44 protein-coding genes (1 of these 44 running past the window's edge) are annotated in these 57671 nt (G+C 58.3%); 22 read left to right on the top strand and 22 right to left on the bottom strand.

The window, feature by feature from the left end; all coding sequences use genetic code 11:
• On the bottom strand, window positions 1-554 hold the 5' portion of the coding sequence (locus ACR0C9_RS12835) for a polysaccharide deacetylase family protein (protein ID WP_480781170.1). Its footprint begins 364 nt before the window's first position; only the first 554 of its 918 coding nucleotides appear in the window; it begins with the start codon at window positions 552-554; its stop codon lies off the left edge, out of view.
• A gap of 248 nt (window positions 555-802) precedes the next feature.
• On the opposite strand from ACR0C9_RS12835, the gene ACR0C9_RS12830 reads away from it, so the two are divergent.
• Window positions 803-2257, top strand: coding sequence for an FAD-dependent oxidoreductase (locus ACR0C9_RS12830; protein ID WP_480626726.1), 1455 nt, complete (start codon window positions 803-805; stop codon window positions 2255-2257).
• 99 nt (window positions 2258-2356) lie between these two features.
• Here ACR0C9_RS12830 and ACR0C9_RS12825 read toward each other — a convergent pair whose 3' ends face one another.
• A complete protein-coding gene (locus ACR0C9_RS12825) occupies window positions 2357-4411 on the bottom strand; it encodes a dockerin type I domain-containing protein (RefSeq protein ID WP_480781169.1) in 2055 nt (684 codons plus the stop codon).
• 219 nt (window positions 4412-4630) lie between these two features.
• Between ACR0C9_RS12825 and ACR0C9_RS12820 the strand changes: the two genes are divergently transcribed.
• From ACR0C9_RS12820 to ACR0C9_RS12800, 5 genes are all read left to right on the top strand, one after another.
• Entirely contained in the window at window positions 4631-8461 is a 3831-nt protein-coding gene (locus ACR0C9_RS12820; protein ID WP_480781168.1) for a beta strand repeat-containing protein, read from the top strand.
• 64 nt (window positions 8462-8525) lie between these two features.
• Entirely contained in the window at window positions 8526-9356 is an 831-nt protein-coding gene (locus ACR0C9_RS12815) for a SapC family protein (RefSeq protein WP_480781167.1), read from the top strand.
• Complete coding sequence (locus ACR0C9_RS12810; RefSeq protein WP_480781166.1) at window positions 9349-10683, top strand: TolC family protein; 1335 nt, start codon at window positions 9349-9351, stop codon at window positions 10681-10683. Before ACR0C9_RS12815 ends, ACR0C9_RS12810 begins: the two co-directional genes overlap by 8 nt.
• Complete coding sequence (locus ACR0C9_RS12805; RefSeq protein WP_480781165.1) at window positions 10680-12830, top strand: type I secretion system permease/ATPase; 2151 nt, start codon at window positions 10680-10682, stop codon at window positions 12828-12830. The genes ACR0C9_RS12810 and ACR0C9_RS12805 overlap by 4 nt, the downstream gene beginning before the upstream one ends.
• Window positions 12814-14124, top strand: a complete 1311-nt coding sequence (locus tag ACR0C9_RS12800; protein ID WP_170453740.1) for an HlyD family type I secretion periplasmic adaptor subunit — start codon at window positions 12814-12816, stop codon at window positions 14122-14124. Before ACR0C9_RS12805 ends, ACR0C9_RS12800 begins: the two co-directional genes overlap by 17 nt.
• Window positions 14125-14182: 58 nt before the next feature.
• On the opposite strand, the gene ACR0C9_RS12795 is transcribed toward ACR0C9_RS12800, so the two are convergent.
• The 8 genes from ACR0C9_RS12795 to ACR0C9_RS12760 form a co-directional block, all read right to left on the bottom strand.
• Window positions 14183-14884, bottom strand: a complete 702-nt coding sequence (locus tag ACR0C9_RS12795) for a response regulator transcription factor (protein WP_170453739.1) — start codon at window positions 14882-14884, stop codon at window positions 14183-14185.
• Window positions 14884-16779, bottom strand: a complete 1896-nt coding sequence (locus ACR0C9_RS12790) for a PAS-domain containing protein (RefSeq protein ID WP_170453738.1) — start codon at window positions 16777-16779, stop codon at window positions 14884-14886. The genes ACR0C9_RS12795 and ACR0C9_RS12790 overlap by 1 nt, the downstream gene beginning before the upstream one ends.
• 61 nt (window positions 16780-16840) lie before the next feature.
• A complete protein-coding gene (locus ACR0C9_RS12785; protein WP_170622124.1) occupies window positions 16841-18457 on the bottom strand; it encodes a bifunctional aspartate transaminase/aspartate 4-decarboxylase in 1617 nt (538 codons plus the stop codon).
• Between the two features lie 18 nt (window positions 18458-18475).
• On the bottom strand, window positions 18476-20161 hold the full coding sequence (gene aspT, locus ACR0C9_RS12780; protein ID WP_170453736.1) for an aspartate-alanine antiporter: 1686 nt from the start codon (window positions 20159-20161) through the stop codon (window positions 18476-18478).
• Between the two features lie 192 nt (window positions 20162-20353).
• The gene (locus ACR0C9_RS12775; protein ID WP_480781164.1) at window positions 20354-21886 is read right to left on the bottom strand and encodes a sulfatase-like hydrolase/transferase; all 1533 of its coding nucleotides are present in this window, start codon (window positions 21884-21886) and stop codon (window positions 20354-20356) included.
• Between the two features lie 72 nt (window positions 21887-21958).
• Window positions 21959-23794, bottom strand: a complete 1836-nt coding sequence (locus tag ACR0C9_RS12770) for a carbamoyltransferase family protein (RefSeq protein WP_480781163.1) — start codon at window positions 23792-23794, stop codon at window positions 21959-21961.
• A 4-nt stretch (window positions 23795-23798) separates the two neighbouring features.
• Window positions 23799-23948 carry a DUF5989 family protein gene (locus ACR0C9_RS12765; RefSeq protein ID WP_170453733.1) on the bottom strand — a complete coding sequence of 50 codons (150 nt, stop codon included), beginning with the start codon at window positions 23946-23948 and terminating at the stop codon, window positions 23799-23801.
• Window positions 23949-23965: 17 nt separating this feature from the next.
• A complete protein-coding gene (locus ACR0C9_RS12760) occupies window positions 23966-24370 on the bottom strand; it encodes an SxtJ family membrane protein (RefSeq protein WP_170453732.1) in 405 nt (134 codons plus the stop codon).
• A 207-nt stretch (window positions 24371-24577) separates the two neighbouring features.
• Here ACR0C9_RS12760 and ACR0C9_RS12755 point away from each other — a divergent pair, with 207 nt between their 5' ends.
• From ACR0C9_RS12755 to ACR0C9_RS12740, 4 genes are read left to right on the top strand one after another with little or no spacing between them, the layout of a single operon-like run.
• Window positions 24578-25702 carry an ABC transporter permease gene (locus ACR0C9_RS12755; protein ID WP_480584543.1) on the top strand — a complete coding sequence of 375 codons (1125 nt, stop codon included), beginning with the start codon at window positions 24578-24580 and terminating at the stop codon, window positions 25700-25702.
• 1 nt (window position 25703) lies between these two features.
• On the top strand, window positions 25704-26519 hold the full coding sequence (locus ACR0C9_RS12750) for an ABC transporter ATP-binding protein (RefSeq protein WP_170453730.1): 816 nt from the start codon (window positions 25704-25706) through the stop codon (window positions 26517-26519).
• A 5-nt stretch (window positions 26520-26524) separates the two neighbouring features.
• Window positions 26525-27841, top strand: a complete 1317-nt coding sequence (locus tag ACR0C9_RS12745; RefSeq protein WP_480781162.1) for an MlaD family protein — start codon at window positions 26525-26527, stop codon at window positions 27839-27841.
• A gap of 23 nt (window positions 27842-27864) precedes the next feature.
• Entirely contained in the window at window positions 27865-28494 is a 630-nt protein-coding gene (locus ACR0C9_RS12740; RefSeq protein ID WP_480781161.1) for an ABC-type transport auxiliary lipoprotein family protein, read from the top strand.
• A 5-nt stretch (window positions 28495-28499) separates the two neighbouring features.
• Here the strand turns inward: ACR0C9_RS12740 and ACR0C9_RS12735 are convergent, their stop codons facing one another.
• On the bottom strand, window positions 28500-30080 hold the full coding sequence (locus tag ACR0C9_RS12735) for an FMN-binding glutamate synthase family protein (protein ID WP_480781160.1): 1581 nt from the start codon (window positions 30078-30080) through the stop codon (window positions 28500-28502).
• 220 nt (window positions 30081-30300) lie between these two features.
• Between ACR0C9_RS12735 and ACR0C9_RS12730 the strand changes: the two genes are divergently transcribed.
• Window positions 30301-30714 (top strand): fluoride efflux transporter FluC, encoded by a 414-nt coding sequence (locus tag ACR0C9_RS12730; protein ID WP_480781159.1) that lies wholly within the window; start codon window positions 30301-30303, stop codon window positions 30712-30714.
• Window positions 30711-31073: a FluC/FEX family fluoride channel gene (locus tag ACR0C9_RS12725; RefSeq protein ID WP_170622116.1), complete on the top strand. Its 363-nt coding sequence runs from the start codon at window positions 30711-30713 to the stop codon at window positions 31071-31073. The genes ACR0C9_RS12730 and ACR0C9_RS12725 overlap by 4 nt, the downstream gene beginning before the upstream one ends.
• Here the strand turns inward: ACR0C9_RS12725 and ACR0C9_RS12720 are convergent.
• The 6 genes from ACR0C9_RS12720 to ACR0C9_RS12695 are packed head-to-tail and all read right to left on the bottom strand — an operon-like array spanning window position 31070 to window position 37575.
• Window positions 31070-32593, bottom strand: coding sequence for a DHA2 family efflux MFS transporter permease subunit (locus ACR0C9_RS12720; RefSeq protein ID WP_480781158.1), 1524 nt, complete (start codon window positions 32591-32593; stop codon window positions 31070-31072). The genes ACR0C9_RS12725 and ACR0C9_RS12720 overlap by 4 nt on opposite strands.
• Window positions 32590-33567, bottom strand: a complete 978-nt coding sequence (locus ACR0C9_RS12715; RefSeq protein WP_170522980.1) for an HlyD family secretion protein — start codon at window positions 33565-33567, stop codon at window positions 32590-32592. Before ACR0C9_RS12715 ends, ACR0C9_RS12720 begins: the two co-directional genes overlap by 4 nt.
• A gap of 13 nt (window positions 33568-33580) precedes the next feature.
• On the bottom strand, window positions 33581-33907 hold the full coding sequence (locus ACR0C9_RS12710) for a cytochrome o ubiquinol oxidase subunit IV (RefSeq protein WP_480584532.1): 327 nt from the start codon (window positions 33905-33907) through the stop codon (window positions 33581-33583).
• Window positions 33900-34532, bottom strand: a complete 633-nt coding sequence (locus ACR0C9_RS12705) for a cytochrome c oxidase subunit 3 (protein ID WP_170453723.1) — start codon at window positions 34530-34532, stop codon at window positions 33900-33902. The genes ACR0C9_RS12710 and ACR0C9_RS12705 overlap by 8 nt, the downstream gene beginning before the upstream one ends.
• Window positions 34529-36616 (bottom strand): cbb3-type cytochrome c oxidase subunit I, encoded by a 2088-nt coding sequence (locus ACR0C9_RS12700; protein ID WP_480781157.1) that lies wholly within the window; start codon window positions 36614-36616, stop codon window positions 34529-34531. The genes ACR0C9_RS12705 and ACR0C9_RS12700 overlap by 4 nt, the downstream gene beginning before the upstream one ends.
• On the bottom strand, window positions 36613-37575 hold the full coding sequence (locus ACR0C9_RS12695; RefSeq protein ID WP_480781156.1) for a cytochrome ubiquinol oxidase subunit II: 963 nt from the start codon (window positions 37573-37575) through the stop codon (window positions 36613-36615). The genes ACR0C9_RS12700 and ACR0C9_RS12695 overlap by 4 nt, the downstream gene beginning before the upstream one ends.
• Window positions 37576-37767: 192 nt before the next feature.
• On the opposite strand from ACR0C9_RS12695, the gene ACR0C9_RS12690 reads away from it, so the two are divergent.
• The 5 genes from ACR0C9_RS12690 (at window position 37768) to ACR0C9_RS12670 (ending at window position 44435) form a co-directional block, all read left to right on the top strand.
• Window positions 37768-38997, top strand: a complete 1230-nt coding sequence (locus tag ACR0C9_RS12690; protein WP_480781155.1) for a lytic murein transglycosylase — start codon at window positions 37768-37770, stop codon at window positions 38995-38997.
• Window positions 38998-39208: 211 nt separating this feature from the next.
• Window positions 39209-40102 carry a UTP--glucose-1-phosphate uridylyltransferase GalU gene (gene galU, locus ACR0C9_RS12685; protein WP_170453719.1) on the top strand — a complete coding sequence of 298 codons (894 nt, stop codon included), beginning with the start codon at window positions 39209-39211 and terminating at the stop codon, window positions 40100-40102.
• A gap of 72 nt (window positions 40103-40174) precedes the next feature.
• Window positions 40175-41611, top strand: coding sequence for a mannose-1-phosphate guanylyltransferase/mannose-6-phosphate isomerase (locus ACR0C9_RS12680; RefSeq protein WP_480781154.1), 1437 nt, complete (start codon window positions 40175-40177; stop codon window positions 41609-41611).
• A gap of 221 nt (window positions 41612-41832) precedes the next feature.
• Window positions 41833-42903 (top strand): DUF2793 domain-containing protein, encoded by a 1071-nt coding sequence (locus ACR0C9_RS12675; RefSeq protein WP_480781153.1) that lies wholly within the window; start codon window positions 41833-41835, stop codon window positions 42901-42903.
• 227 nt (window positions 42904-43130) lie between these two features.
• Window positions 43131-44435, top strand: coding sequence for a UDP-glucose dehydrogenase family protein (locus ACR0C9_RS12670; RefSeq protein WP_480781152.1), 1305 nt, complete (start codon window positions 43131-43133; stop codon window positions 44433-44435).
• A gap of 19 nt (window positions 44436-44454) precedes the next feature.
• Here ACR0C9_RS12670 and ACR0C9_RS12665 read toward each other — a convergent pair whose 3' ends face one another.
• The gene (locus tag ACR0C9_RS12665; RefSeq protein WP_480781151.1) at window positions 44455-45318 is read right to left on the bottom strand and encodes a phytanoyl-CoA dioxygenase family protein; all 864 of its coding nucleotides are present in this window, start codon (window positions 45316-45318) and stop codon (window positions 44455-44457) included.
• Between the two features lie 108 nt (window positions 45319-45426).
• Between ACR0C9_RS12665 and ACR0C9_RS12660 the strand changes: the two genes are divergently transcribed.
• The gene (locus ACR0C9_RS12660; protein WP_480781150.1) at window positions 45427-46317 is read left to right on the top strand and encodes a LysR family transcriptional regulator; all 891 of its coding nucleotides are present in this window, start codon (window positions 45427-45429) and stop codon (window positions 46315-46317) included.
• On the opposite strand, the gene ACR0C9_RS12655 is transcribed toward ACR0C9_RS12660, so the two are convergent.
• From ACR0C9_RS12655 to ACR0C9_RS12645, 3 genes are all read right to left on the bottom strand, one after another.
• A complete protein-coding gene (locus ACR0C9_RS12655) occupies window positions 46290-47369 on the bottom strand; it encodes a helix-turn-helix domain-containing protein (RefSeq protein ID WP_480781149.1) in 1080 nt (359 codons plus the stop codon). The genes ACR0C9_RS12660 and ACR0C9_RS12655 overlap by 28 nt on opposite strands.
• A 145-nt stretch (window positions 47370-47514) precedes the next feature.
• Window positions 47515-48252: an anti-sigma factor gene (locus ACR0C9_RS12650; protein WP_480781148.1), complete on the bottom strand. Its 738-nt coding sequence runs from the start codon at window positions 48250-48252 to the stop codon at window positions 47515-47517.
• Entirely contained in the window at window positions 48249-48785 is a 537-nt protein-coding gene (locus ACR0C9_RS12645; protein ID WP_170453711.1) for an RNA polymerase sigma factor, read from the bottom strand. Before ACR0C9_RS12645 ends, ACR0C9_RS12650 begins: the two co-directional genes overlap by 4 nt.
• Before the next feature lie 84 nt (window positions 48786-48869).
• Between ACR0C9_RS12645 and ACR0C9_RS12640 the strand changes: the two genes are divergently transcribed.
• From ACR0C9_RS12640 to ACR0C9_RS12625, 4 genes are all read left to right on the top strand, one after another.
• The gene (locus ACR0C9_RS12640) at window positions 48870-49814 is read left to right on the top strand and encodes a c-type cytochrome (protein WP_480781147.1); all 945 of its coding nucleotides are present in this window, start codon (window positions 48870-48872) and stop codon (window positions 49812-49814) included.
• 523 nt (window positions 49815-50337) lie between these two features.
• A complete protein-coding gene (locus ACR0C9_RS12635) occupies window positions 50338-52227 on the top strand; it encodes a glycosyltransferase (protein ID WP_480626748.1) in 1890 nt (629 codons plus the stop codon).
• A gap of 13 nt (window positions 52228-52240) precedes the next feature.
• Window positions 52241-56050 (top strand): capsular polysaccharide export protein, LipB/KpsS family, encoded by a 3810-nt coding sequence (locus ACR0C9_RS12630; RefSeq protein WP_480781146.1) that lies wholly within the window; start codon window positions 52241-52243, stop codon window positions 56048-56050.
• On the top strand, window positions 56050-57132 hold the full coding sequence (locus ACR0C9_RS12625; protein ID WP_170622101.1) for a capsular polysaccharide export protein, LipB/KpsS family: 1083 nt from the start codon (window positions 56050-56052) through the stop codon (window positions 57130-57132). The genes ACR0C9_RS12630 and ACR0C9_RS12625 overlap by 1 nt, the downstream gene beginning before the upstream one ends.
• Window positions 57133-57279: 147 nt before the next feature.
• Here ACR0C9_RS12625 and ACR0C9_RS12620 read toward each other — a convergent pair.
• Window positions 57280-57671 (bottom strand): hypothetical protein (locus ACR0C9_RS12620; RefSeq protein ID WP_480781145.1); only part of this gene is annotated, 392 nt, incomplete at its 5' end.

Genomic DNA, 57671 nt, shown 5'->3' with positions numbered 1-57671 from the left:
GATGCGCGGCGCATCAAACCTTCGTCGCGTCGCGCGCTTGGTGTATCAAAGCCAAACGGGCCCGGACCGCGAAACACATCGATGCCTCGGTCACGACAGACGTCCAGCGCCTTGTCACAAACCTGGTTTCTGGGAAACACGATGCTTCTTGGGCGGCTCTGCACCCGGGCCGAGGCTGCAATCGACGCATCTAGATCGGCCTTGAACGCAGCCTGATCCAGCGGCTCTTCCAGACAGAAGTAATGCGAAAATGTGTGCGTGCCAATTTCCTGACCCGGGCAACCAACGACCTGCCGGACCAGCGACAGGCCAAAATGATAGGGGTCCTTTTTTTCGTTTTCGCCCAGCTGTTCGAGAAAGGAATATGTTGTGTTTCTCTTGTCGCGAAATTTCGGCTTGCGCTCGGGCAGGGCGGCCAAAAGCTCATCCCGGTCGTCAAAAAACAGGAACCCGACGGTTGCCCAGGTGGCCTTGATCCCGACGCTGGAAAACAAGTCCAACAGTTGCGGGACAACGTTTCGAACGCCAAGGACGTTGGCGCCGTAGCTTTCCACTGTTTGCGAAGGATAGACGCCCCACATCAACTCAAAGTCGAGTGAAAGAACAAAACCCCCGTTGGATTGTGACCCCGATAACACCAGCTTTTTACCCGTTTAACTTTTACTAAAATACAAAATCGTTCTGATAACCGTCGGTTGTTAGACGCGACACAAGAACGCCTAACACGATTAATTGCTAACACGGCCCGGAAAAACTTGCTATACATTCCGAAAATGAATTTTAACCATTGCAATAGTTAAGAATGTCCAATTCACACAGCGACAGCACAAACATCCCCGATACGATTATCATTGGCGCGGGCCCGTCGGGCCTGAGCGCGGCGTTGGAACTTCAGGCAGCCGGGCAATCATCGATCATTCTCGAACAAGGCACCGAGGTTGGCGGCCTGATGCGGTCCCCGCGCTGGGGGGACTTCATTCTCGATTTGGGGCGCAAAGAGCTATACGCCCGCTTTCCCGAGATTGATGATCTTTGGAGCCAAATGCTTGGCGATGACTACAGGGATTACCCCCACCGCGTTGGCAGCCTGTACCAGGGCAGGATCGTTGAGATGTCTGGCGGGTATCGGGGCGCAACGCGCGGCATGCCTGTAACATGGCTGGCAACGGGCGGGGCTGCGATGCTGAAGGGTTGGATCAAGGGAATGGTCAAACAACCCGAGACATATCAGGACTTTTGGTATTCCCGCGTTGGCAGCAAATTCGCAAAATTGCTGGCCCAAGGGTATTGGGAAAAGTTCCGCGGTGCCCGATGGGCTGACATGCCGCCACCCGAGGCGGATCCGACCGGGAACGGCACCAAATCCGGGCGTTTGGCCTCTGTCAAACAGGCTTTTACGATGGCGCGACGTGGGGGCGTTTCAAAACAGCTTGCCTGGCGACACCCGTATTTCGGCACTGGTCAACTTTTTGAAAAGCTTGCAGCCACCTATGACGACAAAGGCGGCCAGATACAGTTCGGAGCCACGGTCACCGATCTGAAACCGATCAATGGCGAGCAGGTGCTTGTCCGTTGGATCCAAGATGAGGTCGAGCACGAAGCGACCGTTCGCAACGTTGTGTCCAGCATGACGATCGAAAACCTGTGGGGCATGCTGAAAAAGCATGCCGACAGTGACGTCCAGACCCCACAGCCCAAGCCCGAGGCGGATCGGTCAGTGCTACTGGTCTACCTGTTCCTGAAGGCACCTCACAGTTTTCCGCACGCGTGGCTCGAAGTGAACGATCCCAATCTGGATTGCGGGCGCATAACCAATTTTGGGGCCTTTGGTGGCGGGATGGTTCCCGAAGGGCAGGGCGTTTACTGCGTTGAGTATTTCTGTGCCGCGAACGCGCCCATCCTGCAGCTCAGCGAGGAAGATCAGGTCAAAAAAGCGATCTCGGAACTCGAAGGCGCAGGCCTTGTGAAATCCAGCGACATGCTGGGCTCAAAAGTGATTCATTTCCCGCGTACCAATGCGGCTGCCAGTTGGCGTGAACAACAGACGAACTACCGAACCGCCGTGTTTCAGGAAGTTAAGAAGTTTTCTTCAATCTACCATGTGAACCGTCCCGGAGCCGATTGGGCCAGCCTGACCGGCATACAAGCCGCCCGCGCGATTTCCTCGCAAGATCGCAACGGCTTTGATCTGATCGCCGACCCAACCATTCGGCAAAAGGACAACATACCGACCGAGGCCACATCTTCGCGTGTTTAGGGTGTTCTGGCTGCAATCTGTCTGAATTTGTTGCAGCAACGGCTTTGTTTTTGCCAGATCCAAGCAAACAAAATTAACATAATCATAGTTATAAGTCTTTCAGGCCACCTCAAGATTACCCAACAGAATTGACGTCATGTCCGCCTCGATCACCCCATCAATGGCGACCACATCCACACCTGTTTCATAGTCGACATTGGACGCGGTAATGCCGGAAAGATCCGCGTCGGCATCCAGGAAAACCCATTTCGCGTCATGTGCTGACGGTTGCCCAACAGCCACTTGCAGAATCGCCAGCGCATCCAGCGCGTTGATCGTACCGTCCTGTGTAATATCAGCAGCGATCAGGTTTTCCGGCGCGGCGGGCCCGAATGTCGGTTCAAGCCCGACCGCAATCCGCAACACCTGAAGCGCGTCCAGCGCTGTGATTTCGGCGCTGGCGGTCGAATACCCTTTGGTGATGTCCAACTCGCCAGCGTAGGTCCCTGCTGGCAGGCCCAAGTCGAACCTGCCATCCTCATCCGCTGTGGTGCTGATTGTGCTGTTGCCGTCGGGTGTGAATTGCAGTTCGGCATCTCCAAGCCCCGGATTGGGCCCCTCGGAATCAATCGAAACGCTGCCCTGAATACCGTCGGAACTCGGCGGATCGGTCACTCCAAAATCGCTGAAATCGACGGGGATGTGGTCCGGCCCGCCAAAACCAGCACCAAAGATTTCATTGCTTGTCAAAGGACCGCCCGACGCTGATGTGAGTTGCACAACCTCGTCGCGATAGGTGATCTCGGCCCCGTCAGCGGTTGAGGTGACGGTCAGCTGCGCGGGGGATCGCAGCAACAGATAATCAAACAGGTCCAACCGATCCACACCCGCCTGAAAGTCGGTGATCGTTGTCGGGCCGCTGCCCGATTGCATGACAAAGATGTCGGCCCCTGCCCCGCCGGTCATGGTGGTCGCCCCTGCCCCGGCGATCAGAATGTCATCACCCGCGCCGCCCGACAGGGTCGTGTTCAGTACGCCACCGCTCAGCATATCATCCAGCGCAGTGCCGGTTACGGTACCAAAACCTTCGCTCACCACACCCAGATCATCGACGGACACCGTAAAAAGGTTCACGCCCGCGTCGATCTGGCTGGTGACAAGAATCTGTAACTCATCCCCAACATGCGCAACGCTCAGGCTTTCGACGTTCTGCAACCCGCTGTCCAGAGTGTCGGCGAAACTGTCCAGATGCACCAATTGCCCGTTCGGCGTCATGGTGAACAATGTGATGCCGTCATCACCGCCGCCAGCAACCACAAACACCCGCCCGTCCACCTCGATCACCGACAGATCCTGTACCGAGGCGAACCGGGTATCCAGCGAATCCAGCACATGGTCGGTCGGGATCAGACTGCCATCGCTGTGCAGCTTCATGACGCTTAGTGAGTTGCTGCCCGACCCGGCAACAATCACCCAGGATTCGCCGAACGCTTCGATAACCTCGACCGCCGTTGGCGTCGCGATGCCCAACGTTGCCGTGGCCGCGCTGTTGTCGACCGCGCTCAGCGTTCCGGTCCCTACGACCGTGTATGTTGTGATGCTGTTGCTGGCGGCGTCGGTAGCGATCACGATCTGCTCTGCCCCAACCTGAATCGCCTGCATCGAATCGGCAGACCCCGTGATGAGACCGGCAAGGCTCAGCGTGCCGTCGCCATTGATGACATAGGTCCCGATCTGGCCGGTATCCTCATGCGCCATCGCCAAAAAGTCGGTCGCGCCGACGGATAATTGCACCAAAGCGGACAGATCCCCTCCGCCGCTCAGGGTTCCCGTTTCCTGCAGATCACCGATGGTGCCATCCGGGTTCAGATCATAACCCACAAGCCCCGTGGCGGTATCGATGTCCAGCGCCAATTGGTCGGTTCCTGCCAAGGAAACAGGCGTTCCCGAGCGTCCCACCTGAAACGTGATTGTGCCGCTGTAATACTCGGTGTCGACCAGCTGAGGGATGGACCCATCCACAAGGCGCCAGACCGCGATCCCCCCTGCCGGGCCCGTCACGGTGTAGAGATACGTGTCCCCGTTAAACGTTTTTAAAGCCGTATCGCCGATACCTGAATCGAGCGCCGTGCTCCCCGTTGCGACCAAAGTTTCGAATTGCAGCATCATTGCCATCACCCCACCGCCACCCCTGGCGTTGCGAACAGGATCAACTGATGCCCGGACCGAAACCAAAGCAGGAATGTGGTGAAAACGAGGAGTTCGGCTTCAGTTTAGTTCAATTTTTTCGGGTTCGATCGCCGCAGAAACCAAAGGGAAAGACAGATGAGCAAAAGCCTAAACGGGGCGCACTGTCCCCCTTCCGAAATCGCGGAAAACACATGTGAGGGTAAGATGACCAAAGCACCTGAGTCCCAATCTCATCCGGGCGCAGATCGCAAACAGCACATTCGTCAGTGGATCGACGGCAAGATGAAACGCTGGGCCGGGCGCGGTCTGGCGGGCGGTCTGGGTTCCACGCTGATGGCGCTGCCCGCCCTGTCTCAGGCCACGATTGAAGAGCTGTACGCCTTTCAGTTTGCCGAAACCATCCCCGGTGTTCAGTCGGCCAAGCTGTTGAAAAACGGCGATGTCCTGCTGAAAATGGCGGATGGCCGCAGCCTGATTGTTGCGGCTGAAAACGTTCAGATTCTGGACAGCGGCGCCATCATGATTGCCGAGGCAACGGTTGCCGAAATCGCTCAGTTCAGCATTGCCGAGGCTGGCGGTGCTGCCGCAGGCGGCATCAGTGGCGCAGGGGCGGCCTTGGGTGGTCTTGGCCTTGCCGGAGCCGCCGCAGCAGCGGGCGGCGGAGGCGGCGGCGGTGGCGACGACACCGAACCTGCGCCAACCGCCCCAACTCCTGCGCCGCCGCCTGCACCCAGCTACCCAAGTCTGAATCTTGCCGATTTGCAGGGTACGGCGCTCAATAGCGCCAGCACCGAAGTCACCGCGCCCGATGGGACCAGCACGGTCGAGGTGACAATCGGATCACTGGTGACAACAGCGACACCCAACGCCGATGGCAGTTGGAGCATTTCCCTGACCCCATCTGAGGTCAGCGGCCTGCCGCAGGGGGTCTCAGAGATCACAATCCGCAACCTGGATGGCACGGGTGAGGAATTGTCGACTGAGACCGTTACATTCGACATCGATACCGTGCCGCCCACCGTGTCGGTGGCCGGCTTCTCGGACGGCGCTGTCCTGAACAGCGCCGAGCAGGCAACGGATTTGACCATCACTGGTACAACCGATGCAGAAAACGGACAAACCGTCACGGTTTCCCTGAATGGGCAAACCTACACCGGCACGGTCTCTGGCGGCACGTGGAGCGTCACAGTTCCTGCGGTGGACCTCGCGTCGCTTCCAGATGGCGCGACGATTTCGGTAACAGCAGATGTATCGGATCAGGCCGGAAACCCCGCGCCCCAGGCCAGCAGCAGCTTTGATACTGATTTCAGCGCGCCAACTTTGACGCTGGATCCGGTCGCCGGGGGATCGATTGATCTGGTCGACACAACTGGTGATCTAACCCTGACGGGCGCCACCACAACCGAAGATGGCCAGACCGTTACCGTCACGCTGGACGGACAGACCTACACCGGCACAGCGACCGGCGGCAACTGGAGCGTGACGGTCCCTAACGCTGACCTGTCCAGCCTGACCACAGGCGTTCCCGCCGACATCAGCGTGACGGTTGACGATACAGCGGGCAACCCTTCTGTCCCCGTCACGGTCTCGGTACCGGTCGATCTGACAGGTCCATCAATCAATATCTCACCTCTTGCCGTCGGGTCCGTTCTGAACGCAGTTGAGGTCGGGTCGGATCTGACTATTTCCGGCACAACCGGGAATGTCGGCGACGGTCAGACGGTTACGGTCACATTGGACGGGCAAACCTATACCGGCACAGTCTCTGGCGACACCTGGAGCGTCACTGTCCCAACCGCAGATTTGACCGCACTGGCGGACGGGGGCGACTTCACGATCACGGCTGATGTTTCGGACGCAGACGGACTGGCCGCCCCGCAAGCGGATGTAAACCTGTCGAAGGATGTCACCGCGCCGACGCTGAGCATCGACAATTTCTCGGACGGGGCAGTCATGAGCGCTGCGGAACAAGCCACAGACCTGACCATCTTAGGGTCCACATCGGCTGAGGATGGGCAAGTCGTTTCGGTCACTCTGAACGATGTGACATATACCGGAACCGCCTCTGGCGGAGGGTGGAGCGTCACAGTTCCCGCAGCCGATCTGGCAATCCTGTCGGACGCTGCGACAATTTCCGTCATAGCTGACGTGTCCGATGTTGCGGGCAATCCGGCGGTTCAGGCCAGCAGCAGTTTCGACACGGATTTTACTGCGCCCACGATTGCGATATCCACCCTCTCTGACGGGGCCGTTATGAACGCCTCCGAACAGGGAACCGATCTGAGCGTATCGGGAACATCCGACGCACCTAGTGGAACTGTCATAACCGTAGAGATCGCCCGCCCCGACGGCACCGTGGACATAAGCGGCACCGCAACCGTGTCCGGGGGGAGCTGGACCTTCACTGCCCCTGCCTCCGATCTGAGTGGGCTGCAAGACGCTGTGACCTATGACGTCACTGCGTCGGTCGAGGACGCGGCTGGAAACGGCAACCAAGCAACCACAACCTTTGCCACCGATTTCTCGGCACCGTCCATCACGATGGATGCCCTGCCGGTTGGCGCAACGCTGGACGTGATCGAGCGCGACAGTGACCTAACCATCTCGGGCACCACAACGGCTGAGAACGGCCAGACCGTTTCGGTCACGCTGGGCGCCGAGACATACACTGCAACCGTGACCGGGGGCACCTGGACCACAACCGTCCCGGCCTCGGACCTGGCAGCCCTGTCGGATGCGGGGACTTTCCCAATTGCGGCAACGGTGTCGGACGATGCCGGGAATGCCTCAGCCCCGGCCACAACCTCCATCACCACGGATTTCCGACCGCTTTTGAACCTGAATTCACTTGGCACCAACGGCTCTATTTCGCTGGCCGACGCGCAAACATCCGGCCTTGTTGTCAGCGGCACGTCTGTTGGGCTTAGCGCGGGTCAATCGGTAGACGTCTTGCTCGGAAGCAGCTCTGTCGGAACGGCAACAGTCGCTGCCGACGGGACCTGGTCTCTGACGGTTCCGGCCGCTGAGTTTTCGGGCACCGAGGCCGGTGATGACCTGAGTTTCACCGCTCAGGCAACAGTCTCCGGCGGGCCTGATCCTGTGCCGGCAACCGGCGAGACAACGGCGCATGTTCCCGCGGCGTATGTCATCTCGGAAATCGGGCAGTCCGGAACAGTAGTGACCTTTGCGATTTACGCCGACAGTGATCGCGATATCTCAAGTGGTCTGGCGATGACTGCGGATCTTGAGTTTGACTCGTCCGTTGTCACATACGACACCGGATCGGATTCCGATAATGGTGAGTTCGATCTGTTCCTGGCCAGCCCGGGAACCGGCGACGTCATTCGATTTGGCGGTGCGGCAACCACGTTCACGGACCTGTCGCAACCGCTGGTCACCTTCACGATGACGGTGCAAGACCCGACCCAACCCATTGAACTGACGATCACCACCCCGGATGGAGGGCCGACGTTTTTTCAACTGGGAACAGACGGCGCTGATACCCTGACCGCCGCAGGCATCGACACAATCGTGCGCGGTGGCGACGGCGATGACATGATCGACCTCAGCGATGCGGGTCGCGATGTCGTCGTGTTCGAGGCTGATCCGGCAGAAAATGGCGTTGATACGATCACCGGGTTCTCGCTTGGCTCAGAGGCCGATGTCTCGGACGCTTTGATGTTCAATGGTCTGGATGTGCTGACGTTGCGCGGCAACGGCACAAATTTCGAAACCCTTGCGACAGGCGATGCTTTGGGCGCGGATACCGGGTTTGTCGGCCTGACAACAGTTCTGACAGATCTCACTGCTGGGTCCATCGAAGCCGCAGTCGAAAGCTTTTCGGGCGCGCTGGCGGGGGATGAGCTTTATGTGCTGGCAACCGACGGCACCGACAGCGCCTTGGTCAAAGTGGACTATTCGGCACCGGATACAGCCTCGGTCGAAACTGTTGCGATCTTTGACGGGCTGGACGATCTGAGCGGGCTGACTGCTGACAACATCCTGCACACAGACCCCACAGGGGCGACCGCATAGGTCGTCCTCGCGAGGCACAAATCTCGGCAAAAGGCTGGAAACCAAACAGAACGAGAGGGCAGTTATGGTGCAGAACGGCTTAACTCCGGTCACGCGTCTCAACCACGGGCATCGGTATTGGCGGCGATTCACATCCTTTGAATTTGCCCGGCATCTTCCTGAATGCCCGGTGGTTGAGCCGGAAATCCTTCAGGCCGCGGCCGCTTTTCCAATCGCGTTTCGCGTCGTCTCGGGTGAAGTCGAAGCCGTTGCCTTGCTGTCTGTGCACGCCAAGGGGTCAACGCCATTTGTGTCGGACGAAGGAACCTGGTTGGCGCAATATTTGCCGTCAGCACTCCGCTGCCCGCCGTTTCAAGTAGAACTGACAAACGCGCAGTCCGAACCCCAACCGGCGGGTTGGCTGATGGTCGATGAAACCCTTGGGCTTGTCACTGACGACCCGCGCGAAGAATGTTTTTTTGACGCGGACGGCAAGCTGACACCCGAGTTGGCAAAGGTGCAGCGTTTTCTTTGCCAACGCGCCGCCGCTAAGCAGAACACACTGACTTTGTGCCGGGTCATTCAGGGTATGAATCTGCTTAGCCCCCTGGATCAGCTTACCAGTGTCGAATGCCCGGATGGTTTGCTGGGCGTCAGCTTGCGGGCCGTGCACTCTCTGCCCCAAAGCCACAAATCGCTTCTGACCAATAGTGGTGCCTTGCGGCTGATCCATGCTCATCAGGTGTCGCTGTCTCACGTCGCCTGGCTGACGCAAGCGCAGCGTCAGATGGTAGATCGCGCGAGTGGGCGCGCCTCATCCGAGATATCCGGATTTTTGGACGCTGTTGTCGGTGCGCAAGCCAAAGAACACGCTTTTGGCCTTAATCAACCGGAAGGTGTCCAAGCACATGTTTAAATTTATTGTTCAAATCGCTGGCTGCATTCTCATCGCGCTCCAAATGTCCGGCTGCACGCAGCCCCCCGATTTGTCGGACGTTGAACTTTCGTTCTCCGGGGGCACCGCTGGTGCCGGGGCAACCAAACCCTCTGCCCCGCTGACGCAAAGCGCCTTCGGCCAAAGGATTCGAAACGCCGTCGAAACAAGCCCGACGCTGGCGCAAAGCGAAACACGGATGGAAGTTGCAGCCGCCAATCAGGATGCGGCAAGGGGGGCGTTTCTGCCTCAGGTTTCATTGGGTGTGAACGCGCGGTCCGAGCGGATCGACTCGGACATTGCGGATGTGTCGCCTTATCTGCGCGTATCGCAACTGGTATATGACGGTGGCGCAGCAAGGGGTGATCTGACCGCCGCCAAGGCTCGGGTTTACGAAAGCCATGGCGATCAGTTGCAGACGGCGGCAGCCACCGCGCTTGCCGCCATCGAAGCCTATGTGGTGGTGCTGGACCGGCGCGAAATTCGCGACGTCAATTCGCAGAATGTCACCGCGCACGAAGATCTTGTTCGCCAGATTTCTGAACGCGCGGCCAGTGGTGCCGGGTCTAACGCGGATGTGTTGACGGCCCGTTCGCGCATGGCAGATGCCCGCACCCGCCTTGCCGATGCGATCGCCCAAGTTGACCGGGCCGAGGCCCGGTTCCGCGAGGTGTTTGGAACCCCGGCCGGGCCGTTGCCGCAGCCCATTCGGGCACCTGATCTGAACCGGACCGATGCGCAGATCGTGATGAACAGCCCGCAGGTCCGCCGGGCAGACGCAAGCCTGTTGGCTGCCAAGGCGGAATGGACCGCCGCGCAGGCGCGTCGGCAGCCTGACATTCGGGTCGCGGCATTTGCCAATCAGGACACGGATCGCGACGCAAATTTCGGTGTGGATCTGTCCTTCAACTATGAACTCGACAGCACCGGCCAAAGGCGCGCCGCCATCACAGCCGCACAAGCTCGGGTCAAAGACGCAGAATTCGCGCGCGAAGCGCTGATCCGGGAAATCACGCGCGAGCTCGGGTTCATCCGCTCGGACCAGAAAGCAGGGGCCGAACGATTGCGCGCGGCCAGAATCGCGGTCGAGGCAAATGCCGAAAGCGTTCAGGCGGCAAGGGCGCAATTCACTATAGGCCGTCGCAGCCTGATTGAAATTCTGGATGCGCAAAGGGATTACGTGAACGCTCAGGAACGTCTGATCCTGGCTGAACAAAGCTTTTTCCTGACCAACTATGCCGCGCTTGGCCTGACAGGCGACATACTCGACCTGCTGGGGCTGTCCTTCAACACTTGGGGCACACCATGATGGGTCAAAGCGACATGCCATCGACCCAAGAGCAGGTTTCGGCAATTGAAGCTTGCATGCTGAACATCGCCGAAACGTTAGAGCGGCCCATCACTCTGGCCGCACTTCATTCGGCGCAATCCGGACAGAATGGCGATTTGAGCGTGCGAGACATTCTCAGCGTTGCCCAACGGGCCGGGCTGCAAGCGGGATACGGTGCCCAAAACCTCAAAGTCTTTGACGACACCCTTGTCCCCGCTATGCTGTTACTGGATGGGGGCAAGGCCGTCACCTACCACGGACGCGCGCCCGGTGGGGCCTTGCTTATCTTCGATCCCGAAATCGGTACAGGCCTGTGCGAAGTGGCCGAACAGGCTCTTGCAAAAGCCTATACCGGATACGCGATCCTGTTCCGGCGCGATCACAAGGCGGAGTTGAGCACAAACACCCCCGGCCGTGCCGGCCACTGGTTCTGGTCCGCTCTGGCGGCCAACCGGTGGTCTTATATTCAGGTCGCCCTTGCCGCAGCGCTGGCCAATCTGCTGGGCCTTTCGACTTCTATTTTTATCATGGTGGTCTATGACCGCGTTCTTCCCAACGAAGCAACCGAGTCCCTGATCGCGTTAACCATCGGCGTGGGCTTGGCCTTGCTGTTTGACTTCATTCTCAAGTTGTTGCGGGCGGGTTTCATTGATCGGGCAGGCCAGAATGCCGACTTGTTCATGGGGCGGCGCGTTTTTGATCACCTTCTCAACATCCAGATGAAATCGCGCACCGGTTCGACCGGCGCAATGACCAGCACGGTGCGCGAGTTTGAAACGTTGCGCGAGTTTTTCACCTCGGCCACGTTGGTCGCTGTGGTCGACCTGCCGTTCATCGGCCTGTTCGTCTTTGTCATTTATCTGGTGGGTGGCGATCTAGCGCTGATCCCCGCGCTTGCCGTCCCTGTTGTGTTGCTGACCGGGCTGGCCGTGCAACCGATCCTGTCTCGCATGGCCGAAAAGAGCCTTAAGGATGGACAATCAAAGCAATCCGTATTGGTCGAAGCCGTAACGGGTTTGGAAACCATCAAAACCACGGCCGCCGGACGGCAGATGCGCAATCGATGGGAACAGGCGATTGAACGGCAATCGGCGCATGGTGCAAAAAGTCGGGCGGTGACTCAGTTCGCTTTGAACCTGACAGGGTTCACGCAGCAGGCAGCTCAGGTTCTGATCGTGTTTTATGGTGTTTTCCTGATCACCGAAGGTCAGGCCAGCATGGGCGCCTTGGTTGCATCCGTCATGCTGACGGGCCGTGCATTGGCCCCTTTGGGCCAACTGGCCCAGACGCTGACACGGGTGAATCAAGCGCGCAGCGCCTATCGCAACCTTAACACATTGATGCAGGCCGACAGCGAGCGACCCGAAGGCCGTAGTTGGATTTCCCGAACCGGCGTCAAGGGTGCCATTTCCTTCAGCAATGTTCACTTTGCCTATCCCGATCAGAGTGAAGACATCCTGAACGGCGTATCTTTCACCGTGAACCAAGGTGAAAAGGTCGCCATTCTGGGGCAAATCGGCTCGGGCAAAAGCACAATCGCGCGGCTGATTTTGGGGCTCTACACGCCCCGAGTGGGCTCGGTCATGCTGGATGGTCTGGACATCCGCCAGATCGATCCCGGTGACCTGCGCTGCAATGTCGGTTCGGTTTTGCAGGATGTGTGGCTGTTCTCAGGCTCCATTCGGGACAACATTGTCAGCGGAGCGATCCGGCCCAGCGACGCGGACCTGATCGAGGCTGGGCGTGTTGCCGGGGTAGAGGATTTCGTCGCGCGCCACCCCGGAGGATATGATCAACAACTGGCAGAACGGGGCGAGGGTTTGTCGGGCGGGCAACGACAGGCCATTGCGCTGGCGCGCGCGCTGATCGGCAAACCGCCCGTTTTGCTGCTGGACGAACCAACCAGCGCGATGGATGTAAAGACCGAGGCGCAGGTAATCCAGCGTCTGAAAGAGGCAACCAAGGACACGACTATGATCATTGTCACCCACCGGACCAGTTTGCTGGAACTGGTCGACAGGGTGATTGTGATTGAGGGCGGCAAGATCGGCGCGGACGGACCCAAAAGCCTGCTGGCGCAGCACGCGCGTCGGGTGGGGAGGCATCTGAATGTCGCAGCATCCTGACCTGGCCCAACTCGCGCGTGAAATGCGCGGGCGCTCGCCGTTGCGCGGATCTTTGTTGCTGATCGTGATCCTGGCCTGCCTGCTTGCGGCGGGGACATGGGCCTATCTGACAGAGCTCGACGACGTCACGCGGGTGGACGGGCGCATTGTGCCTTCAGGCGACCTGCAAATGATCGAAGCGACCGAGCCCGGAGTGCTGCAGGCGCTTCACGTGCGCGAAGGTGAGGTTGTCGAAACAGGCACGTTGCTTATGGAACTCGACACCACGCAGATCGAAAGCCAGCTGAGTCAGGAACAGCAGCGTGCCTATGGTCTCATGGCGCGCGTGCAACGTTTGCAGGCTGAAATCGAAGGAACAGATCTTCGTTTTGACGCAAAGCTGATCACTGGTGCACCAAATGTCGTGAAGTCGGAAACCGCCTTGTATCAGGGTCGCCAAGCCGAACTAAGCGCGGAAGTCGCGATCCTCGAACGTCAAAGACAACAGAAACATCAGGAATACGAAGAAGGGCTGGTAGATCAGGTAACCGCCGACGCAACGCTGAAAGTGTTGGCCGAAGAGCGGGCAATCATGGCCCCTTTGGTCGAACAACGGATGGAGCCTGCCACCACCCTGCTGACCTTGCGCCGCAGCGAGGCGGAATGGCAGGGTCGCAAGGTTCGGGCCGAGGCGGCGACAAGCCGGTTGAAAACAGGGCTGGACGAAATCGACGACCGTATCAAAGCCACGCGCAGCCGGTTTCGAACCGCGGCCCTGACTGATCTGGCGCTGGCCACAGCCGAGCTTGCGGCGCTGGAGCCTGCCCTTCCCGCCCTGCGCGACCGGGCATCGCGGGCGCAGGTACGCTCACCCGTTCGGGGGATCGTAAACCGTATCCATCGCACCACGATTGGCGGTCTGGCCAGAAGCGGCGAGGATCTGATCGAGATTGTTCCGCTGGATGACTCGTTACTGGTCGAAGCCTATGTTCGACCCGAGGACATTGCCTTTCTGCACGCAGGCCAGCCGGTAAAAGTGAAGATCACGGCCTATGATTTTGCGCGTTATGGCGGCCTGGATGGGGAAATTCTTCGCATAGGCGCAGATACAATCACCCGGTCCGAGCGCAACGACGAAGAGGTATTTGTTGTTGAGATCAGAACCAGCAGCACCATGCTGGACGCGCAGGGTATTGCGGTCGAGATCATCCCCGGCATGATCGCCGAAGTGGACATCCTGTCCGGCAAGAAATCTGTTCTGGACTACATTCTGCAGCCCGTTGTGAAGATCAAAGATCAGGCGCTGCGAGAGTAACCCGGGTTTCGTTAAGAACGATGGTCGATTGCGCCATTCCCCTTCGGGGAAATGGAAGTTATTTCCAGGTTACGTCACCCACAAAAATATATCCCGCGCCGTAGATAGTTTTGATCAATCGCGGGTTCTTGGGGTCCTCTCCCAGCTTGGTCCGCAGCCGAGAGATACGAACATCCATCGCGCGGTCAAAACTGTCACCGGCCCCACCGCCCAGTGACTCCTGCATCTGGGCGCGGCTGATCAAACGTTTGGGGCTTTCCAGAAACAGGCGCAGAACCTCGCCCTCGGCATGGCTGAACGGTGTCTCGACGCCTGAGCCATCCTCAAGAACATAACGATCGAAATACGCCGTCCATCCGTTGAACGTCGCGACGTCGGAATTCGGCGCCTGCCCGCGCGGAGACCGCAGCCGGGCGCGGATGCGCGCCACAACTTCGGTCGGGTCGAATGGCTTGGTGATGTAGTCATCTGCCCCAAGTTCCAGCCCCGTGACCCGGTCCTGTACCTGAGCCCGGCCCGAAATGATGATCACCGCCGCCCCTTGTTCAAGCGCCAGCCTGTGGACCAGTGCCAACCCGTCCGTATCCGGCAGAGACAAGTCCACCAGACAGACATCCGGTGTGACGCGTTTCAACGCAGCCTCGAACTCGCGCGCGCGGGAAAAACTTTGGGTGCGGAATCCGGCCTCTTCCAGCGCATCTGTCAGGATGCGACGGATTTCGGGCTCATCATCCAGAATGGTCACCAACGGCTGGGTCATCAAGCGGCCTCGGTTCGGATCAGCGCGGACAATTGCGCCTGCGAGAAGGGTTTACTCAGCACGGGCGCTTTGGCAAGGGCCTGCCGATGCAGCGGGTCGGAATAAGGCAAAGAAGTCATGAGGATACAGGGCAATTCCGTTGGAAGCTGCGCCAGCATGTCCAAACCCGTAGCGGGCCCTTCAAGCCGGATGTCGGACAGCACCATGACAATCCCTTCCACATTTGCAGTCAACGCAAGCGCCTCATCGGCCGAGGTCGCCTCGATCACCGAATGGCCAAGATCGATCAGCATATCCCGGAACTGTCCGCGCAGGTCATCGCTGTCTTCGACCAAAAGCACCAGACCATCCTGTTCAGGGGGGGCAGGCCGGTAGGGCAGCCGCAGCACGACCGATGCGCCAGAGGGCGTATTGCGCAGGTTCAGATCACCGCCTGCCAGCTTAACCGTGTCGTAAACCATCGGCAGACCAAGGCCCGAGCCATCGCTGCCTTTGGTGGTGAAGAACGGGTTCAGCGCTTTGTCCAGCGCTTCTGACGAAAAGCCGGGACCTGTGTCTGACACCGTGATCTCGACCCAGATATTGCCGACCGTGTGGGCGCTGATCGTGACCTGACCAGACGTGCCGCAAGCATCCCGCGCGTTCAGCACAAGGTTCAGCAACGCGTCCTGCAACATACCCGGATCCAGCATAAGGGCCTGATCCGGCAAGGTATTGACAACCGACAGGCCAACACCGCGCGGCAAAGACGGGGTGGCGACAATCCGCAAATCCTCGAGCAGACGGCGCATATCGGTGGCTTTGGGCTGCGGCGTGCGATTGCCCGTCATATCGGCGATCCGGTTCAGCAACTGACCACCCCGCCGCGCCGTTTTCTGGGTTGCGGCGACCAGAGCGCGGGCGTCCTCGGGCAGGTCCATCTTGGTTAGCTGGGACTGCATCCCAAGGATGATCGTCAGCAGGTTGGAAAAGTCATGCGCCAGCCCGTTGGTCATCTGCGCGGCCATCTCGCGGCGGCGGGTTTGTTGCAGGGCAACGCGGGCTTGCGTTTCTTCGGTTATATCCACCGACATGACGTAAACACCCCCTGCCCCGTCCGGCGTGAACGAGACTCGGATACGGCGGGAATCCTGATCTTCGGTGAATTCAAAAACAGACGTATTGCCGTCATAGGCCCTTTGCAAATGGCTTTCGACGCGGCCAAAGGCGCTGGCCCCCAACGCCTGCGAGATATGCAGGCCCAGAATATCCGACGGACGACCGGGCATGACCGAACTCAGACGCCGGTTCGAATAATCGTACCGCCCTTCGGTGTTCAGATGGGCGATATGGGCGGGCATCATTTCGGTCGTCATCCGCGTGCGGGCTTCAATCTCGGTCAGCTCGCGCTTGGCCTCTTCCAGCGCTGTGATCGTCGCCGCCAACTGGCGGTTGGTGGCCGACAGTTCCTCGGCATGGGTCAGCAATTGGCCGGACAATTCCTCGGACCGGGCGCGCAGCAGGTTTTCGGCGCGTTTTGCTCCGGTAATGTCCGTGTAAACGGCAACCCAACCACCTTGCGGCAATGGCGCACCTTCAATCGAGATCACCTGACCATTTGGACGCACGCGCTCCATATAGTGCGGTTCGAAGGCCAGAGCCTGATTGACCCGCACCTTGACCATTTCCTCGACGCTGTCCTCGTCGCCGTATTCCCCTCGGCTGGCCAGACAATAGATCGTGTCGCGGAACAATGCGCCCGGTTGCACCAGCTCGTCGGGAAGGTCGAACATCTCTTGAAACCGGCGGTTGCTGAGGACCAGCCGCAATTGGCTGTCATAGATCGACAGGGCCTGACCAATCAGGTTCAGCCCGGCGGTTGTCATCGCCTTGATGCGTTGTTCCGAAATGTCCAAAATCACCCTCCCCCGCAGGTTATCCGTAGCACCAGACAGCCCGCAGGTGTAGGGGGCTGATTTACCCGTGCAGGGGTTTGTTATTGGCGGCTCTGTAGGCTTCGACATATCCACGCGCGACAGCCCGGACGGCGCGGCCAATCTGGGAATAGGCCTCGTCCGGAAGGTTGGCAAAGGACACGCGCGCCGACCAGCCCGGGGCGTCGAACCCGCTGCCGTTCAGCAGGACGATGCCGTGATCTTCAGCCAGTTTGAACGCGATATCCAGCGGGTGGACGTTCTGCTTGATCCAGTCCACGACCTCTTCGCCGACATATTTTCGCAGCCAGAATTCGAAGTCGATGATCCCATAATAGGCGTCATAGTTCTCGCCTGCATCGACATCGATGCCCAAAGCCTCGGTCAGCATTTTGAAGCGGCGATGGACCAGTTCCATGCAGGCGGCCTGATAGTCCTTTTTGGTATCCACCAGCTCGACCAGCGAAAACAGGGTCATCATCACCTGCTGCGGCAGGGACAGTCCCGCCGTATGGTTCAGTGCCACATCCCGGCTGTCCGCAACCAGACGGTCGATGAACCGAATGTCGCGCGGCGTCAGGCTGAGCGTGCCATAGCGTTTGTCCAAACTCTCTTTGATCTCATCGGGGTGTTCGGCCAGTTTCAAGTCAAAGATATTGTCCTGCGCAACCGCGATCACGCCCAGACGCCAGCCGGTGCAGCCAAAATATTTCGAGTAGGAATACACTCCAATCGTATTGCGCGGCACGAATCCCATGACCGAGGTGAAATCGTGCACGAAGGTGCCGTAAACATCATCGGTCAGCATGATCAGATCGGGTCGGTCATTTTCGACCAGATCCGCCAGTTTTTGCAGCGAGGCCTTGTTCAATGCAACCGATGACGGATTGCCCGGATTGACCAGAAAGAAGGCTTTGACCTTCGGGTCCTTCAGCTTTTCCACCGCTGCATCGGTCAGTTGAAAACCGTCCTCTTCATCGGTTTCGACATGCACGGATTCGAGGCTGTAATCCTCAAGCTCGGGCATCTCCAGATATGGCGTGAAGATCGGTGTGCACAGGGCGATGGTGTCCCCGGGGTTGAGCAACCGATTTGCCTTGAGCGTTTTGAAAATGTAGCACATGGCCGCCGTGCCGCCTTCAACCGCAAACAGATCGAATTTCGCATCCGGTTGATGGCCGGAACACATGGCCCACATCAGGTATTCATGCGCGATGATCGCGTTGTGTTTCAGGATGCGATCCGGCACCGGGTAGTTGTCGCCGATGATCGAATCCGTCAGTTCATGCACAAACGCGTCCGCGTTAAAGTCGAAGGCGAAGATCGCGTGTTTGATCACCTCAAGCAGCGTATCGACGCCCGGCGTTTCGGCGTGGGTCTCGGCCCATTTCAACAGACGCTCATGGCATCCGTTCTGCGCGGGCATCCCGCCCAGACCCGCTGGGTGGTTCATGACGCGTTTGGCTTCGGTCACAGCGAACTGACCCAGTGCAAAAAACGCCTCGCGCGGGCGGGTGGCGATCCAGTTGGGGTTGCCACGGCCTGCGTTCAGAAAGGCCGAGTTCGACTTGTGCGCCTCGTCCGAGGCGAGTTTGATCAGCTCATCCTTGATCTGAAAGGGGCTGAGCGCTTCGTAGTCATGCAGTTTCAATCTGTCCATGAATCCAACCTTTCCAAATCAGCTGAGGATCAAAACAACGACCATGCCAAAGATGGTCAGCAGCGTGTTTCCGATGGCATAGGGCATCCCGTATCCCAGCGCGGGAATTCGGCTTTGGGCCGCTTCCTGTATCATCCCCAGCGCCGCCGTGGTGGTACGCGCACCGGCGCAGGCCCCGAACAGGATGGCCGGGTGAAACTTGAAGACATAGTGTCCCACATAGACCGAGAAGATCATCGGCAAGGACGTCGCCACGATCCCCCACAGCAGCAAGGCAATACCCGCCTGTTGCAGCCCGGCGATAAAGCCCGGCCCGGCGGTGATTCCGATCACGGCAATAAAGACATTCAGGCCGAGTGTATTCATCAACCACAATGACGGGCCGGGAATGCGCCCAAATGTGGGATGCACCGTACGCAACCAACCCAGCAAGAGACCTGACAGCAATGCGCCGCCCGTGGTCGACAGGCTGATCGGAAACCCGCCCATCGTGATGGCCAGCGTCCCGACCAACCCACCGAGGAAAATGCCCCAGCCGACAAAGGCCAGATCAGTTGTGTCTACGGGCCGGTCAGCATAGCCGATTTCGGCTATCACAGCCTCGACATGACGTTTGCTGCCCAGCACCGTCAGAATGTCACCGCGATGCAGCACGGTGCCCGGTAACAGAGGCAATTCAACCATGTTGCGCATCAGCTTCGAGACATAGACGCCGCGCGCCATGGACAGCTTGCCCAACTCCTCCAGCGTTTTTCCGTGCACCTCTTTGTTGGTGATCAGAACATCCAGCTTTTCGGACGGGATACTCAGCAGTTCCGGCGCGTCAGCCTCTTTCAGCTTGGCTTCGAGCAATCCCACAAGGTCGGCCCGGCGGCCTGAGAACATGACGGTGTCGCCCGCCTGCAGGATCGTATCATCTTCGACCTCGACGATCTGGTCGCCACGTTTGATCCGCTCGGCATAGATGCGGACGCCGGGCATGAGGTCTTTGACGGGTTGGCCCAGAAGATCGCTGCCCTCGGGGATCACGAAGGCGCGGGATTCGATGGCGCGATAGCCCGAAACGATCCCCTCGCCCGTGTCCACGGCCGCACCACCGCCCAGCTTCGCCTCGTATTCCTTGCAGGCGGCGACCAGATCAACGCCGATCAGACGCGGCCCGATCTTGGCCAGAATGATGGCCGAGCCGATGGTGCCGTAGATATAGGTGACCGCATAGGCAATCGGGATCTGGTTGGCATAGGTTTGCGCCTGCTCGGACGACAGCCCCAACTGGTTGATCTGATCCGTCGCCACCCCAATCGCAGCCGAGATTGTCTGCGATCCAGCATAAAGCCCGGCGGCAAAACCAAGCTCCAACCCGGCAATCTTGGCGGCAACAACCGGGACGATCAGGCACAGGGCCAGTACGCTGAGCGCAAACAGAACCTCGCGCGCGCCATCGGCCTTGAGCCCTCGGATAAACTGCGGCCCGACGCCGTATCCGACGGCAAAGATAAACATGATGAAGAAAGTGGATTTGACGGCCGAGTCGACCTCGATATGCACCTGCCCGATCACGACAGCAGCCAGCAGAGTTGCGGTTACGGTGCCCAGACTGAACCCGAACAGCTTCCATGGACCAACCAGAAACCCGATGCCGATGGACAGAAACACCGCCAGTTCGGGGTAGCTGCGCAACACATTCACAAACCAGTCGATCATCGCCCATCTCCTGTAACCACGTCACCCCAGAGGCCGGGATACCGTTCATATGAGTAGCCGCAGGCCTTCACACAGGACAATCAACCAATCAAACCGTCACGCTGCCTGGCGGAAAAGAAATCAAATGCATCAAGTCAAGGCGACGATATCGTAAGATATGAATTTGTCTAGGATTTTTCCGAACTCCGAGGCTTAGTGCCTATTACGGGACCTTGCGCCCTCATGCGTGATGGAATGCAGCGAAAGAGTGTGATCCATGTTCCGCATCCGATGCCGCAGCATCTGCCGACACAACCGGGCAAGATCATCTGCATAGGCCGTGTCACCGGCGACGTTCTCGAACTCACCCTTGCCGTGATGGTCGAACAGGATCGGCGGCAGGTCGGCTGCAAACTCAATCAACGTGAAGCGATCATCGCGCAGGATGCCCAGACATGAATCGCTGTTGCCCGTCCCCAAGCGCTGTTGCCAAAGGGTCGGGTTCTCTGGCTCGGAAAAATCAAGCTCGCTGAAGGAATAGTTTCGCCAATCGTCGGGCACATTGCCCTGCAATAAGGGTATCAGGGACCGACCGTCCATCTCGTTCGGGGCGGATTGCCCGACCCATTGCAGAATGGTCGGCGTGATGTCGATGGATTCAGTGGGAACCGTCACCTCAGCCCCCGCCCGCGCCTGATTTCCGGGCATCCGGATCATCAGCGGTGTGTGATAGGCCGCGTCATAGACCGTCATCTTGCCCCAGCTATGCCGGTCGCCCAGCATCTCACCATGATCCGCCGTCAGTACGATCAGCGTATCGTCATACTGTCCGCTGTCCTTCAGGTACTGGACCACGCGGCCAATATGGTGATCCACCTCGCTCGCCAGTCCGAAATAGATCGACCGCAGGGTGCGGATGTTCTTATCCGTGGGCTCGACTGTATCAAAACCGTGCACGAACTCTTTTTCGGTGTAGACCTCCAGCTTGGGGCCGAAGAACGGGTGCTGGGCTTTCTCGTCTTCGGGCGTGGCCAGCCGGTCAGGCAAAGGCACGCTGTCCGGGTCATACATGGTGTTGTACGGCGCTGGGGCCACCAGCGGCGGATGCGGGCGGATATAGGTCAGATGGGCAAACCAGTTCTGATCGTGATGCGACGCGATACCTTCAAGAAACGCGTCGGTCAGAAAGGCCGTGTCACTGTCCTCGGCCCGATACATCGCCGGGTCGTTTAGTTTGGGCGGCCCACCCGACGGCGAAACCGGCTTGTAGACGTCCATATAACTGTCGAACGCATAGCCCTTTTTCATCAGATGCGCGCGCCAGGGAAAGGATTCCTCCAACCGCATCTCGACAACTTCAAGGAAGCCTTCCATCGACTGTTCATAGGTCCGCAGGATCGGATCATTCGGGTCGTAGGCACGCGGGTCTGCCGGGGTGTCGGTATAGCCGAACAGCATCGGTAGATAGCCCGCCTTGCGCATTTCGGTCGCGATATTGGGAATATCGTGGCGCAGCGGCGTACCGTTACGGACCGAGCGGTGGTTCATCGCATATTGCCCGGTCAACAGCGATGCGCGTGACGGGCCACAGGGGTTGGTCACCGAATAGTGCCGTTTGAACGTCACCGCCTCGGCCATGAAGGATCGCAGATTTGGCAGGTTTACGTGATCCGCCAACGCTCCGAACAGGCAATCTGCCCGAAGCTGGTCGATGATGATGAACAGAACTTTCCCAGCCTGACCCATGTCGCGCACCTCGATTCCGCACCCGAATTTCTGATGCGGACTGTGTCGCGGAACGACTGGCCTCGCAAGAACTTAGTCGAGCTCGTACTTGGTCTCGTAATTTTCCCTCAGCGCCGGGTCCTGATCTTCCTTGCGCAACAGGCAATTGCCGATCGACAGAACCTCGATATCCGTACCCATGAAGCAGCGGAACGCATCGGTCGGGGTGCAGACAATCGGTTCGCCCCGCACGTTGAACGAGGTATTGACGACCAGAGAGCACCCGGTCAGGTCTTTGAACTTCGAAATCAGCGCGTGATAGGCCGGGTTGGTGTCCTGATGCACGGTCTGGATGCGGGCGGAATAATCCACATGGGTCACCGCCGGGATCTCGGACCGTTTGATGTTCAGCTTGTCGATCCCGAACAGATCGTTTTCCTCATCCGTCATCTGGCGGCGGATTTTATCCTGAACATCGGCCACGATCAGCATATAGGGGCTGTCGCCATCCAGTTCGAACCAATCCGCGACGTCCTCCCGCAGGACAGACGGCGCGAAGGGGCGGAAGCTTTCGCGGTATTTGACCTTCAGATTCAGGGTTTTCTGCATCGACTCGGATCGCGGGTCCCCCAGGATCGAGCGTGCGCCCAAGGCGCGTGGCCCGAACTCCATCCGACCCTGAAACCATCCGACCGCTTTTCCGTCCGCCAGCGCTTGCGCAGTCTGATCGACCAGTTCACCGTTTTCGTAGGTGGTGAACTTCGCCCCGGCACGGGTCAGCTCCTCGGCAATCTCATCATCTTCGAAACGTGGGCCCAGATAGGCCCCCTGCATCTGATCGCCCGAGGTGACCTGTCGTGGGTTCCCCAATTCCTGATGCCACACAGCACAGGCGGCCCCTAGTGCCCCGCCTGCGTCCCCGGCGGCAGGCTGAACCCAGACGTTGTCAAACGCGCCGTCCCGCAAAATCTTGCCGTTTGCCACGCAGTTCAGAGCCACACCGCCCGCCATGCACAGATTTCGGATGCCGTGTTCGCGCGCCAGATCTCGGGTGATACGCAGCATGATCTCTTCGGTCACGGCCTGAACGGATGCAGCGATATCCATATGAAACTGCGTCAATTGATCGGTTTCGGGCTTGCGCACCGGCTGGCCAAACAAATCCTCAAGCGCCTTGCTGGTCATGGTCAGACCGGCGGTATAATTAAAGTACGTCTGGTTGAGCCGGAACGAGCCGTCCTCTTTCAGATCAACCAGATGTTCGAGGATCAGATCCTTGTATTTCGGCATACCGTACGGGGCCAAACCCATGACCTTGTATTCGCCGGAATTGACCTTGAACCCGGTGTAATAGGTGAAGGCGGAATAAAGCAGACCCAGCGAATGCGGGAAATGCAGTTCCTTGACCATCGTCAGCTCATTGCCGCGCCCGATACCAACCGTGGTCGTGGCCCACTCACCCACACCATCCACCGTCAGCACAATCGCCTCTTCAAAGGGTGAAGGGTAAAACGCGCTGGCGGCGTGGCTGACATGATGTTCCGAGAACAGGATCTTATCGACGGTAAAATCGGGATCGATTTTGCGAAGCTGCTTGTTCAGCAAATCCTTCAGAAAAAGCTTTTCGCGCAACCAGACCGGCATGGCCATTCGGAACGAATTGAACCCGCGCGGCGCGACTGCGATGTAAGTTTCGATCAAACGTTCGAATTTCAGAAACGGTTTGTCGTAGAACACAACATTGTCCACGTCCGCCAATGTGATGCCTGATTCGGCCAGCACGTATTGGATCGCCTTTTCCGGAAATCCGGGGTCGTGTTTTTTGCGGGTAAACCGCTCTTCCTGTGCGGCGGCCACGATCTGGCCGTCGCGCAACAATGCTGCGGCGCTGTCGTGATACAGCGCGGAAATGCCCAAAATGTACGTCATAAGATCAGAACAGCGTGTAGACGAACGGCGCAATGGCCGAACCTTGGCTAAGGACGATCAGCCCTCCGAATACACCCAACATGACAAAGATGGGCAGCAGCCAAAACTTCTTTCTGACCCTCAAAAACGACCAGAGCTCGGAAACGAATGTCACGTCTGGTACTCCCTTCTTTAAAACTGTTGTTTCATGCTGCCAGGCTGGTCCTTACGGACGACCCAATAGCTATCTGCACTGCTGTCTAGCCTTTCGGACAAAAGGTCTTTGCCCAACAAACGCGCCACAAGGCCAAACGGCACAAAGGTGGTGATGAAGACCAGAAACATCACGACAGGCGCGACAATGGCCCCCAACAGCATACCAAACTTGAACCAAAGCCGGTTCGGTTTGGCCAAAACCTGCGGGGCAAGAAAGGTCAGCGCAAGGATGATCCCTGCAATAGCAAGCAGTATCCAACGCGGAGACCCGCCGCCAAATACAGGCCACAGGGCAATGATCAGAAAAACCGCTGTGAAGACAAATCCGAACCCGCGCTCGGACCCGATTTCGACATCAACATTCGCGTGATGGTCAGACATGACACACAACCAAACAACTAAAACTCAACCACATGTAATAAGGTAGCATTACCTTCGGTTGAAACAAGTGAATTGGGTCACAATGCGACCGGGAATCTGCCCTCTGACGCCAAGCAGTGTCACACCCAGGCCATTCTGATCCCCCAAATCCCCGCGAAAGCGCACAAAGCCGTTGCAGCCCGTGGGCGTTTTCCGTCACATGTCCTCATGACGCCGCCCAAGATCACCTCTGAGCGCGAAAGCACCGGCACACATGTGCGCATTTCGGGCGCGCTGTTGACGCAGTCCTTGGAAACGGTCGAACGCGACTTCGCCGCGGTTCAGCCAGTTGGCGGCGACGTGACCGTGGACCTGTCGGAAATCGAGGCGTTGGATACCGGCGGGGCGTGGTTGGTGGCGGACCTGTCGCGGCGGTTCACGGCCAATGGTGCGCAGCTTCAGTTTCTGGGGTTGAAACCGGCACATGCCGCTTTGATCGATACCGTATCGCACAACATCCCCGACAAGCCGGGGCGGCTGGCCAAACCCAGGACCTTCGCCGATTGGGTCGAGAGCGTTGGTCGCAGCACCTTCGGGGCATGGAAGGATACGCTGTCGATCCTCGGGTTTCTGGGTCTGACCCTGCACCGGCTGGCCCGCACGATTGCAATGCCATGGCGGTTGCGGCGGGCGGCCCTGTTCACGCATATGGAAGAAACCGGGTTCAAGGCCCTGCCCATCGTGGCGCTGATGGGGTTTCTGATCGGCGTTGTTCTGGCCTTTCAGGGGGCCACGCAGCTGAAACAGTTCGGGGCCGAGATTTTTGTGGTCGAACTGATCTCAATCTCGGTTCTGCGCGAGTTGGGGATTTTGCTGACCGCGATCATTGTCGCGGGCCGGTCAGGCTCGGCCTTTACCGCCTCAATCGGGTCGATGAAGGTGCAGGAGGAGATTGACGCCATGCGCACGCTGGGTCTGGACCCGATCGAGGTTCTGGTGGTGCCACGTGTTCTGGCCCTGCTGATCATGTTGCCAATTCTCGGCTTTGTCGCCGATATGGCCGGGCTGTTCGGCGGCGCGTTGATGAGTTGGATCGATCTGGGCATCAGCCCCGGCATGTTCATCACGCGCCTGAACGAAAGCACCGATGTCTGGCAACTGGCCGTTGGCTTGATCAAGGCCCCGTTCTTTGCGCTGGTCATCGGGGTCATCGCGTGCTGGCAGGCCATGCAGGTCAAGGGCTCGGCGCAAAGCGTCGGGCAACGCACCACCGCCTCGGTGGTGCAGTCGATTTTCATGGTGATCGCGATCGACGCGCTGTTTTCGATCTTCTTCTCAGAGCTGGGGATCTGACATGGACGGCACCGTGCAGCATCAGACAACCCCGGTGGACGCACAGCGCGAGGCCGTGATCCGCGTGCGTGGGCTGCGCAATCAATTCGGGCCGCAAGTGGTGCATGACGACCTGAATCTGGATGTCTGGCGGGGTGAGGTTCTGGGCATCGTCGGCGGCTCGGGCACCGGTAAATCGGTACTGTTGCGCACGATTGTTGGGCTCAACACACCTGCGGCGGGCAGTATCGAGGTTCTGGGCGTCGATGTTCTGAACGGCCCCGAAGAAGATCGCCGCCGGATCGAGCGCCACTGGGGCGTCGCCTTTCAGGATGGCGCGCTGTTTTCTTCGCTGACTGTGCTGCAAAACGTCATGGCCCCGCTGCGCGAACATACCGGTATCAGCGAACGGTTGATGGAGTCGCTGGGCGCATTGAAAATCAGCCTGGTCGGGCTGCCACAGCTGAGTTGCGGCAAGTTCCCGTCGGAACTGTCGGGCGGTATGCGCAAACGGGCCGCGCTGGCCCGCGCCCTGTCGCTGGACCCCGAGATCGTGTTTCTGGACGAACCCACCGCCGGGTTGGATCCCATCGGTGCGGCTGCTTATGATGCCCTGATCCGCGAGTTGCAGCAGGCGCTGGGACTGACCGTCTTTATGGTCACGCACGATCTGGACAGCCTTTATGCCATCTGCGACCGGGTTGCCGTGCTTGCAGAAAAGCGCGTGCTGGTCGAAGGTCCGATTGAAGAGATGACCAAGGTCGATCATCCTTGGGTGCAGGAATACTTCACAGGCCCCCGCGCCCGCGCGGCGCAGGACAAAGGGCAGGACAGGTAGAGGCGATGGAAACCCGGGCGAATTACATTCTGATCGGCGCGTTCACCCTTGCGGGCATTCTAGGGGCGTTCGGCTTCTTCCTGTGGCTCGCCAAATTCGAAGTGACCCGCCAATACGCCTATTACGATGTGCTGTTCGACAATGTCTCGGGCCTGTCGGCGGCTGGCGGCGTCAGTTATAACGGTCTGCCGGTCGGACAGGTTATATCCTTGAATCTGGATGAGGACGATCCGTCGAAGGTTCGTGTGCGCATCGAGGTGGACGCCGATATTCCGGTCACCGAAGAAACGATTGCGCAGTTGCAATCGCTGGGGGTGACCGGGGTCGGCTATGTCGAACTGACGGGGGGCTCCGCCTCGGCAGCGCGTTTGCCGCAGGACAGCGTGATCAAAAGCAAACGCAGCACCATTCAGTCCCTGTTTGAAGGCGCGCCCAAAGTGCTGGACGAGGCCGTGACCCTGCTACAGGAACTGAACTCGGTCGTGGATGAGAAGAACCGGAAGGCCGTATCCGACATTCTGGACAACCTCGCCTCGGCCACCGGTCGGCTGGACAAGACGCTTTCGGATTTCGAATCCGTCTCGGCCAATATCGGCAATGCGGCGCAGGATATCGGGGTCTTCACCAAAAAGCTGGACCCGTTGATCAGTTCCGCTGAATCCACCCTTGAAACCGGTACGGACACATTGAAGTCGATCAAAACCGCTTCCGACACCGCAAAAGAGGCGCTGGATGAGGCCAAGGTGACCCTGACGACGACCAACCGCGTGATCGAACAGGATATCCGCCCGTTCATCGAACGCGGCTCGGACCTGGCCGAGAACCTCACCCGGTTGTCGCAGGAGGCTGGCGCATCCCTCAGCGTGATCACCGAGACCGTTCTGAACGCCAACACGACGCTTGGATCGATCACCTCGACCATGGACTCGGCCAAGGGGGCGCTGGCCTCGGCAGAGCGGGCCTTTGACTCGGCCAATCAGGTGATCGATACCGACGTCGCCCCGGTGGCGCAGGATATTCGCCGGGCCGCCAATCAGGTGACCGAGACCGTCGCAGGCATTACCGACAAGATCGACAAGATCTCTGACGACGTGCTCAGCGCGTCGAATTCCGCGAAAGAGCTGCTGGGCACCATCGACGGGGTGGTGCAGGACAATCGGCGTCAGGTGTCTGATTTCCTGCGGGTCGGATTACCGCAGTTCATTCGGTTTATTGAAGAATCCCAGCGTCTGGTCATCAGCCTTGATCGCCTGGTCGACAAGGTTGAACGCGACCCGGCACGGTTTTTGCTGGGCACCCAAGCATCGGAGTTCCGTCAATGATAAGGCCCCTTATTTTATCCCTGGTGGCTGTGATACTGGGCGGCTGCGCCGGTTTGGGCACGTTGCAGCAGGCCTCAAAACCGAACGACCTGTATCTTTTAACGCCCAAAAGCACGTTCGCATCCTCGCTGCCGCGTATCCAGAAGCAGATCGTGGTTGAAGAACCCACCGCAACAGCGGCTGTGAACACTGATCAGATCGCGGTGCAACCGACCCCTTTGCAGGTTCAATACCTGCCCCGCGCGCGATGGGTGGATCGGGCCCCGCTGATCGTGCAGGCGCTGCTGGTCGAAAGTTATGAGAATTCAGGCAAGGTTGCGGCTGTTGGTCGTTCAACCGTGGGTCTTCGCGCCGATTACGTCATCGCGCCGGATCTGCGCGAATTTCAGGGCATCGTGGTGTCCGAGACCGAAAACGGCAAAACCGTCCGCATCGAAGTCCGTATGAACATCAAGATCATCGATGAATATGAAGACAAGATCATTGCCTCAAGCTCGTTTCAGGAAAACGTAGTGGCCGCCAGCGATCAGACGCCCGATCTTGTCAATGCCTTCGACGTCGCATTGGGGCGAACCATGCGGGACGCGGTGGAATGGAGCGTGCGCCGGATCAATACACACGCTGCCAATAACCCCCGTTCGACCGTTAACTGACGCCGTCAGAAATGCGCGGCTGACGCGCGCTGCCAATCCGCTGCATATTCGGGCGGAATCGTGTCGGACAGAAACGCACCTTCATCGACCAGCGTGTATAGTTCGGCGTAAGAATACTCCCGCTCGTCCGCTGTACGGCGGCGGATGTCAGCGAGCGTCAGTTCGGACACGGTCTGTTTTCCCATCGCGCCCAGCAACTCGCGGAAGCTTTCTAACGTGGCGTCATGATAGCGATGCACCCGCTGGCGTTTTTGCGGAACATTCACCGCGCGGCCCCGGATCGGGTCCTGTGTGGCCACTCCCGAGGGGCAGCGATTGGTGTTGCAATGCAACGCCTGAATGCAGCCCACCGCAAACATCATCGCGCGGGCGGCGTTACACATATCCGCGCCAAGGGCGAATTTTTCGACCATGTCGTAGCCGGTCGCCACTTTGCCCGAACATATGATCCGGATCTTGTCGCGAAGCCCGACACCGCGCAGGCAGTTGTTCACGAAGATCAACGCCTCGTTCAGCGGCATCCCCAGACGGTTGGTGAATTCAACCGGCGCTGCCCCGGTTCCGCCTTCCGAGCCGTCAATTGTGATGAAATCTGGCAGAATTCCGGTTTCCAGCATGGCCTTGCAGATCGCCATGAACTCGGACGGGTTGCCGATGCACAGTTTGAAGCCGATCGGCTTGCCGCCTGACATCTCGCGCAGATGCTGTACGAATTCGATCAACCCGGTGGGGCCGTCGAAAGCGGAATGAACGGGGGGTGAGATCACATCCTGATGTTCGGGCACGCCCCGGATCTCGGCGATTTCCTTGTCGACCTTCGCGGCCGGAAGCACCCCGCCATGCGAAGGCTTTGCCCCTTGCGAGAGCTTGATTTCAATCGCTTTGACGACGTCTTTCTTGGCTTTCTCCGCGAACTTGTCCTTGTCAAACCCACCTTCGGGCGTGCGACAGCCGAAATAGCCGGTGCCGATCTGCCAGATGACATCGCCACCTTCGGCCAGATGATGCGGCGACAGCCCACCTTCGCCCGTGTTATGCGCAAACCCGCCATCCTTCGCCCCGCCGTTCAGGGCCCGGATCGCATTGGCGCTGAGCGCGCCAAAGCTCATGGCCGACACATTCAGACGCGACGCATCATAGGGTTTGTCGCATTGCGGCCCGCCCAGCATCACCCTTTCTTCGCTTTCGTGCACATCCTTGGGCGCAAGCGAGTGGTTGGCCCGATGGTAGCCCACAGTCAGAATGTCGTATTGGGTACCAAACGCCTGCGTATCGACCTGACCCTTGGCGCGGGAATAGACAAGGCTGCGAATGATCCGGTTATAGGGCCGCCCGCTTTCGTTGGTTTCCACGAAATATTGCCGGATCTCAGGGCTGACGAATTCCAGCATGTACCGAAAATGCCCCAGCACCGGATAGTTGTTCAGCACGTTATGCTTGGTGGTCAGCATGTCATACATCCCGATCACGGCGTACGGGATCAAAATGACCAGCAGCCAGTGCGCCGGTGGCCAGAAAAAGCCCAGGATCGCCACCAAGGGCAGACAGACGAAACTCAGAAAATAATAGAGCCTGCGTACAACCATTCCTGATCTCCTTGGGTGGGTTGTTGGTGGGGACGGTCTGAACCCATGTGATTTAGACCGAAGGCGTTGACGCCAAAGTGAAACATCTTGGCTTTTGATTGCAAGCCCTTAGGTTTCGCGGAAACAAACCGGTCGGGAATGTGAAACCACGTTACAGGTTTGATTGATCCCGCGGTTCGCGCACAGTATGCCGGTCAAGCGACAGCAATAGGCGGGACGGGTGGCGGGACCAAACGGCAAGACTGCGAAACATGGGCGTGTCCTGATGTTCCTGTCAGTATTCGTGGGCGGGGCGCTTGGGTCGCTTCTGCGCGAACTGTTTGCGCTGGACATTCCCGGCGTGCCCATCCTGACCGCAACCTTTGGCATCAACATCTTCGCGTGTTTTGTGCTGGGCTGGCTGTATGCCATCCGGCACCGGGTCCACGCGCATGTTCTGCATCTGGGGGCCGTTGGGTTCTGTGGCGGGCTGTCAACGTTTTCCTCATTCGTGGCAGAACTTGACCGGCTGGCCCAAACCGCGCTTTGGACGGCCCCCGCTGCTGCGGCGCTTGAGATCGCGTTTGGTCTGGCTGCGGCCCTTGTGGGTGAGGCATTGGGGCGGTGGTTTCATGCAAAAGGTGGGCGGCAATGATTGACCTGTACCTGCATGCGATGTTCGGCTTGGGCGGCGGGCTTGGTGCGGTTCTGCGCCATTGGCTGGCATTGCGGGTCACCCACGCCCTGCCCCTGTCCACGCTGATCGTGAACGTTCTGGGCAGCCTGCTGCTGGGCCTGTGGATCGGCTATCTGGGCGGTCCGGTCGAGATGGGGGACGAGCAGAACCGCTTGGTTTTTGGCTTTTGCGGCGGGTTCACGACGTTTTCCAGCTTTGCCTATCAAACGCTGGAATTACGCCGCAAGCGCACATTGGCAGTGGCCGCAGGCAATATCATGGTCAGCCTTATTCTGTGCTGGGGGGCCTTGTGGCTGGGGTTGGTTCTAACCCGCTAATGGGCATGTACCTGAGCCGTTGTGCCCGGCTTCGGGGCCCGGCAGAAGAACAGCAGCGGCAAAGTCGCCAGCGCCAGCAGCCCCAGATTGTTGAACACGGTCAGGTACGAGATCATCTCGGCCTGTCGCGCGATCTCTTGCCCCAGAATGGCCGCGCCCTGGGCACTGTCCGGTGTCAGCCCCAAGGGCGCCAGATAAGCCTGTGCCGCCGGGTTATAGGGCGTGACGTTCTGGCTCAGCACCGCGGTATTGGTCTGCAATCCCCGCACGACCCAAGTCCCGACCAGTGAAATACCAACCGATGAGCCCAACTGACGGGTGACGTTGAACAGGCCCGAGGCCTCGTCCTGCCGCGCTTTGCTGATGCTTTCGAAGGCCAGAATGGACATCGGGACAAAGACAAGCCCCATACCCAGACCGCTGATGATGCCGGGAATGGCCAGTTCCCAGAATCCTGCATTCAAGTTCAGCATCCCCATCATGAAATTGCTGATTGCGGTCAGCGTCATTCCGACCCCGGCCAGCACACGGGGGTCAAACCGTTTCACCAGCACGGCCCCGGTTGCGACCATGGACACGCCGGCCGCAAGACCACGCGGGATGAACAGGTGGCCGGATTCGATGACCGGATAGTCCAGCAGCGTCTGAACAAAGGTCGGTAAAATGGCGATGCCGCCATAGAGCGACACCGCAAACCCCACGATCACCAGATTACACAGAGCAAAGTTGCGGTCCGCGAAAAGGCGCAGATCAACAACCGGAGTTTTTGCTGTCAGGCAATGTACGATCAACCCCAGCGCGCCCAGAACCGACGCAACAAGCGCAACCTGAATAATGCGCGAGGACAGCCAGTCCTTGGTCTCACCCTGATCCAGAATGAATTGCAGGCACCCGATGCCAAGGGCCAGAAGCGCAAGGCCCTGCCAATCGATCTTCACCTCTTCGGTCTCGTCTTTCGGCAGCTCTCCGGCAAGCAACAGCAGCGCCATGGCCGCAATGGGAAGGTTCACGAAAAAGACCATCCGCCACGAAAAATACTCGGTCAGGATCGCGCCCACCGTTGGGCCCAGAACCGGGGCCACGACCACACCGAGGCCAAATACGGCCATCGCCTCGCCCCGTTTTTCGCGCGGGAAGGCGTCGAACAGGATGGATTGCGACAAGGGGATCAGGAAGGCCCCGAACATGCCTTGCGCCAGCCGGAAGAACACGATGGTCTCAAGGCTCCAGGACAGGCCGCACATGATCGACATGCAGGCAAAGCCGGTCACGGCGGTCAGGATCAAGCGGCGTCGCCCGACCCGACGCGCGACAAAGCCGGTCAGCGGCATCACCACAACCGCCGAGACGATATAGCTGGTCAGGATCCACGTGGCCTGATCGGTTGTGGCCCCGAATGCGGCCTGAATATGCGGCAGGGCCACGTTGACGATTGTGCTGTCCAGCACTTCCAGAATAGCACTGCAGACCACGGCGACCACGATCACCGGATTGACGTGGCTGCTTGTCACGCCGGTCATTGTGTTGCCGCTGTTGTGTCCACGACCACTTTACTGCTGCCGCCGACCCGCAGGGGCGCATCGGTCGGATCAAGCTCGATCCGAACGGGGAAGCGGCGGGTGACCTTGACCCAGTTGCCGCTGGAATTCTCGGAGGGCAGCAATGAGAATGTATCCCCCGACCCGCGCCCGATCGAGGCGACTTTGCCCGTCAAAGTCACTCCCGGCAGCATGTCGATCTGAACCGTCACCGGCTGACCGGGACGAATGCGCGGCAGCGCGGTTTCCTTGAAATTCGCATCGACCCACCAGTCGGCGGATTCGACGATGGAAAACTGCGGCGCATTGGCAGACACCGACGATCCGGGCCGCAGGGTCAGGTTGGCAATCCAGCCATCGGCGGAAGCAAAGACTTTGGTCCAGGCCAGATTGGCCTTGTCGATTTCCAGCTGGGCGCGTGCTGACAGTATATCGTCCTGCTTCGCCGCCAGCCCGCTTTGCAAGGCCAAAAGGCTGGACTGGCTGCTGGTCAACTGTGCCGAAGCCTGCGCGAAATCCGAGGTTGTCTGATCCAGCGAAGACTGCGCCACATCCCCTGTCGAGAACAGAACCTTGGCGCGTTCCAGCGCCTTTTGCGCTGTGTCATAAGCGGATTGCGCGCTTGCGACCGATGCCTCGGCGGCCGCAATCTGAGTTGCGTATGATTTGGCCTGCTGCTCGGCGCTGTCCAGATTGGCCTTGGACTGATCCACCGACGCCTTGAACTGCGTGTCATCTATGGTGAACAGCAGATCGCCGCTTTTGACCGCTTGGTTTTCGTCAACATGTACCTTGGCCACCTGCCCGGTCACCTGCGGCGCGATGTAGATGATATTCGCGCCGACATAGGCGTCTTGCGTGGACGGATACCTCTCTTCATGTCGCCAGAACAGGAACAGCCCCGCACCAATCGCGGCAAGCATGACAAGAATTGCGACCAGCTTCAGCGACTTCATAACTCAGACCTTCTTACATCGGGTGCACATGCATACGGATCGCCAGATTGCCCAAAATCCAGACTGTGCCCAGGATGATGATCAGCAGAACAAGGGTTGAGAACAGGATCAGATCCAGATCCTCTCGGCTGCTGCGACGGCGGTCGATATGCAGGAAGTAGACAAGTTGGAAAATAAGCTGGGCCAGCCCCAGCAGACCGATGGTCAGATACACTCCGGTCGTTTCGATCCCCCAGCGATAGGCCACGCCGAACATGGCAAACGTCAGCAGCAGTGACCCGCCATAGCCAATCACATAGCGCCGCCGCTCGCGCCGGTGCATTTCAGAGCGTTTATCCATAGGTCAGCCCTCCGAAATAGACGATTGTGATGATGCCGATCCAGATTAGGTCGAGAAAGTGCCAGAACAGCGCCAGCCGCACCACGCGCGAGATCACCAGATCGGTCATGCCCATCACCCGCAACTGGATGCCCAGCACCACCAGCCACACGCAGCCGGCGGCCACGTGAAGGCCATGCAATGGAACAAGACCGTAGAAGGCCGACAGAAACCCACTGCGCTGCGGGATGCCGCCCTTTTCGGCCATGGCGATAAAGTCCCGGATTTCCAGAACGAGGAAGCTGATGCCCAACAGCAGCGTCACGCCGAACCACAGAATAATCCTTGGCCGGGGCAGGTTGTATTTCAGGGCCAGCATTGCCAGCCCAACGGTCAGACTGCTGGTTAACAGGATCATCGTCTGGGCGAAGATGCTGGTCAAATCGAACAACTCATGCGGGCCCGGACCGCCCGCCTGCGCATCGATCATAGTGATATAGATGGCAAACATCAGACCGAAATAGACCAGATCGCTCATCAAAAAGACCCAGAAGCCGAAGGTTACAACCTCGGACGCCTTGTGGGCGCTGGCGTGGCGGTCGCCGAGGTTGATCCCCGGATAGCTGTGGGTTGGCGCGCGCTTCATGTCACCGCCTCCAAATCCGGGCGGGCGAGGCCGCGGTTTTCCGGCGCGGTCTCATGATCACGGTCCACGGCGGCTTCGCTGTGGACCAGCGCCAACCATGCCTCATGCTCTTTGCGCACCTCTTCGGCTGGAATCGTGATCTCGGTGCTGGTGTCGAAGGTCCAGAGGATGAAGGCCAGGATCATCGCAACAGTCATAAGCGCAGCCAGCCACCAGATCCACCAGACCAAGGCAAACATCCAGATGCCACTGGTCACGCAGAGGATGAAGCCGATACCTGTGTTTCGGGGCATTTCGATGTCTTCATAGGCGTCCGGCGTCGGATAGGCCGCGTTGCGTTCCTTGGCGATGGCAAAGTTATCCCGGTCCGTCACCTGCGGGATGATGGCAAAGTTATAGGGCGGCGGCGGCGCCGGGATCGACCATTCCAGAGTGCGCCCATCCCATGGGTCCCCTACAGGCACGCGGGTCTTATCCCGGTCGCGGATGCTGATCCAAAGCTGGACCAGAACTGAAAACAGAGCCGCCGTTATGACCAGCGCTCCGATAACGGCGACAATCATATAGGGGTGAAAGCTGGGGTCTTCCCAACTGTAGGACCGGCGCGGCATGCCCATCAGGCCGACAAAGTACAGCGGCAGGAAGGTCAGCATGAACCCAATGGTCCAAAGCGCAACAGTCACCCTGCCCCAACCTTCATGCAGGCGGAACCCGAAGGCCTTGGGGAACCAATAATTATAGGCAGCCAGCAAACCGAACAGCACGCCCGGAAGCAGCACATTGTGGAAATGAGCCACCAGAAACAGCGTGTTATGCACCTGATAGTCGACAGTCGGGTTTGCCAGGATCACGCCGCTGAGCCCGCCGATCACAAACAGCATCAGGAAGGACAGCCCATACAACATCGGCACCGAGAACCGGATGCGCCCGCGCCAGAGGGTGGCCATCCAGTCATAAACCTTCACTCCGGTCGGGATCGCAATCAGCATGGTTGCAATGCCAAAGACGGCGTTGATCAGCGCGCTTTGGCCCATGGTAAAGAAGTGATGCAGCCAGACCGTAAAGGACAGTACCGCAATCGACATGGTGGCGATGACCAGCGAGGTGTAGCCATAAAGTCGTTTGGCCGAGAAGGTCGCGAAGATCTCGGAATAGATGCCATAGGCGGGCAGGACCAGCAGATAGACCTCGGGGTGGCCGAACAGCCAGAACAGGTTGGCGTAGTTCATCATGTTGCCGCCAAGGTCATTGGTGAAAAAGTGGAAATCCAGATAACGGTCAGCGGCCAGCAACAGCGCCGCAACACCCAGGGGCGGCATGGCAAAGACGATCAGGATCGAGCTACAGATGATCGTCCAGCAATACATCGGCAGCCGCATGAAGGTCATGCCCGGTGCACGCAGCTTGTAGATCGTGACGGCAAAGTTGATCCCGGTCAGCGTGGTTCCTATCCCAGAGACGACAATGGCCCAGATCCAGTAATCCGGCCCAACGCCGGGATTAAACGCGGCCCCTGTATAGGGCGGATAGGCCGTCCAACCTCCGGTCGAGAAATGGCCCACAACCAGCGACACCATCAGCATCATGCCTGCTGAAACGGTCAGGCCTAGGCTGATCTGATTCATCACCGGGAAGGCCACATCCCGCGCGCCGATCATCAGCGGGACGACATAGTTGGCGATACCAAACACAAAGGGCACGGCCACGAAGAAGATCATGATCGTGCCATGGGTGCTGAACAGTTCAGCGAAGTGCTCGGCCTCAAGGAACCCCTCGCCCGGTCCTGCGGCCTGTTGCGCGCGCATGACAACGCCTTCCAGCACGCCCCGCGCCAGCATAACTATGGCGAAGACGACATACATGATGCCGATTTTCTTGTGGTCAGCGCTGGTCAGCCAATCGCGCCAGAGCGGACCCCACAGGCGGAACCATGACAGCAGGGCAACCACCGCAACCGCGCCAACGATAACCACCGCTGCGGCGGCATTGGCGACGATCTCATTTGCGTTCGGGTTCTGGATCAGACCCGTGATGGGAAGCGCATCCCAGCTGAGGCGACCGAAAAAGCCGGACTCTGATGTCATTGCCCGACCTCCTGCCCGTAAGCGGTTGTTCCCGGTTGTTGATCCAATGGCAAAGCCTGCCCCGAGTGATAGCGATGCAGGATCGTCTGAAACAGATCACCGTCGTCCAGCCGGAAATACAGCGCGTTTTCAGGCATTTGCGGAGTACCAAGTGCCGCCTGCACTTCATCCCGGTCTGTGCGCATGGCGAGGGTCTGATAGGTCGCCTGATCCAACACGATGCCATTTTGCCGGACACTTTCGACCCATGTCTCGAATTCGTCAGGCTGCATGGCAAGCGTTTCGAATTTCTGCTTGGTGAAGCCGCGCCCGTTATACTGGGTGTTCTCGCCTTGCATCGTCTCGGGCCGGTCTGCCACCAAATGTAGCTGAGTTGTCATGCCGGGCATCGCATAGATCTGCCCCGCAAGCGCCGGGATCATGAAGGATTGCATCACCGTATCCGTGGTCAGCGTCATGGCGATCTGCTGATTGACGGGAATGCCCAGTTCGCCCACGCTGGCGATGCCCAGTTCGGGGTAGATAAACAGCCATTTCCAATCCAGACCCACAACCTGAACCTGCACGGCGGGCTCGCCCCCGAAAGGTGCAGCATAGGGATCCAGCCTGTGGGTCGCCTTCCACAGATAGAAGGACAGGATCGCCACGATCACCACCGGGATACCCCACATCAGCATCTCCAATGGGCCAGAAAAGTCCCAGTTCGGCCTGTAAGCCGCAGTGCCACCCTTTCGGCGGCGATAGCGCAGCGCAATCAGAGGGACCAGCACCAGAACAGGAACAACCGCCACAAGGATCAGCACCGTCGCCCGCAACATGTGTGTTTTCTGAACGGCCGCTATAGGGCCCTGAGGGTCCATGAAACTGTCGCTGGCACCCGCAATCTGGGCCGAGGCAACCAGCATAGCCACCGCGATCAGCGCCAAAACCGACCCGAGGGGCATTCTGATGGTACTCATACCTGCCTGTCCTCTGTGGCCCCCGATTAGCGTCAACTATCGGCAAGTGCAGGACAATTCTCAAGGTTTTTTCGAGAACGTAGAGGATTCGTCTATTGGAAGAGCAGGAATGGATTTATTTGCCCATTTCCTGCATCTTTGATGGCAAGAACTTTGGGTTTAACCAGACAGGCACAGGGCAGCAAACATCCGATGCGCGCATTTCTTTCCATCCTTCTGTTGGTCTTTGCGGCCAGCAGCGCCAATGCGCAGGATCGCGCAGCGGTTGAGCGGCAATTTCAGTCCTGGCTGAACCAAACGATCTGGCCGCAGGCCCGTGCCAAGGGTGTCTCTCGTGACACCATGAACCGCGCCTTTTCGGGTGTCACTTTGAACTGGGACTTGCCCGATCTTGTCCCGCCCGGCAGCAAGGCGAAGACGCCAAAGAAGCAGAAGCAGGCCGAGTTCGGCTCGCCCGGGCGGTATTTCAACGCGGGCTCGGTTCAGGGGGCAACGTCTGTCGGGCGGCAAATGGCGACACGTCATGCCGCAACCCTTGCAAGGGTTGAGGCGCAGACCGGTGTGCCCGCGCGCATCCTTCTGGCCATCTGGGGCCGGGAAAGCGGATATGGACAGGTCCCGATCCGACATGACGCCTTTCAGGTGCTGGCCACCAAAGGGTTCATGAGCACACGAGCGGACTATTTCACCGGTGAATTGATCGACGCATTGCAGATTGCCGAGGCCGGGCATGTCCGGGACATGAAAAGCTCGTGGGCCGGGGCGTTGGGGCAGCCGCAATTCATGCCATCCAGCTTTCTGACCTATGCCGCCGACGGAAATGGCGACGGGCGGGCGGATATCTGGGGTTCTGCCGATGACACGCTGGCCTCGATTGCGAATTATCTGGCCCGGCATGGCTGGGTCACTGGTCGAGACTGGGGGTTCGAGGTGACGGTGCCCAACACAGTGTCCTGCGCGCTGGAAGGGCCGGATCAGGGACGGGTCATTCGCGATTGGGCGGCAATGGGCATCACGCGCGTCTCGGGCAAGCCCTTCCCGGCCCATGAACTGGTGGGTGAGGGCTATCTGATGATGCCCGCCGGGCGCAACGGACCTGCCTTTGTGGTAACGCCGAATTTCTACGTGCTGAAAGAGTACAACAAAAGCGACCTCTATGCCCTGTTTGTCGGCCATGTCGGAGACCGGATCCAGTTTGGCGTCGGCGATTTCTCTGGCCGCTGGGGGAAGGTTGGCGGCCTATACCGCTCGGACATTGCGGCGATGCAACGCGCGCTCGAAGCGCAAGGCCATGACGTCGGCGGGGCGGATGGGCTACCGGGGTTCAAAACCCGCCGATCAATTGGACGCTGGCAAGAGGCGACCGGCCAAAGCGCGACTTGTTTTCCGGAACAGCACATGAAGGTCAGCCTGAAAAACTGATCGGGGCATATGCAATGCACAATGGATAAACTCCGGATGACAAATCCTTCACGTTAACGATTGGATTTTGACTCTGACCCTTCCAAATGGCACGATTTATCCTATTCACGCCCATAAGGACGGGCATCATTGATTGATCTGGTTTCGCAGCCTATGAGGAAATGCCGGACGCGCTGCGACCTTCCGGCCGAATTACGAATTGAGAGGCACTATGACACGTAAGGTCACCAAAGCGATTTTTCCCGTAGCCGGGCTGGGCACCCGATTTCTGCCAGCAACGAAATCGGTTCCAAAGGAAATCATGACCCTCGTTGACCGTCCCCTGGTGCAATATGCCATCGACGAAGCACGCGCTGCCGGGATTAAGGAATTCATCTTTGTAACTTCGCGCGGGAAATCCGCGCTTGAGGATTATTTCGACCACAATCTGGTGCTGGAACAGGCGTTAGAGGCCAAAGGCAAACACGATCTGTTGGAAACGCTGAACGCCACCAACATGGAAAGCGGCGCGATTGCCTATATCCGTCAGCACAAGGCGTTAGGGCTGGGCCACGCGGTCTGGTGCGCGCGGCGTCTGATCGGGGATGAGCCCTTTGCCGTGATGCTGCCCGACGACGTCATCGCCGCCGACAAACCGTGTTTGCAGCAGATGATCGAAGCCTATGAGGAAACAGGCGGCAACATGGTCGCCGCGATGGAAGTTCCGCATGAACAAACAAGCTCGTATGGGGTTCTGGATGTGGGCGACAATGTGGGCACCGTTGTGCGCACGCGGGGTATGGTTGAAAAACCCAAGCCGGATGAGGCGCCTTCGAACCTGGCCGTGATCGGGCGCTATGTGCTTGGCCCGTCGGTCCTCTATAACCTGAATTCGATGAAATCCGGCAGCGGTGGCGAGATTCAACTGACCGATGCGATCGCGGAAGACATCCGCAACGGCGTACCGGTCTTTGGCTACAAGTTCGACGGGCAGCGCTTCGATTGCGGCTCGAAAGCCGGGTTTTTGCAGGCCACAGTGGCCTTTGCGCTGGCCCGCGACGATCTGCGCGGCGATCTGAGCCAGTATCTGAATGACATCGTTGCCACGGGGAAAGCGGCCCAATAATCACAGGCCCTTTCCCTTGACTGCAATTAAGGCGATACCGTCGGGTACTTGCAGTTCAAAGGCGTGCGCATCATGAATACTGTCTATCCCGTCATTCTGTGCGGTGGGTCAGGCACCCGACTTTGGCCCCTGTCGCGCAAAAGCTACCCCAAGCAGTTCGTGCCGCTGGTGGGTGAGACGAGCCTGTTGCAGGATTGCGCCCAGCGGATGCGCGGGCCGGACGGCGCGCCGTATGCCAAGCCCTTGATTCTGACCAACGAAGCCTTCCGCTTTGTTGTGCCCGAGCAGTTGGGGGCCGTTGGCATCGACCCCGGCCCGATTCTGATCGAGCCCGAAGGGCGCAACACTGCGCCTGCGGTTCTGGCGGCTGCGTTGTATCTGGCCAACAGCGATCCAGAGGCGATCATGCTTGTCGCTCCGTCTGATCACGTGGTCCCAGACAAATCCGCCTTTCATGCCGCCGTGGCGCAAGGCGTGAACGCGATTTCTGACCGCGGGGATCTGGTGACATTCGGCATCACGCCGGACCGGCCTGAAACGGGCTACGGCTACTTGAAGCTGAGCCAGACGCCTGACACATCCGGCGGGGCCGTGCCGCTGGATCGGTTTGTAGAAAAGCCGGATTTGGACAATGCCAAGGCCATGCTGGCCGATGGCAGCTATCTGTGGAATTCAGGGATTTTCCTGTTCGCCGTGCGCGACATCGTTGCTGCGTTCGAAGAACACGCACCGGGATTGATCGCCCCCGTCAAACAAGCTGTCGATCAGGCAAAAACCGATCTGGGCTTTCTGCGGCTGGATGCCGGGGAATGGGCGCAGGCTGACGACATTTCGATCGACTATGCGGTGATGGAAAAGGCCCAAAACCTCAGCGTTGTTCCCTATGCCGCCGGCTGGTCCGATGTGGGAAGCTGGACCGCCGTGCACGAATTGAGCCACCCCGACACAGACGGTGTTGCCACGACCGGAGAAGTCACAACCATCAACTGCCACAACGTCTTGATCCGCTCGGAATCCCCGGCGCAAGAAGTGGTGGCAATGGGTCTTGAAAACATTATCACCGTCGCCATGCCCGATGCGGTTCTCGTCGCCAGCATGGACCGGGCTCAGGACGTCAAACAGGCGGTCACCGCTTTGAAGGCCAAGGGCGCCAGTCAGGCGGAATCCCTGCCCGTCGATCACCGCCCGTGGGGGTGGTTTGAAAGCCTTGTGGTCGATGACCGGTTTCAGGTCAAACGCATCCACGTCAATCCCGGCGCAGCGCTGAGCCTGCAATCACATCACCACCGGTCCGAACACTGGATCGTCGTCAAGGGCACGGCCAAAGTCACAATTGACGATGAGGTCCGCCTGGTGTCGGAAAACCAGTCGGTCTACATCCCGTTGGGCGCGGTTCACAGGATGGAAAACCCCGGCAAGGTTCCGATGGTATTGATTGAGGTTCAGACCGGCAGCTATTTGGGTGAGGATGACATCATCCGGTACGAAGATATCTACGCGCGCAGCTAACTGCGTCTGAAAGTTGGGTTCACAGAATCACCCACCCAGAACACCCTTGGCGAATGCCTGAACAGATCAGCGCTCAGTCAAGGTTTGTCCCCAAATTGGAAACCACCTATTAGCGGCAGGTAAATCGGGCGTTCGGCCCGGTCAGACGGGATTCACGCGCCTCGCGGCAGGGTGGCGCGCAACAGAAACGTCGGACCGACAGCTACAGGAGGACGCGCCCCGTGTCTCAGAACTCACCCCGATTGAACCTGCCTTTCCTGCAACCGTCTCAGGCGCAGAAACATGTCACCCATAACGAGGCGCTGCGCGAGCTGGATCTGGTTGTTCAGTTAACCGTCGCAACTGTCGACGCAACCACGCCACCACCCGCACCCGAGCAGGGTGAAATCCACGCTTTGGGTGCGACACCCGGCGGGGACTGGTCGGGGCATGGCGGTGAACTGGCCGCATGGCTGGACAACGCCTGGCGTTTTGTCTCTCCTCAACCGGGATGGCGCGCTTGGGATCTGGCCAGCGCGCAATCGAAGATTTGGGATGGCAACGCGTGGGTTACTCCTCCGATTGCGACGCAAAATCTGGACGGTCTGGGTGTCGCCACCAGTTATGACAGCACCAACCGATTGTCTGTTCGCAGCCCGGCCACGTTGCTGAGCCATGATGGCGGCGGTCACCAGCTAAAGATCAACAAATCCGGCGCGTCCGAGACCGCATCCCTGCTGTTCCAGTCCAATTGGACGGGCCATGCAGAGATGGGGCTGTCCGGCAGCACTGGCTTTTCGATCAAAGTGTCCCCGGATGGCGGGACATGGACCGAAGCGCTGAGCTTTGATCCCGCCACCGGCCACGCAGCTGGGTCGGCGGTCCAGAGCAGCCCCGATGACACAACCTCGGGTCGCCTGATGCGCGCGGATTACGGCTATGGGCCGGGCAACCTGCTGGGCACAGTGTCAGAAGCGGCAGGCACCCCGACCGGCGCAGTGATCGAACGCGGCAGCAGCGCAACCGGGGACTATGTGCGCTTTGCCGACGGGACCCAAATCTGCACCGCCACATTGCCCGCGACCGATTGCACAAATGTCGAGGGTGCGCTGTTTGCCAGCGCCACCGCGACATGGGCCTTCCCTGCAACCTTCGCGGACACACCCGCAATTAGCGGCGACGGCGGCGCTTTGGCGCGGTTCGTGGGCTTCGATACCCCATCCGGTTCACAAGCAGCCTACAAGGTGCTGTCCGCAACCTCGGACAGCGCAACCGTGTCACCAACTGCCATCGCTGTCGGGCGCTGGTTCTGACGTAACGCCCTTTCGTTACCCGGCGCAGACTGAACGGGTTGAGTGGATTTGCCTCAACCCGTTCTCTGCGCGCCCAGAGATTGAATCCTCTGCACCAAATCACACCGTCAGAACAGCAAGAAACTGTCGAATGCCGGTCAAAGCCCCTGTCAGGCATTGAAACTGGGCGCAGTTTCTTTGATGGTATCCGCGCCGCAGGCGGTAATTGGTGAGAAGGATTTTTTAGAATGCGTATTGCGATGATCGGCACCGGCTATGTGGGCCTGGTGTCGGGGGTGTGTTTCTCGGATTTTGGCCATGACGTGATTTGTGTCGACAAGGCAGAAGCAAAGATTGAGATGCTGCGGGCCGGAGACGTTCCGATTTATGAACCCGGCCTTGATGTGCTGATGGCCAAGAACGTGGCCGCAGGACGGCTGAGTTTCACCACCGATCTGGCCGCAGCCGTGGACGGCGCGGATGCAGTTTTCATCGCGGTCGGCACGCCGACGCGCCGCGGCGATGGCCACGCAGACCTGACCTATGTAATGGCGGCCGCGGAAGAGATTGCTCAGGCCGTCACCGGCTATACCGTCATCGTCACCAAATCGACAGTGCCCGTGGGCACCAACCGCAAGGTGCATTCGGTTGTCTCTGCCGCCAATCCGGATGCGGATTTCGATGTCGCCTCGAACCCGGAATTCTTGCGCGAAGGCGCGGCGATTGACGATTTCATGCGCCCCGATCGTGTGGTGGTTGGCGTTGAAAGCGATCGCGCCGCCGAGGTGATGGCCGAGATCTACCGCCCGCTCTATCTGCGCGACTTCCCTATCCTGACCACCGATCTGGAAAGCGCCGAGATGATCAAATATGCCTCCAACGCATTTCTGGCGACCAAGATCACCTTTATCAACGAAATCGCGGGCCTGTGCGAACGGGTGGGCGGCGATGTGAAAGAGGTCGCGCGCGGCATCGGTCTGGACGGGCGTATCGGCAACAAGTTCCTGCATGCAGGGCCGGGCTATGGCGGCTCGTGTTTCCCGAAAGACACCGCCGCGCTGGCGCGGATCGGACAGGAACACGCCCATCCCATGCAGATCACCGAAACCGTCATACGCGTGAATGATGAGGTGAAGAAGCGGATGATCGAGAAAATCCGCGAGGCCTGCAATGACAGTTTCAACGGCAAAACCGTTGCGATGCTGGGCGTCACCTTCAAGCCCAACACCGATGACATGCGCGATGCACCATCGCTGACCATTGTCCCGGCCCTGATCGGCGGCGGGGCCAAGGTGCGCGTGGTCGACCCGCAAGGCAAATCCGAAGGTGAGGCCCTGTTGCCCGGTGTTGACTGGTGCGAGGATCCCTATGCCGCCGCAAAAGGGGCCGACGTCGTGGTTCTGCTGACCGAATGGAACGAGTTCCGCGCGCTGAACCTGAACGATCTGGCCGAGGCGATGAACACGCCCCGGATGGTCGATCTGCGCAACATCTATTCTGAAAGCAAAGTGCTGAAATCCGGCTTTGAAACTTATGTGGGGGTCGGGCGCTGAGCGCCCGATGAACTCGCCCTCACTTCGCAGCGTATAGCGGAACCGAGTTGCTGGCCCCGTCGGTCAATGCCTTGCTTTGATCGCGGCGCACTTGTTCATAGATCGCCAGAGACTCGGATGAGAACAATTCGGTCGGCGGCTGAACCGGGATAAAATTGCTGTGGGCATCAGACCCTCGTGCCAGCAGCGCATAGTCTTTGTCGGCCACCAATTGCCGGGCGCCGGGGCTGAGATAACGGATCGCCAGGCCGATCCGCCGATCTTCGGACTGGTTCGGCCCAGACCCATGGATCGTCAACCCGTGATGAAGCGACATCTGACCGGGCGCAAGCTCGACATGGGTTTTGTCACTGTCTGCAACGTCTACGGCCACCTCCTGACCGCGGGACAAAAGGTTGGTGTCCGAATAGGTATCCGTATGCGGCAGGATCGGATTCTTGTGGCTCGAGCGCACGAAATCCATGCACCCGCTTTCAACCGTCGCCGGTGACAGCGCAATCCAGGCCGTGACCTGATCGGGCGTCTCGCCTATGCCCCAATAGGTCAGATCCTGATGCATACCAACCGTGTGTTTGGTATTCGGCTCTTTGATGAAGAACTCGGCCGACCATATCAGAATATCGGGGCCAAGAACGCCTTCGACCACATCCAGAACGCGCGGGTCCTGCGCAATCTGCGCGGCAAGCGGAACGACCAGATGTGCGTTGACCCGCTTATAGGTGTTCAGCGGCAAGGGCAGATCTGCGGCCAGCCAGTCACGCTCGATCTGCTCCAGTTCCGCCCGATACCCGGCGGCTTCGTCTTTGGAAAAGACGGAAAGAGGAAACAGAAAGCCGTCCTGCCAATACTGGTCGGCCTGTTCTTGGGTCAAAGTGGTATTCATAGACATCCGGTCACCTGTTGGCTTTGCGCGTTCAGCCTATCCCGGCCTTTCAGCATTCCATAACTGAACCTCTTGCCTGTCAGGCTAAGCTTGACTTAGCCTGCGCCCATGTCTCGCCGCATTCCCTCTCTCAACTGGTTGCGCGTGTTCGAAGCTGCGGCGCGAACCGAAAGCTTTGCGCGCGCCGCCGCGCAGTTGAACATGTCCGCCGCTGCCGTCAGCCAGCAGGTCAAAGCGCTGGAAACCCGACTGGGCACGCCTTTGTTCCACCGTCACGCCCATGCGGTTACGCTGACCGAGGCCGGGCGGGCCTATCTGCCAACGGTTCAGCAATCCCTTCTGATGCTGGAAACCGCGACCTCGAGCCTGTTCGGAGAAACCCGCGAGCAGCGGCTTTATGTGCAATCCATTTTGCTGTTCGCCCATGGGATTTTGGCCAAAGGCGTGCCTGCGTTTCAGGCCGCGCAACCGCAGATCAACCTGTCGCTGGCCACCGGGAATATTGCGTCGGACTTCGCCAACCGATTCACGGATCTGCAAATCGTCTTCGGCAACCCCGCCCTGTTCGGCAATGAAGGCGATGAACTGCTGCGCGAGGTTTTGTACCCCGTCGCGCCGCCAGAGATTGCCGCCCGGATTCAAACCCCCCAGGATCTGTTTCAGTTCACTTTGATCGAGGTTTCGACCCATCGCGTAAGCTGGCCGCATTGGTTCGAAACCATGCGTTTACCCGCCGGGCAAGCCCGGTTCTTTTTTGCTGACAATTCGATCATGGCTGCCGAACTGTCGGCCAGCGGTACCGGAATTGCCCTGGCCCGCGCGCCCGCGTCGGATCGGATCATGCAGGTTTCGGGGCTGGTGCCCTGCCTTCCCGACGCTCAGGTCGCCGGGCAAGAGGCCTATCACCTGATCTACCCGTCCCGCACCGACCTGCGGCCTCCGGCGCGCATTTTTCGCGAATGGCTGCTGGACTACAGCGCTGCCGTCCAGACGCGGTAACGTCCCTGCCCTGTGACCTCGCGGATCAGGCCGCGCCGCATGAAGCGGTCGATATTGCGCTGAACCGCCGCGCGCGAGGCTTTGGTGAGCTCCTCGGCCAGTGGGGCCGACACCATCGGCCAGGCGGTCAGAACGTCGATCAGCACCGGCGGCGTGCGCCCGGACAGGTCCTGCGTGGCTTCACGGGCACGCACCTCCCACGCGCTGACGCGATCCAGATGCAACAGGGCCGCCAGCGCCGCCTGCCCTGCCCCGGTGATCCACGCTGAAAGTTTTTCTTCCGGCTCGCCAACCCCGCGCAAGGCGCCGGGACCGGACAGCGCCAGCGGCATGAACAGCGCCCCGCCCCGCCCCATCGAGGCGGCGTGACGCGCAGCAATGATCGCGGCCTCTGTATCCTGACCAATTCCTTCGGATAGCGCGCGCCAGGCGTGAAACGCGATGGCCGCCTGCGTGACCGGGTGCAACCCTTCGGCATTGCGCATGACCTCGGCCAGATCGGCAACGGCTTCGGGCACCTCTTCGATCCCCTGCGCCATCCGGTCGAGAAATGCGGCCAGTCCGGTCTCCCAGCCGTGCGCCGAGGGCGCCGAGCCAGATGTAAGACGCCGCACGGCCCAACCTGCCCGGAACAGCGCCTGTACATCATCACTGGTCGCGCCGATCCGCAGACCCGTCCACAGGGCCAGCCGGTCGACGCTGATGCGATCCCCGGTCCACCAGCCCAAATCGGACACATCCATCAGCGCAAGACGATGGGTCCACCCCTCGGGTCCAGCCCGCAACCGTTCGTCCAACGCCCCAAAGGTGACAGCTAGATCCGCCAATTCCGCAGACAGTTCTGATTGCGCCCTGCGCCATTCGCGCGGATCGAACAGAACCCGCGTATCTGCGCGAGGGCCGGGGGGCAGGAAATCGTCGCGTGGTTCATCGTCTTCGGGCGGCAGGAACCACAGATCATCGTCATCCGGAGGGTCGGCGTCATAGATGCTGCGCGGTGTGGCGTCTTCGGCCTCATCCTCGGGCGCAGGTATGACATGTTTCGACTTCATGCCCGTATTCTTTGGGCATTTTGGACGGTTCACAAGGGGTTTCTTCTACAGCGTTTTGCGTTTTGTCTGAGGCACATTCATCGGAATGCGCGTTCGACCAAACGGAGAGGCAGCGCATTCCGATTCAAGTTAAACGCAAAGCGCTTTAACCCGCAAATGTCTGGGTCAACACGCCCAACTCACCGCTCAAATCCGTCTGGGGATCGCTGCCCAGCAGCATATAGCCATACCCGCCCTGCGCCCATGTCGCGGTGGCCAGACCGCTTAGCACCGCCTGCTTGACGTCCTTGGCGGGGGCAGCCGGACCCTGCCGGATCACGCAGAAGGCCAGCGGCTGGCCCTGCTCATCCGCGAACACGATCTGAACCAGCGGCTTGCCCTTGAACGAGAGGATCTGTGCCCGCTTCAACTCGAGCCCCGGCAGGGATTCGAGCGTTTCGCGGTTCAAAGACCGGCCCAACGTCTCTTCGGCCTCAGTGATCTGCGCATCCAGCGTGGCAGGCGAGACATCCAGCCCGGCGATGGTTTCCGGCACATATAACGACTGGTAGATCGCCGCCTGCTGCGCCCAACCCAACTCGGCCGGGCGCGTGGCCCAGAAGGTAACTGCAAAGGCAGCAATTGCGGCGGATGCGGCCACGGCACACAACCGCACCACACCGCCCGACCGTTCAGGGGCAGAGGGCGCAGGCAGGTCAATCGCAGGGGCAACGGCGGGCAGGCCCTCGAACACCTGCTGCACGACGGGCGCAAACGGATCAAGCGCCATCAGGCGGCCTTCCAGCGCGGCATCCTGCTCAACCGTGGCTTCGATGGCCCGAGACTGCGCCTCGTCCAGTGTGCCTTCCAGATACGCCTGCAGCGTCTCGTCGGAAAACGTCATTTGCCACTCCGTTGCGCGGTGCCTGCCGCATCATGTTGCATTACGGTCTTCAATTTCTGCCGGGCGCTGGACAACCGGCTCATGATCGTGCCGATGGGAACGTCCAGCAAAGCGGCGGCTTCGCGGTAGCTGTACCCCTCGACGAACACAAGCATCACCGTCTCGCGCTGCGCCTCTGGCAGTTGCATCACTTGAGTAAACACTTCAGCGGCGAAAATATTCGTTTCTGAATCCGGGCCGGTTGCGACAAGCTCCGCCTCGGGCGTCACCGACAACGCCTGCGCCCGTCGCACCGCGCGCGAGCGCACCTCATTCAACCAGATCGAGCGGCAGATTGTCATCAGCCAGGAATCCAGCCGATCCTGCGATGTCACCTGATGGTGGCGTTCCAGCGCGCGCAGACATGTGGCCTGCACCAGATCATCCGCCACATCCGACGCGCCCGACAACGCCAGCGCAAAGCGCCAGACACGTTTGGAATGCGTCTGCACGGCGGTCCGCACCGCCTGTTCCGAGCTCATTTCACCAGCCATCGAATAAAATGCGACCTGTGTGTGTTTCTCCTCCACGGACCGGGCCCGCGTGCTCAGGACTGGCATAACCCGAGGAGGAATGAAATGAAACATCTCATACAGGCAGTCACGTTTGCGTCGGCAATTGTTGCAGGCCCGGCCTTTGCGGCAAGTTGGACATTGGTGCCCGAAAGCTCTCATCTTGCATATGGAAGCATCAAGAAAGACACGGTGGGCGAGGTCAACAGCTTCACCTCGCTTAGCGGTCAGGTCAGCCCGGATGGGCAGGTCGAGGTCGAGATCGACCTGTCCTCGGTCGAGACAAACATCGATATCCGCAACGAACGGATGATCGAATACGTCTTTCGCAAAGCGGGCACCGCAACCCTGACCGCCAAGATCGATATGGAGAACCTGACCGCATTGGAGGTCGGCCAAACCACCACGCTGGACAGCGAAGCCGCCCTGTCGCTGGTCGGAACAGATGTCGAATTTGACGCAGAGCTGTTTGTCGCGCGCCTGACGGAGAACTCGGTGCTGGTGACAACAAGCGACATGGTATTCGTCAGCACCGAAGATGCGGGCGTGAATGCGGGCATCGACAAGCTGATGGAACTGGCCGATCTGCCGGGCATCACCCGCACCGTTCCCGTCACCGCGCGGTTTGTCTTTCATTTGGATGACGAACAGGCCAGCATTGCGCCCGTATCCTCGCCTCAGGTCGCTGCCGTCGCGCTGGACGGCGACGTCAAAGCCGGCAAAAAGGTATTTCGCAAATGCAGCGCCTGCCATCAGGTGAAAGAAGGGCGCAACGGCGTTGGCCCATCGCTGTTCGGAATCATCGGTGCCCAGGCCGCACAGGTCGACGGATTCCGATACTCAGAGGCCTTGCAGGAGTCCGGCATAACCTGGACACCCGAGACCCTATCCGCCTTTCTGCACGACCCAAGGGGCGTGGTTCCGGGTAACAAAATGCAGTTTCCGGGCCTCAGAAAGGACGAAGATATCGTGAATCTTCTGGCGTATTTGAGGGATCAGGCGACAGGATGACGCCGGAGGCGCATACCTGCAGGGAAAACGCTTCTACATTAGCTTAGCTGACGGATAGTCGCCTGAGGCTCAGGGTCAGGCGACAGCCCGCTTATACTTACCAACGCTTGGCCACATAGCCTTTGCCGCCGTCGGCATTCATCGGAATATTTGCCTCCAGCGTTCTCTAAACTTTTTCGAACAGGCCTCTGTTTTGAGGCCCCGCGAAGAAGCTAGAATTTTATTCTTAGTTATTAGCACCTTGACGCAACCCAAAACACGCAAGTAACCCACGATCGCGCAGGATAGTGCCCTGCAGCAGTAAGCTTCTTGGAACGACACAGCAACGTCGCGCGCATTGAATTCAGTCGCGGATGCCCACTTGGTTCGCGAAACTGACTCTTTCGCCAAAGCAGCTCGGTTGATACGATGTTGCACCCACTTTCAAAAATGTTAGACAATTTTAATCGTTAGAGCGGCGAGCCTTAGGCTTAGGGCAAACGCCGAACGAACTCCCGCAAGGACTTTCAAGCCAGTGAACCGAATGAACATCAGCGTAACCAAGTCAATCCAAGGCCAAAAGGACCTGGTCGATGAAGTGATCGCCAGCTTCCCTCAGAAAGGTCGCATATTAGACATCGGTACTGGATCTGGTCTGGCAGCCCGCAGCTTTTTCAGTGCAGGTTGGGATGTTCTGGCATCCGGCATGGACATGGAAGCTTATTTGGACGAAGACCAAGGGGGCTTTCCGGAGGGCATTGAACTGCTGCCCGATCTGGATATTTGCGACATGCAATCGATCGCCACGTCCAGTCTCGATTGCGTTTGGTGTGCTCATGTTCTGGAACATGTCTCTGACACCGGCCGCGCGCTAGGCGAAATCCGGCGTGTGCTGAAACCTGACGGCCACCTCTTTATAGCCGTGCCGCCATTCAAACATCAGGTCGTGGGGGGCCATGTCAACTCGGGCTGGAACCTCGGCACCTTGATGTATGTCCTTGCTGACGCCGGGTTCGATCTGTCCGAAGGACGGTTCATTCACCACGGCTACAACCTGTTCGGAATCGCTCAGCGTGGCCCCGGCCCGTTACCAAAGGGCGCATTGCACAGGGCAAATGGAGACCTTGAAACGCTGCGGGATGCGGGGCGTTTCCCGAAAGGTTTCGATGCGAAACAACGATTCGAAGGGCAGCTGACCCAAGTCAATTGGAAGTGGAATACGATACCTGAACAGGTGCCTGTATCTCGGAAGACTCTGAAATCGCCGCCGCCCATCGCGAAGATGCGCATTGGCTTTTTTGTCCCCTTCATAACCAAGGGCAAAGGCGGGACGGAAAACGTTGGACAGATGATGGCGAATGCCATGGCGAAACGTGGTCATGACGTAACGATCTTTACATTTGACGACCAGGCACAACGCTCGCAATGGCCGCTGGACGACACCATCGAGCTTATTTACTTCGGTGAAGACAGTAATGAGCGCGAAGACGACCAGATGATGCTGGCTATTGCCAGTCGTTCGTTTGACGTTCTTGTGGGGCTGCATATGAACCGAGAGTTCAAGCGCTACGTGAAATGCGCGCATCGCGCGGGTGTGCCTCTTGTTTTGTCCGAGCATATTGACCCACGCTATCCGCGTTGGATCGGAACCAATACAGTCTTTGAACGGCAAACCGCTTTCTTTGGCGCCACTCTGGTTCACTTGCTGACCGAAGACTTCCGCTCGACACTGCCGAACTTCATGCAGGAACGGATCCGAGTTCTCCCAAATACCGTTAAAAAGCCAACGCAGATCGCGCGACCTGGGGACAGGTCAAAGAAAAAGAAGGTACTGCTGACGGTCGCACGTCTCGTTCCCCGGAAGAACGTTCATCTGATCATCGAAGCCTTCGCCAAAAGCTACCCGCGTCACCAGGACTGGGTTCTTCGAATTGTTGGCGACGGGCCGGAACGTGATAATCTCAGGAAACAGGCGACTGCCTTGAAAATCGCCAAGTCTGTCGAATTTGTCGGTGAGACACACGACACTTATCCGTACTACAAAGATGCCGACGCATTCGTTCTGTCATCTTTCTTTGAAGGATTTCCACTTTGTGGCCTGGAAGCGATGGCGCATGGGCTGCCGCTGATCGGGTTCCAAAACTGCAGCGGGATCAACGAACAAATCGCGTCTGGCGAAAATGGTATTTTGTGTGCGGCTGACAGCCCAACAGAGAATCTGACCAATGCCTTCAAAAGCTTGATGTCTGATCCGGATCTCAGAGAGACAATGGGCAACACCTCTTTGACGCGTTTTGACACTTATTATTCCGAAGAGACGATCTTCGCGGAATGGGAAGAGATGTTCTGTGAGGCCCGCGAGCGCGGGTTGCCAAATGCTAACGCCAATCTCGAGACGAAACTGCTGGTGGCAGTTTCAGAACTAACAACGTAGCGCCAAAGTTTCGATGTTTAAAAAGAATAAAAGCGACGCCAAAATGAAACAGAGCTTTGGTCAAAAGAAAGTTAGATTTTCGGAATTCCTGGACCTGCGAAAATCAAGCCATGAGGCCGGGCGTGACATTCGTGAGCATGTGTTATCATTGCGAAACGATCCGGCCGTGTTCGGCTACGCCGACGGAACACTTGACAATGGCTACGGCGCCAACCTTAAAAGCTTGTTTGCCAATATCCAGCCTTTCAATGCACCCAATGCGGATCGGGGACGGGGCTATTTCGGGTCCGGCGCAGTTTTTCAGAATGAACAGAAATCTCACAAGGGGCTGTTGGGTCTGTACGACGTTTTACCAATCGACGCGGATCTTATTCTCTTTGAGCAAGGTTTTCTTGCAAGCACCCACAGTTGGTCTCATTCCTTTCGGGAAGGCGACCCGCGTTATGCCTGCTTGGGTTATGTCTATGACGACATATCGCACTACTATATGTCGGATTTCCCAAACCGTTTGACACACAAACTGAACAGCGAGGAATCTCTGTCAGCCGAGCAACTCGCCCGTGCTAAAAGCCTGATCGACAGAATAGCATCCCAGCGCATCAGCAAATACAACGCGCAGCCCATGCAGGCTCCACCGACGAGTCAGACATATAAGCGGCGCGTATTGGTGTGTGACCAAGCCTTCGCGGATGCCTCAACCATTTTCGGCAAGGCCAGCAAGAATGACTTCCAAAAGATGTTGGTCGCGGCGTTGAAAGAAAATCCGGACGCTGAGATTCTGGTCAAGACACACCCAGATACGTCATGGGAAAAAGAGACCCGAAGCGGTTACTACTCGCACTTGTCGTCCACTGGTCGTGTCCGCCTAATCCGCGAGCCGGTGAACCCGTTTGTTTTGTTTGACATGGTGGACAAAGTCTATGTCGCGACCAGCCAAATGGGGCTGGAAGCACTGTTTGCCGGCAAGGAGGTCGTTTGTTTCGGAGCGCCTTTTTATGCGGGTTGGGGTCTGACCGATGACCGGAAGACAATCCCCCATCGCAAGCGGGAACGTTCGCTGGAGGAGGTGTTTTACTATTTTTATGTTTGGTACACGATCTACCACGTGCCTGGACACACTGCGCCGAGCGAGATCGAAGATGTTCTCCAATACATCGAAGAAAACAGACCTTTTGATCTGCCGCGCGCCGAAACCGAGACCGAAGAACCGCCGAAAGTTTCAGTCGTAATCCCTGTTTACGGCGTTGAAGACTATATCGAAAAGTGCATTGCTTCGGTTCAAAAACAAACATTGCGCGACATAGAAATCATCCCGGTAAACGATTGTACGCCCGACGGGAGCCAGGAGATAATCGACCGCCTTGCCATGCATGACGCAAGGATTCGCCCGATTATTCTGGACAAGAACGTCGGCCAGGGCTTTGCGCGCAACAAGGCGATCAAGGCCGCGCGTGGTGAATACGTTTGGTTCATCGATGGTGACGACTGGCTGGCAAACCCCAAAGCACTGAGCGCTCTGTACGATCACGCAAAGTCCGAAGACTTTGACATGGTGCGCGGCCGAAAGGCTTATGAGGCTATTTTTGTCGGCGATGAACTGGTTGAAAAGAAGCAGGACAGAGCCGAACGTTTCTTTGAGGACGACGTCTATCGAACGACTTACGCGGATACGCCAAATATTCTGAATAACAGGCATTTCTGGGTCTGGCTGTATCGCCGGGAATTCTTGCTGCAGAACGATATCCACTTCCGGACTACGCAGTGGGAAGAGAGAGCTTTTCTTGTGAAAGCCCTTGTGAACGCTGAAAAAATCAGCCTGCGCAACATAGATTCTACGGCGTATCGAATTCGAGTTGGCTCTACGGCCCGTCGCGTTCGTACCGCTCGAGACTTCGAGCTAATGTTGCAGAACTTCAAATTCACGCTCGATACCCTGCTCGATGCCGGTGCGGGCGATGCCAGCAGCCCGCTACGCGAACATCTTCGCTACAACGTGTCACAATTGCTCGCTCAATTGGTCGATGGTGAAGCCTATCGGTTTGCCGTTTCTGAAGGGCCGGGTAAGCGTGACGCGTTCATAAAAAGCGTGAAGCAGATCCTTGAGCATTGCCAAATCTCACCGGACGAAGTCCTCTCGGAGTTTGTACATAATAACAAATCGCTTGCGAGAGCTTCGGCTTATCCATTGATTGCCGCTAGTATTTTGGCAGAACGTGCTGACATACTGGACTATGTGATCAACAGAGAGCCGATACCACAGGACAAGTTGTACGAGGTCACATTAAAGGAAACGCAGGCAGCCACACCCCAGCGGGACCTGCAGACCGCCTTGAATACCTACGCGCGTAACGAACGCGTGACGATTGCCAAGCCAGCGGCCAGCAAACCTTTCGACAAGCCCCGGATTGTTGTTCATATCGGCTCAACAAAAACCGGCAGCACCTACATTCAACACCTGTTAGAGCAGAACCGACCTGAATTGATGCGTAATGGGGTGTGGTATCCCGAAGTCGGTCTGTTCTGGCAGGAGTCGAGACCGCACAAACAGGCGGGACACGCGGGCGTTGTGCCTTATATCGTGTCAGACGATCGCTTTTTCCTGCAATATATTGAACGCGGCCTTCAACTTATGGAAGGGCGCATTCATACCATTGTCCTTTCCAGCGAAGCGTATTTCTTACAAAAGAACGCGCATAAAATTCCAGAGTACTTCTCTGGCTATGATGTTGAGATGATCGTCTATCTGCGCGATCAGGTCGAATGGGCCAACGCGCAATATTGCGAGTTTGTGGCCGGCGGAGCAATCGGCAGAGTTGAAGACCCGATTTCCAACTGGTTGGAAAGCGCCGAGGTTGCCCGTTTCCTGGACTACCGAAACGTGTTGAACGCCTGGGCCAGCACGATTGAGCGGGAGAAGATAACCATTCGTCTTTTCCAGAAGTCCGAGTTGATAGACAACGATCTTGTTACGGATTTTTCCCAATCGACAGATTTGGAACTGTTGACCAGGCTTCCCATGCCATCGAAATCTCAGACCAATTCCGTTCAACTGTCCGGGCCGCATGTTGAGTTAATCCGAAGCTACAACTCAAGACCATTTCGAACAAAAGAGGCATATCTGGACTTCATCGAAGAGGCGACGACAGGCCTTAGCAACTGGAGGAAGTCGCGCGACCTGCCAATGCCAAAACCTTGGCTGCTGACCCCTGACAACGAAGACTGGATCAGATCTGCCTGTCAGGAGACGAATGCAAACATCGCACAGCTGTGGCTTGGACGATCGACAGGCACGTTGTTTGGCGGCGACAAGGCCAAACCGGCCGAAACCGCTTTGTATCAAGACGAAATTGCGATCGTCTCCAAAGCCTATGATCGCTTCAAGCCGGTCCAAGAACTCGAAGCAGAGCCAATGCAGAATGCTGTAGGTCGATCCAAGATTCTCGTCAACTATGGTATATTTGGCTGGCGGCTTTGGTTGCTGTCTCCGGTCTTGCGCCGGGTCTGGAAAAACCGCCTTACGCCCCAGACCAAGGCAATTTACAAGCGAAACCCTGCAAGGTTCGCGCGTGAGAAGTGGACGCGGAAAAAGCGTGACAAACTCATCGTTGACCTGATCTTTCCTGATTGGAACGTTATGGGTCCATTTGGAGTTTTGCGTGCTTGGCGGCCGATTGTCCGGCCCGTACTCAAATCGAAGCGTCACCCTGAACGGCTGGAACAATTCGACGCTGACCCTGTCCTGTTTGCACGCAATCAAGACAATAAACTGCACCGGATAGTTGGGCGTTTGTTGTATCCCATGGGTGAATTGAGGGAAAAATAATGTCGCCGACAGACGCTGAAGTCATTCTGGAACTGTCCGATGGCCACCTTACCAATCCGTCTGACGGTGACAGGCACCGCTTGTTCTATTCTTCGGTCATGTTGGCATTAAGCGATCTCTCTGTTCGTGTGCGGCCCGTGCGTTTGCCCTTTGGCGCTGACAAGAGCCCGCGCCTTTACAAACCAGGTCAATTGGTCATCAGTTTCCATTCCATTGGCCGGGCGGGAAATGTTCTGCGCTTCAAAGAAAGCTACGTTCCACCTTATTACACTTTGGACAGGCTCGGGTATTCCGGCTTCTCGGAATTGGCGACCCATCCGTCAAACTTCCTGGATCGTATTGAGCGGACTTCGTCAAGGGACGCAGAGCGTTTTGTAGCGGGTCTGGCCAAATCGCAGGCTGAAAGGAACGCATCAAAGTACAAGCAGTCAAAGATCAAGTCCCACCCGCCGGGGCAATTCATCTTCATGCCGCTGCAAACAGTCGAAGATACCGTAGCCGAGCTCAACCACATCAAACCGCCTCAGGTCGCGTTTGCGTTGGCGGATTATTGTGAGAAAGTTGGCCAGACTCTGGTCATAAAACGCCACCCTTCATGTAAATCCCGTGCCGTAGAAAGAATGCTGACTGACTTGCAGCGCAAGTTCGAAAGCGTTTATCTGACGGACGGTTCGATCCATGGGCTGATAAACAAGGCGTCCTGCGTGGTTGGAGGAAACTCCGGTGTCCTATTCGAGGCTTTGCTGCAAGGGGCCAATGTGATCACCTTCGCGAAATCGGATTTCGCGTTGGCCACGACACATGTAACCGAACTTGACAGTTTGCTGAAAGCTTGTGGAAAACCGTCGCCGATTGATCCGGCTTTTCAGAAAAAATTTCTGACCTGGTATCTCACTAAATACTGTGTTCTGGCCGATGACGTGTCGGAAATCAGATTGCGTATCGCCAAGGCGCTGGCCCAACTGGATATCCCCGCAAACCTGGTCAATATGGAGCAGCAAAGCCTGTATGACGAATATGCGTCATCCGAGATGCAGCGGCGAAAGAGGATTTTGAAGTCATCTGAGCCCTACTCAACCTAGCGCTCAGACTTCCACCTGGCCCTGACGCGGCTCAGTCGAAAGACAAAAATTGGTCTGGAACGCCGGCAACTGCGTGATTGAACCCGGAAATCTGCAATTGCTTCAGATTGTGGAGCGACGCCACAGGACGGCACCGCTCCAATCGTTTCAGAGCAGGAAAACGTCATCTTCCAAAATGTTCGCGATACCCAGATCGCCACCGCTATCAACTATGTCAATCGACACCGGCTCCGATGTACCGTCCAAGCCCAACCGCTCGGAGCGATCGAAGTCATTTGCCAGCAATTCTTCGCCCTCAGCGGCATGGTTCGTATCCAAGGGAACAAAATCGAATTCCGGTTCATCTGACAAACTGTCCGAAATCGGCGCAAGTTGGGCCATCTTTTGTTGGGTAACTTTTGGCGCGGGACCAATAAAGCCGCTGCCATCCAGATCAACGCCGTAGAAAACCTCGACATCAATGACGTTGGTGATCGGCTGGCCGCTCACACGCACGCCTTGATCGTCAAGCGTCCACTCCGCATAGCGGCCATCTTCAT

It is taken from the genome of Ruegeria sp. C12 (assembly GCF_056537745.1).
The sequence above is the reverse complement of the archived record's forward strand: the minus strand, read 5'-3'. Positions and strand labels throughout refer to the sequence as shown.

Bases quoted from the DNA above. Each gene is read 5' to 3' on its own strand.
- ACR0C9_RS12830 (WP_480626726.1), top strand. From the start codon at position 803: ATGTCCAATTCACACAGCGACAGCACAAACATCCCCGATACGATTATC.
- ACR0C9_RS12825 (WP_480781169.1), bottom strand. From the start codon at position 4,411: ATGGCAATGATGCTGCAATTCGAAACTTTGGTCGCAACGGGGAGCACG.
- ACR0C9_RS12820 (WP_480781168.1), top strand. From the start codon at position 4,631: ATGACCAAAGCACCTGAGTCCCAATCTCATCCGGGCGCAGATCGCAAA.
- ACR0C9_RS12815 (WP_480781167.1), top strand. From the start codon at position 8,526: ATGGTGCAGAACGGCTTAACTCCGGTCACGCGTCTCAACCACGGGCAT.
- ACR0C9_RS12810 (WP_480781166.1), top strand. From the start codon at position 9,349: ATGTTTAAATTTATTGTTCAAATCGCTGGCTGCATTCTCATCGCGCTC.
- ACR0C9_RS12805 (WP_480781165.1), top strand. From the start codon at position 10,680: ATGATGGGTCAAAGCGACATGCCATCGACCCAAGAGCAGGTTTCGGCA.
- ACR0C9_RS12800 (WP_170453740.1), top strand. From the start codon at position 12,814: ATGTCGCAGCATCCTGACCTGGCCCAACTCGCGCGTGAAATGCGCGGG.
- ACR0C9_RS12795 (WP_170453739.1), bottom strand. From the start codon at position 14,884: ATGACCCAGCCGTTGGTGACCATTCTGGATGATGAGCCCGAAATCCGT.
- ACR0C9_RS12785 (WP_170622124.1), bottom strand. From the start codon at position 18,457: ATGGACAGATTGAAACTGCATGACTACGAAGCGCTCAGCCCCTTTCAG.
- aspT (WP_170453736.1), bottom strand. From the start codon at position 20,161: ATGATCGACTGGTTTGTGAATGTGTTGCGCAGCTACCCCGAACTGGCG.
- ACR0C9_RS12775 (WP_480781164.1), bottom strand. From the start codon at position 21,886: ATGGGTCAGGCTGGGAAAGTTCTGTTCATCATCATCGACCAGCTTCGG.
- ACR0C9_RS12770 (WP_480781163.1), bottom strand. From the start codon at position 23,794: ATGACGTACATTTTGGGCATTTCCGCGCTGTATCACGACAGCGCCGCA.
- ACR0C9_RS12760 (WP_170453732.1), bottom strand. From the start codon at position 24,370: ATGTCTGACCATCACGCGAATGTTGATGTCGAAATCGGGTCCGAGCGC.
- ACR0C9_RS12755 (WP_480584543.1), top strand. From the start codon at position 24,578: ATGACGCCGCCCAAGATCACCTCTGAGCGCGAAAGCACCGGCACACAT.
- ACR0C9_RS12750 (WP_170453730.1), top strand. From the start codon at position 25,704: ATGGACGGCACCGTGCAGCATCAGACAACCCCGGTGGACGCACAGCGC.
- ACR0C9_RS12745 (WP_480781162.1), top strand. From the start codon at position 26,525: ATGGAAACCCGGGCGAATTACATTCTGATCGGCGCGTTCACCCTTGCG.
- ACR0C9_RS12735 (WP_480781160.1), bottom strand. From the start codon at position 30,080: ATGGTTGTACGCAGGCTCTATTATTTTCTGAGTTTCGTCTGTCTGCCC.
- ACR0C9_RS12725 (WP_170622116.1), top strand. From the start codon at position 30,711: ATGATTGACCTGTACCTGCATGCGATGTTCGGCTTGGGCGGCGGGCTT.
- ACR0C9_RS12720 (WP_480781158.1), bottom strand. From the start codon at position 32,593: ATGACCGGCGTGACAAGCAGCCACGTCAATCCGGTGATCGTGGTCGCC.
- ACR0C9_RS12715 (WP_170522980.1), bottom strand. From the start codon at position 33,567: ATGAAGTCGCTGAAGCTGGTCGCAATTCTTGTCATGCTTGCCGCGATT.
- ACR0C9_RS12710 (WP_480584532.1), bottom strand. From the start codon at position 33,907: ATGGATAAACGCTCTGAAATGCACCGGCGCGAGCGGCGGCGCTATGTG.
- ACR0C9_RS12705 (WP_170453723.1), bottom strand. From the start codon at position 34,532: ATGAAGCGCGCGCCAACCCACAGCTATCCGGGGATCAACCTCGGCGAC.
- ACR0C9_RS12700 (WP_480781157.1), bottom strand. From the start codon at position 36,616: ATGACATCAGAGTCCGGCTTTTTCGGTCGCCTCAGCTGGGATGCGCTT.
- ACR0C9_RS12695 (WP_480781156.1), bottom strand. From the start codon at position 37,575: ATGAGTACCATCAGAATGCCCCTCGGGTCGGTTTTGGCGCTGATCGCG.
- ACR0C9_RS12690 (WP_480781155.1), top strand. From the start codon at position 37,768: ATGCGCGCATTTCTTTCCATCCTTCTGTTGGTCTTTGCGGCCAGCAGC.
- galU (WP_170453719.1), top strand. From the start codon at position 39,209: ATGACACGTAAGGTCACCAAAGCGATTTTTCCCGTAGCCGGGCTGGGC.
- ACR0C9_RS12680 (WP_480781154.1), top strand. From the start codon at position 40,175: ATGAATACTGTCTATCCCGTCATTCTGTGCGGTGGGTCAGGCACCCGA.
- ACR0C9_RS12670 (WP_480781152.1), top strand. From the start codon at position 43,131: ATGCGTATTGCGATGATCGGCACCGGCTATGTGGGCCTGGTGTCGGGG.
- ACR0C9_RS12665 (WP_480781151.1), bottom strand. From the start codon at position 45,318: ATGAATACCACTTTGACCCAAGAACAGGCCGACCAGTATTGGCAGGAC.
- ACR0C9_RS12660 (WP_480781150.1), top strand. From the start codon at position 45,427: ATGTCTCGCCGCATTCCCTCTCTCAACTGGTTGCGCGTGTTCGAAGCT.
- ACR0C9_RS12655 (WP_480781149.1), bottom strand. From the start codon at position 47,369: ATGAAGTCGAAACATGTCATACCTGCGCCCGAGGATGAGGCCGAAGAC.
- ACR0C9_RS12650 (WP_480781148.1), bottom strand. From the start codon at position 48,252: ATGACGTTTTCCGACGAGACGCTGCAGGCGTATCTGGAAGGCACACTG.
- ACR0C9_RS12645 (WP_170453711.1), bottom strand. From the start codon at position 48,785: ATGGCTGGTGAAATGAGCTCGGAACAGGCGGTGCGGACCGCCGTGCAG.
- ACR0C9_RS12640 (WP_480781147.1), top strand. From the start codon at position 48,870: ATGAAACATCTCATACAGGCAGTCACGTTTGCGTCGGCAATTGTTGCA.
- ACR0C9_RS12635 (WP_480626748.1), top strand. From the start codon at position 50,338: ATGAACATCAGCGTAACCAAGTCAATCCAAGGCCAAAAGGACCTGGTC.
- ACR0C9_RS12630 (WP_480781146.1), top strand. From the start codon at position 52,241: ATGTTTAAAAAGAATAAAAGCGACGCCAAAATGAAACAGAGCTTTGGT.
- ACR0C9_RS12625 (WP_170622101.1), top strand. From the start codon at position 56,050: ATGTCGCCGACAGACGCTGAAGTCATTCTGGAACTGTCCGATGGCCAC.